This is a genomic window from Bdellovibrio sp. (genome assembly GCF_047637665.1).
GTDB lineage: Bacteria > Bdellovibrionota > Bdellovibrionia > Bdellovibrionales > Bdellovibrionaceae > Bdellovibrio.
In genome coordinates this window covers 1-57,671 of sequence record NZ_JBLJBT010000027.1, presented here as the reverse complement: position 1 = coordinate 57,671, position 57,671 = coordinate 1, and the positions used below count along the sequence as shown (strand labels likewise).

Annotated in this window: 50 protein-coding genes (1 of these 50 running past the window's edge); 25 read left to right on the top strand and 25 right to left on the bottom strand. The window is 47.9% G+C overall.

Annotated features, from left to right (window positions below; translation table 11 throughout):
* The 4 genes from ACM64D_RS09810 to ACM64D_RS09795 all read left to right on the top strand — a co-directional run.
* Positions 1–2 carry a 2-nt sliver of a heavy-metal-associated domain-containing protein gene (locus ACM64D_RS09810; RefSeq protein WP_415063033.1) on the top strand. The gene continues 274 nt to the left of window position 1, outside the view, so a 2-nt sliver of its 276-nt coding sequence is all that appears in the window; its start codon lies off the left edge, out of view; only part of the stop codon is in view: it crosses the left edge, with 2 bases visible at positions 1–2.
* Between the two features lie 106 nt (positions 3–108).
* A complete protein-coding gene (locus ACM64D_RS09805) occupies positions 109–516 on the top strand; it encodes a response regulator (RefSeq protein WP_415063032.1) in 408 nt (135 codons plus the stop codon).
* A gap of 74 nt (positions 517–590) precedes the next feature.
* Complete coding sequence (gene orn / locus ACM64D_RS09800; protein WP_415063031.1) at positions 591–1,121, top strand: oligoribonuclease; 531 nt, start codon at positions 591–593, stop codon at positions 1,119–1,121.
* Entirely contained in the window at positions 1,121–2,254 is a 1,134-nt protein-coding gene (locus ACM64D_RS09795) for a DNA alkylation repair protein (protein WP_415063030.1), read from the top strand. The genes orn and ACM64D_RS09795 overlap by 1 nt, the downstream gene beginning before the upstream one ends.
* Before the next feature lie 352 nt (positions 2,255–2,606).
* Here ACM64D_RS09795 and ahcY read toward each other — a convergent pair whose 3' ends face one another.
* The 3 genes from ahcY to ACM64D_RS09780 all read right to left on the bottom strand — a co-directional run bounded on the left by ahcY (position 2,607) and on the right by ACM64D_RS09780 (position 5,360).
* Positions 2,607–3,998 carry an adenosylhomocysteinase gene (ahcY, locus tag ACM64D_RS09790; protein ID WP_415063029.1) on the bottom strand — a complete coding sequence of 464 codons (1,392 nt, stop codon included), beginning with the start codon at positions 3,996–3,998 and terminating at the stop codon, positions 2,607–2,609.
* 44 nt (positions 3,999–4,042) lie between these two features.
* Entirely contained in the window at positions 4,043–4,807 is a 765-nt protein-coding gene (map, locus tag ACM64D_RS09785) for a type I methionyl aminopeptidase (RefSeq protein WP_415063028.1), read from the bottom strand.
* Positions 4,808–4,964: 157 nt separating this feature from the next.
* On the bottom strand, positions 4,965–5,360 hold the full coding sequence (locus ACM64D_RS09780; RefSeq protein ID WP_415063027.1) for an SWIB/MDM2 domain-containing protein: 396 nt from the start codon (positions 5,358–5,360) through the stop codon (positions 4,965–4,967).
* A gap of 236 nt (positions 5,361–5,596) precedes the next feature.
* Between ACM64D_RS09780 and ACM64D_RS09775 the strand changes: the two genes are divergently transcribed.
* From ACM64D_RS09775 to ACM64D_RS09765, 3 genes are all read left to right on the top strand, one after another.
* Positions 5,597–6,004, top strand: coding sequence for a J domain-containing protein (locus ACM64D_RS09775; RefSeq protein ID WP_415063026.1), 408 nt, complete (start codon positions 5,597–5,599; stop codon positions 6,002–6,004).
* Between the two features lie 116 nt (positions 6,005–6,120).
* Positions 6,121–8,595: a tail fiber protein gene (locus ACM64D_RS09770; RefSeq protein ID WP_415063025.1), complete on the top strand. Its 2,475-nt coding sequence runs from the start codon at positions 6,121–6,123 to the stop codon at positions 8,593–8,595.
* 49 nt (positions 8,596–8,644) lie between these two features.
* The gene (locus tag ACM64D_RS09765) at positions 8,645–11,869 is read left to right on the top strand and encodes a fibrinogen-like YCDxxxxGGGW domain-containing protein (RefSeq protein WP_415063024.1); all 3,225 of its coding nucleotides are present in this window, start codon (positions 8,645–8,647) and stop codon (positions 11,867–11,869) included.
* A gap of 26 nt (positions 11,870–11,895) precedes the next feature.
* Here ACM64D_RS09765 and ACM64D_RS09760 read toward each other — a convergent pair whose 3' ends face one another.
* Positions 11,896–12,741, bottom strand: coding sequence for a DUF4010 domain-containing protein (locus ACM64D_RS09760; protein WP_415063023.1), 846 nt, complete (start codon positions 12,739–12,741; stop codon positions 11,896–11,898).
* A gap of 19 nt (positions 12,742–12,760) precedes the next feature.
* Positions 12,761–14,431, bottom strand: a complete 1,671-nt coding sequence (gene ettA / locus ACM64D_RS09755) for an energy-dependent translational throttle protein EttA (RefSeq protein ID WP_415063022.1) — start codon at positions 14,429–14,431, stop codon at positions 12,761–12,763.
* Between the two features lie 150 nt (positions 14,432–14,581).
* Here ettA and ACM64D_RS09750 point away from each other — a divergent pair, with 150 nt between their 5' ends.
* A complete protein-coding gene (locus ACM64D_RS09750) occupies positions 14,582–14,842 on the top strand; it encodes a hypothetical protein (RefSeq protein ID WP_415063021.1) in 261 nt (86 codons plus the stop codon).
* Positions 14,843–14,849: 7 nt separating this feature from the next.
* Here ACM64D_RS09750 and ACM64D_RS09745 read toward each other — a convergent pair whose 3' ends face one another.
* The 4 genes from ACM64D_RS09745 to ACM64D_RS09730 form a co-directional block, all read right to left on the bottom strand.
* The gene (locus ACM64D_RS09745) at positions 14,850–15,173 is read right to left on the bottom strand and encodes a BolA family protein (RefSeq protein ID WP_415063020.1); all 324 of its coding nucleotides are present in this window, start codon (positions 15,171–15,173) and stop codon (positions 14,850–14,852) included.
* Positions 15,174–15,178: 5 nt separating this feature from the next.
* Positions 15,179–15,760, bottom strand: a complete 582-nt coding sequence (locus ACM64D_RS09740; RefSeq protein ID WP_415063019.1) for a hypothetical protein — start codon at positions 15,758–15,760, stop codon at positions 15,179–15,181.
* 10 nt (positions 15,761–15,770) lie between these two features.
* Positions 15,771–16,700 carry a ParA family protein gene (locus tag ACM64D_RS09735; protein WP_415063018.1) on the bottom strand — a complete coding sequence of 310 codons (930 nt, stop codon included), beginning with the start codon at positions 16,698–16,700 and terminating at the stop codon, positions 15,771–15,773.
* Positions 16,701–16,772: 72 nt separating this feature from the next.
* On the bottom strand, positions 16,773–17,039 hold the full coding sequence (locus ACM64D_RS09730; RefSeq protein WP_415063017.1) for a hypothetical protein: 267 nt from the start codon (positions 17,037–17,039) through the stop codon (positions 16,773–16,775).
* A gap of 207 nt (positions 17,040–17,246) precedes the next feature.
* Between ACM64D_RS09730 and ACM64D_RS09725 the strand changes: the two genes are divergently transcribed.
* Positions 17,247–17,945: an RluA family pseudouridine synthase gene (locus tag ACM64D_RS09725; protein WP_415063016.1), complete on the top strand. Its 699-nt coding sequence runs from the start codon at positions 17,247–17,249 to the stop codon at positions 17,943–17,945.
* Positions 17,946–18,125: 180 nt separating this feature from the next.
* The gene (locus ACM64D_RS09720) at positions 18,126–19,088 is read left to right on the top strand and encodes a hypothetical protein (protein ID WP_415063015.1); all 963 of its coding nucleotides are present in this window, start codon (positions 18,126–18,128) and stop codon (positions 19,086–19,088) included.
* Between the two features lie 145 nt (positions 19,089–19,233).
* Here the strand turns inward: ACM64D_RS09720 and ACM64D_RS09715 are convergent, their stop codons facing one another.
* Genes ACM64D_RS09715 through ACM64D_RS09695 form a run of 5 tightly spaced genes read right to left on the bottom strand, consistent with a single transcriptional unit; the run spans position 19,234 to position 24,881 of the window.
* On the bottom strand, positions 19,234–21,255 hold the full coding sequence (locus ACM64D_RS09715; protein ID WP_415063014.1) for an ATP-dependent helicase: 2,022 nt from the start codon (positions 21,253–21,255) through the stop codon (positions 19,234–19,236).
* Between the two features lie 27 nt (positions 21,256–21,282).
* On the bottom strand, positions 21,283–21,723 hold the full coding sequence (locus ACM64D_RS09710) for a hypothetical protein (protein WP_415063013.1): 441 nt from the start codon (positions 21,721–21,723) through the stop codon (positions 21,283–21,285).
* Between the two features lie 13 nt (positions 21,724–21,736).
* Positions 21,737–22,669, bottom strand: a complete 933-nt coding sequence (locus ACM64D_RS09705) for a hypothetical protein (RefSeq protein WP_415063012.1) — start codon at positions 22,667–22,669, stop codon at positions 21,737–21,739.
* 23 nt (positions 22,670–22,692) lie between these two features.
* Positions 22,693–24,084 carry a class II fumarate hydratase gene (fumC, locus tag ACM64D_RS09700; protein WP_415063011.1) on the bottom strand — a complete coding sequence of 464 codons (1,392 nt, stop codon included), beginning with the start codon at positions 24,082–24,084 and terminating at the stop codon, positions 22,693–22,695.
* Between the two features lie 32 nt (positions 24,085–24,116).
* A complete protein-coding gene (locus ACM64D_RS09695) occupies positions 24,117–24,881 on the bottom strand; it encodes an SDR family NAD(P)-dependent oxidoreductase (protein ID WP_415063042.1) in 765 nt (254 codons plus the stop codon).
* 148 nt (positions 24,882–25,029) lie between these two features.
* Between ACM64D_RS09695 and ACM64D_RS09690 the strand changes: the two genes are divergently transcribed.
* Genes ACM64D_RS09690 through ACM64D_RS09680 form a run of 3 tightly spaced genes read left to right on the top strand, consistent with a single transcriptional unit; the run spans position 25,030 to position 26,841 of the window.
* Positions 25,030–25,422, top strand: a complete 393-nt coding sequence (locus tag ACM64D_RS09690) for a YchJ family protein (RefSeq protein ID WP_415063010.1) — start codon at positions 25,030–25,032, stop codon at positions 25,420–25,422.
* Positions 25,423–25,881 carry an EVE domain-containing protein gene (locus ACM64D_RS09685; RefSeq protein WP_415063009.1) on the top strand — a complete coding sequence of 153 codons (459 nt, stop codon included), beginning with the start codon at positions 25,423–25,425 and terminating at the stop codon, positions 25,879–25,881.
* 3 nt (positions 25,882–25,884) lie between these two features.
* Positions 25,885–26,841 (top strand): tRNA dihydrouridine synthase, encoded by a 957-nt coding sequence (locus ACM64D_RS09680; RefSeq protein ID WP_415063008.1) that lies wholly within the window; start codon positions 25,885–25,887, stop codon positions 26,839–26,841.
* Here the strand turns inward: ACM64D_RS09680 and ACM64D_RS09675 are convergent.
* Together ACM64D_RS09675 and ACM64D_RS09670 are read right to left on the bottom strand one after the other, a co-directional pair.
* Positions 26,838–29,222 (bottom strand): hypothetical protein, encoded by a 2,385-nt coding sequence (locus ACM64D_RS09675; protein WP_415063007.1) that lies wholly within the window; start codon positions 29,220–29,222, stop codon positions 26,838–26,840. The genes ACM64D_RS09680 and ACM64D_RS09675 overlap by 4 nt on opposite strands.
* A 131-nt stretch (positions 29,223–29,353) precedes the next feature.
* Positions 29,354–29,911: a class I SAM-dependent methyltransferase gene (locus tag ACM64D_RS09670; protein ID WP_415063006.1), complete on the bottom strand. Its 558-nt coding sequence runs from the start codon at positions 29,909–29,911 to the stop codon at positions 29,354–29,356.
* A gap of 148 nt (positions 29,912–30,059) precedes the next feature.
* On the opposite strand from ACM64D_RS09670, the gene ACM64D_RS09665 reads away from it, so the two are divergent.
* A complete protein-coding gene (locus ACM64D_RS09665; protein WP_415063005.1) occupies positions 30,060–30,326 on the top strand; it encodes a glutaredoxin in 267 nt (88 codons plus the stop codon).
* Between the two features lie 2 nt (positions 30,327–30,328).
* Complete coding sequence (locus ACM64D_RS09660; RefSeq protein ID WP_415063004.1) at positions 30,329–30,739, top strand: hypothetical protein; 411 nt, start codon at positions 30,329–30,331, stop codon at positions 30,737–30,739.
* A gap of 9 nt (positions 30,740–30,748) precedes the next feature.
* Here ACM64D_RS09660 and ACM64D_RS09655 read toward each other — a convergent pair whose 3' ends face one another.
* From ACM64D_RS09655 to ACM64D_RS09630, 6 genes are all read right to left on the bottom strand, one after another.
* Entirely contained in the window at positions 30,749–31,819 is a 1,071-nt protein-coding gene (locus ACM64D_RS09655; protein ID WP_415063003.1) for a tRNA dihydrouridine synthase, read from the bottom strand.
* A gap of 13 nt (positions 31,820–31,832) precedes the next feature.
* On the bottom strand, positions 31,833–33,770 hold the full coding sequence (acs, locus tag ACM64D_RS09650) for an acetate--CoA ligase (protein WP_415063002.1): 1,938 nt from the start codon (positions 33,768–33,770) through the stop codon (positions 31,833–31,835).
* Positions 33,771–33,871: 101 nt separating this feature from the next.
* The gene (dnaK, locus tag ACM64D_RS09645; protein WP_415063001.1) at positions 33,872–35,779 is read right to left on the bottom strand and encodes a molecular chaperone DnaK; all 1,908 of its coding nucleotides are present in this window, start codon (positions 35,777–35,779) and stop codon (positions 33,872–33,874) included.
* A gap of 261 nt (positions 35,780–36,040) precedes the next feature.
* Complete coding sequence (dnaJ, locus tag ACM64D_RS09640) at positions 36,041–37,153, bottom strand: molecular chaperone DnaJ (RefSeq protein WP_415063000.1); 1,113 nt, start codon at positions 37,151–37,153, stop codon at positions 36,041–36,043.
* Between the two features lie 192 nt (positions 37,154–37,345).
* Positions 37,346–38,011, bottom strand: a complete 666-nt coding sequence (locus tag ACM64D_RS09635) for a tetratricopeptide repeat protein (protein ID WP_415062999.1) — start codon at positions 38,009–38,011, stop codon at positions 37,346–37,348.
* A 17-nt stretch (positions 38,012–38,028) separates the two neighbouring features.
* Positions 38,029–38,619, bottom strand: coding sequence for a type IV pilin protein (locus ACM64D_RS09630; protein WP_415062998.1), 591 nt, complete (start codon positions 38,617–38,619; stop codon positions 38,029–38,031).
* 186 nt (positions 38,620–38,805) lie between these two features.
* Between ACM64D_RS09630 and clpS the strand changes: the two genes are divergently transcribed.
* The 6 genes from clpS to ACM64D_RS09600 all read left to right on the top strand — a co-directional run bounded on the left by clpS (position 38,806) and on the right by ACM64D_RS09600 (position 46,897).
* Positions 38,806–39,150 (top strand): ATP-dependent Clp protease adapter ClpS, encoded by a 345-nt coding sequence (clpS, locus tag ACM64D_RS09625; RefSeq protein WP_415062997.1) that lies wholly within the window; start codon positions 38,806–38,808, stop codon positions 39,148–39,150.
* Positions 39,147–41,474 (top strand): ATP-dependent Clp protease ATP-binding subunit ClpA, encoded by a 2,328-nt coding sequence (gene clpA / locus ACM64D_RS09620; RefSeq protein WP_415062996.1) that lies wholly within the window; start codon positions 39,147–39,149, stop codon positions 41,472–41,474. Before clpS ends, clpA begins: the two co-directional genes overlap by 4 nt.
* A gap of 68 nt (positions 41,475–41,542) precedes the next feature.
* Positions 41,543–42,439, top strand: a complete 897-nt coding sequence (gene htpX / locus ACM64D_RS09615) for a protease HtpX (protein WP_415062995.1) — start codon at positions 41,543–41,545, stop codon at positions 42,437–42,439.
* Between the two features lie 85 nt (positions 42,440–42,524).
* Positions 42,525–44,687: a transglycosylase SLT domain-containing protein gene (locus tag ACM64D_RS09610; protein WP_415062994.1), complete on the top strand. Its 2,163-nt coding sequence runs from the start codon at positions 42,525–42,527 to the stop codon at positions 44,685–44,687.
* Positions 44,688–44,812: 125 nt separating this feature from the next.
* Complete coding sequence (locus tag ACM64D_RS09605; protein ID WP_415062993.1) at positions 44,813–46,201, top strand: S8 family peptidase; 1,389 nt, start codon at positions 44,813–44,815, stop codon at positions 46,199–46,201.
* Positions 46,202–46,372: 171 nt separating this feature from the next.
* Entirely contained in the window at positions 46,373–46,897 is a 525-nt protein-coding gene (locus ACM64D_RS09600) for a hypothetical protein (RefSeq protein WP_415062992.1), read from the top strand.
* Positions 46,898–46,931: 34 nt separating this feature from the next.
* On the opposite strand, the gene ACM64D_RS09595 is transcribed toward ACM64D_RS09600, so the two are convergent.
* Together ACM64D_RS09595 and ACM64D_RS09590 are read right to left on the bottom strand one after the other, a co-directional pair.
* A complete protein-coding gene (locus ACM64D_RS09595; RefSeq protein WP_415062991.1) occupies positions 46,932–48,335 on the bottom strand; it encodes a serine/threonine protein kinase in 1,404 nt (467 codons plus the stop codon).
* Between the two features lie 99 nt (positions 48,336–48,434).
* Positions 48,435–49,229: a hypothetical protein gene (locus tag ACM64D_RS09590; RefSeq protein ID WP_415062990.1), complete on the bottom strand. Its 795-nt coding sequence runs from the start codon at positions 49,227–49,229 to the stop codon at positions 48,435–48,437.
* Between the two features lie 52 nt (positions 49,230–49,281).
* On the opposite strand from ACM64D_RS09590, the gene lnt reads away from it, so the two are divergent.
* Genes lnt through ACM64D_RS09575 form a run of 3 tightly spaced genes read left to right on the top strand, consistent with a single transcriptional unit; the run spans position 49,282 to position 54,673 of the window.
* Positions 49,282–50,892 carry an apolipoprotein N-acyltransferase gene (lnt, locus tag ACM64D_RS09585; RefSeq protein WP_415062989.1) on the top strand — a complete coding sequence of 537 codons (1,611 nt, stop codon included), beginning with the start codon at positions 49,282–49,284 and terminating at the stop codon, positions 50,890–50,892.
* A complete protein-coding gene (locus ACM64D_RS09580) occupies positions 50,870–53,200 on the top strand; it encodes an endonuclease MutS2 (RefSeq protein ID WP_415062988.1) in 2,331 nt (776 codons plus the stop codon). The genes lnt and ACM64D_RS09580 overlap by 23 nt, the downstream gene beginning before the upstream one ends.
* A gap of 18 nt (positions 53,201–53,218) precedes the next feature.
* On the top strand, positions 53,219–54,673 hold the full coding sequence (locus ACM64D_RS09575) for a lipase maturation factor family protein (RefSeq protein ID WP_415062987.1): 1,455 nt from the start codon (positions 53,219–53,221) through the stop codon (positions 54,671–54,673).
* On the opposite strand, the gene ACM64D_RS09570 is transcribed toward ACM64D_RS09575, so the two are convergent.
* Positions 54,670–57,150: a beta strand repeat-containing protein gene (locus ACM64D_RS09570; RefSeq protein ID WP_415062986.1), complete on the bottom strand. Its 2,481-nt coding sequence runs from the start codon at positions 57,148–57,150 to the stop codon at positions 54,670–54,672. The genes ACM64D_RS09575 and ACM64D_RS09570 overlap by 4 nt on opposite strands.
* A gap of 229 nt (positions 57,151–57,379) precedes the next feature.
* Between ACM64D_RS09570 and ACM64D_RS09565 the strand changes: the two genes are divergently transcribed.
* Positions 57,380–57,670 carry a hypothetical protein gene (locus ACM64D_RS09565; RefSeq protein ID WP_415062985.1) on the top strand — a complete coding sequence of 97 codons (291 nt, stop codon included), beginning with the start codon at positions 57,380–57,382 and terminating at the stop codon, positions 57,668–57,670.
* Position 57,671: the final 1 nt, after the last annotated feature.

The following is a 57,671-nucleotide window of genomic DNA, read 5'->3' as shown; positions in this document are numbered from 1 at the left end:
AAGGTTTTTTAGAAAAGAGCCCTCTTTACTAAAAACTCCTAAATAATTTTACCGACTCACCGGCGCTCTGTCGGTGACGTCGCAAATCAACTTTGTCATAATCAACCTATGACGAACACAGCCCCCACCCCAAAAAAAGGACGCCTTCTTATCATCGATGATGAGTCCGAGCTGCGTGAAGTTCTTATTGCCCTACTTGAAACCTCGGCCTCTTTGATTCAAGAGGCGGCCAATGGTGTTGAAGGCATTGAGCTTCTGAAGACACAACAGTTCGACGCCGTCCTTTCAGACGAAAAAATGCCCAAGAAGTCAGGTATGGACGTTCTGAAGTGGATGCGAGAAAATGGCATTAACACTCCCTTTATTATTCACACGGGTTACGGGCAAAAAGATATTGTCTATGATGCCCAAAGGCTGGGAGTATACGCCTTTGTCAGCAAACCCTGGGACGAGCGAGCTTTAATTCGCACCATCGAGGAAGCCCTTCGCTGCGGCATGGAGCAACAGAAAGACTAAAGCCCCCTTGTCACAACCTAAGGATTCCCTCATTATAGAACTTTCGGGTCAATGACCCTAGAATAGGAATCCCCATGCAGAAACTTTTTTGGCTTGATATGGAGATGACAGGTCTCGATGTCGAAAAAGAAGTGATCATCGAAGTTGCCGCGATCGTCACCGATCTCAACTTTAAAGAACTCGACACTTTTGAAACTGTGGTGAAACAACCGCAAAAATACCTCGACGCCATGGATGCTTGGAATAAAGAGCATCACAAGAAATCCGGCCTGACGGCCAAAGTTCCCAACGGCATGGAGCCCGATCAAGTCGAGGCTAAACTTGTGGACCTGGTAAAGAAACACTTCCCCGATCCTAAAGACCGCCCCGTCCTTGCGGGAAATTCGATCATGCAAGATCGTCTTTTTATCAATAAGTACATGCCAGATCTGGCGGCGCGGTTGCACTATCGCATGGTGGATGTTTCATCGTGGAAAGTGATCATCAACAACAAGTTCAACTATATCTACGAGAAGTCCAACAAACACCGCGCTTTGGAGGACATCCGCGAAAGCATCCAAGAGCTTCGCCACTATTGCGACAAGATGAGCTTTGATAAGAAGTAATGCCACAGAAAAAAGAAGACGCTTCAGACTCTGCCTTTAAGCACTGGATCAATGCCGATTTGGTCGAACGGATAGCGACGCACATTCAGCATCACCACCCGTCTTTCAATCGCAAAGAGTTTGTAGCGTTAACCCTGCATCTTCAAAAGCTTGAACTCAAACCTCGTGTTCAACTGATCTGCGACTACTTAAAAAAATATTTGCCTGAAGACTACAAAAAAGCCCTCGGCATTCTTCTTAAAGCCACAACGACCCCCAGCCCCAAAGCCAAGCCCCTGACCGGGTTTGATCTTTGGGCCGTCACAGAATACGTACATCGTTATGGTCTTGAAAACTTTGAGGAGTCCATGGAGGCTCTTCATGAACTCACGCAAAGATTCACTGCCGAGTTTGCCATTCGTCCTTTTCTAATTCATGAAGAAAAGAAAACACTCAAGGTCCTGCACCAGTGGAGCCAAGATGAAAATCATCACGTGCGCCGTTTGGTTTCAGAGGGCAGCCGTCCTCGACTGCCCTGGGGTGAGCAACTGAAATCGTTCATCCAAGATCCTTCTTCGACACTGGAACTTCTAGAAAAATTAAAATACAACGAAGAACTTTACGTCAGAAAATCCGTCGCGAATCACCTCAATGATATTTCTAAAGATCATCCCGCTTTAGCGGTAAAGACAGCGAAAAAATGGCTGAAAGAAGCGCCAGAAAAACACAAAGAGAAAATAAGCTGGATCGTCAAACACGCTCTAAGAACTTTACTAAAAAAGGGACACCCCGAAGCTCTGAAACTTTTAGGTTATAAAACGACGGGGAAACTTCAGGTAAAAAATCTAAAACTCTCTGCCAAAAACGTGAAAATCGGCAGCTCCCTCGAGTTCTCTTTTGAACTCACCAGCACCCACCCGGCTCAAGTCATGGTGGACTATTTAATTCACCACAAAAAATCCAACGGAGAAAACAAACCCAAAGTTTTCAAACTCACCAGCAAATCCCTGAAAACCGGAGAGTCTCTGAACATAAAAAAGAAACACTCTTTCAAACCCGTAACCACAAGAAAATACTACCCCGGCACCCACTACCTAGAAATCATGGTCAACGGCCAACTTCTAGCCAAAACCCCGTTCACTTTAAAAGAATAACAACTCTCGATAAAAAGATCTCTGCTCTTCAAACAAAAACAAATCCCAAACCCAACAACCCTCCCCAACACACACACACGAAGACACAATTCCAGCGCTTTGGGCTTAAAAAAGAGGGGCTGCCGGGCCTTGCAAAACCGAGTTCCGCAGCGCCCGACACCCCAGCCACAGCAATCAGAAGACTAAAAAAATAAAAAAAGGGAGCCAAAAAGGCTCCCTTCGCGCGAGGAAAAAATGGCCATGACGGCCATTTTTCGCGAAGTCCGAAGGATCGAGGGCAGGATGCCCTCGACACTGTCCGAGCGTTTTGCAAGGCCCAGGCCCCCCTTTTTAAACCCAAAGCGCGGGTCAATTAGTATCGATAGTGCTCAGGCTTGAAAGGCCCCTGAGGACTCATGTGCAAGTACTTCGCCTGCTTAGAAGAAAGCTTCGTCAACTTCACACCCAATTTATCAAGGTGAAGAGCCGCCACTTTTTCATCCAAGTGCTTTGGAAGTCTGTAAACAGCGATATCTTGATATTTATCTCTGTTATTGAACAACTCCATTTGCGCCAATACTTGATTCGTGAATGAGTTACTCATTACGAAGCTTGGATGCCCTGTCGCACAACCCAAGTTCACCAAACGACCCTTAGCAAGAACGATCACTTGTTTGCCGTTCTTCATCGTGTGGATGTCCACTTGTGGTTTTACTTCGCGGATCTTTGAGTTTTTGTTCAACCAAGCCATATCGATTTCGATATCGAAGTGACCGATGTTACAAACAATCGCGTTGTTTTTCATTTTGTTGAAGTGCTTGTCAGTGATGATGTCGCAGCAACCTGTTGCCGTCACAAAGATGTCGCCGACAGCCGCAGCTTCGTCCATCGTCGTCACTTCAAAACCTTCCATCGCCGCCTGTAAAGCGCAGATAGGATCGATTTCAGTCACAAGAACGCGTGCGCCCAGGCCACGCAAAGAGTGCGCAGAACCTTTACCGACATCGCCGTAACCCGCAACCACACAAATTTTACCAGCTACCATCACGTCTGTAGCACGCTTGATACCGTCTGCCAAAGACTCGCGGCAACCGTACAGGTTGTCGAATTTAGATTTCGTCACAGAGTCGTTGATATTGATCGCTGGAACTTTCAATTTGCCGTTCTTCAAAAGAACTTCCAAATTGTGAACGCCGGTTGTGGTCTCTTCAGAGATACCGATGATCTTTTTCATTTCTTTGGCGAAACGAGGCTCATGCATCATGTTGGTCAAGTCACCACCATCATCCAAGATCATGTTAAAGCCGTCTTTACCCCAACCTGTGATCGTTTGTTCGATACACCAGTTGAACTCTTCTTCCGTCAAACCCTTCCATGCGAACACAGGAATGCCCGCCGCCGCAATTGCAACAGCCGCATGGTCTTGAGTTGAGAAGATATTGCAAGAAGACCAGCGAATTTCTGCACCCAGCTCTACCAAAGTTTCAATCAAAACGGCAGTTTGGATTGTCATATGAAGGCAACCAGAGATGCGAGCACCTTTCAAAGGCTTCTGTTTGCCGTACTCTTTACGAAGAGCCATCAAACCAGGCATTTCTGTTTCAGCAATCTTGATTTCTTCACGTCCCCACTTCGCAAGTTTTGCGAAGACTTCAGGATTTTCCATCGCCTCTTTGCAGACTTTGAAATCACCAGCAGGAGCTTTCGTCGTTGTCTTAGCGTTTTTTTTCATAGCGGACTTTCCATTCGTTGTCGTTAATGACATTGATTTACCCTTGTTATTAATAATGTAATTTATAGTTAATTCAATTAAGGAAGAGTTAGTATCTCATATCCCGTATCAGTCACAAGCACCGTGTGCTCAAATTGCGCTGACAATAGACCATCCGCAGTATCGTAGTACTTGATACTCGACCCGGGGATGGCAAATTCAACAACCTCATCCGTTCCTTGGTTGACCATAGGTTCCACCGTAATGCAGTGGAATGGCACCAAGCGGTCGCCCTTCCCTTTCTTACCGAAAGAAGGAACAAACGGCTCTTCGTGGAACAGACGCCCAACGCCATGTCCCCCGATCTCTTTCACGGTCGTGTACCCTTTGCGAGTCACTAGCTTATTGATTTCAAAACCAATGTCCCCGGTAAATCCATTGGGAGTGATCGCCTCAATCCCTTTGTCACGGGCCATCAGGGCCGTCTCTACGAGATCTTTTGCCTCATCAGAAACATTGCCAATCATATACATCTTGGAGGTATCACCAAAAAAACCATCAATCCACGAGGTCACATCGACGTTGATAATATCCCCGTCCTGGAGAATGGTCTTATCATCGGGAACGCCATGACACACAACCTGATTGACCGAGGTACAGGTGTACTTCGGATAACCGTGATAACCGATACAAGCCGATTTAGCCCCTCGACTGAGCATAAAGTCGTTGGCAAGCTCATCGATCTCATTGGTGGTCATTCCGACCTTAATGTATTTATCGAGGTAGGTCAGAGTGTCGGCCGCAATACGGCAGGCAATAGTCATTTTTTTGATTTCTTCTAATGAAAGCGGCTTAATTCCCATAGGGGCATTTTATAACACAGAGGCCCCACCTTGGATAGACCAAAGGAATCTAAAACATAAAAATGCAGGGAGGGCCAAGGACCTGCAAAGCAAAAAAAAAGCCTAGGTGTTACCCTAGGCTTTTTGAATCTAGTTCAGCTTTAGGCTGATTCTAAGACTATTTCAAGTGCTTAGAAACAAGCTTAGTCATATCGAACATAGAAACAGTCGTTTTACCGCCGAAAACTTCTTTAAGTTTTGCATCAGCGTTGATGTTTCTTCTGTTTTTAGCATCTTGAAGACCGTTCTTCTTGATGTAAGCCCAAAGTTTTTTAACAACTTCAGTGCGAGGAAGTGGAGAAGCACCAACAACTGCTGCCAAAGCTGCAGAAGGAGTCAACGCTTTCATGAATGCTGCATTTGGCTTACGAGCAGATTTTGCTTTTGGAGCAGCTTTTTTCGCAGCTTTTTTAGGAGCAGCGGCTTTTTTTGGAGCTGCTTTTTTAGCAGCTTTTTTTGGAGCAGCTTTTTTAGCTGCAGCTTTCTTTGTAGTAGCTTTCTTAGCTTTCGCCATTCTAAATTCCTCCGTTAGGTTTTTAGTCTCGTTTATACGAATGAGCTTAGTGTGTATCTAAGTCGAGTCGTTTGTCCAAAAAAAAATGCAGGTAAATTCATTTTTTTTGCATTTTCCCCTAGGGAAATCAGGTTTTCCCCTCTAAATACGCCCTTTTTCACAGGGAAAAAGGCTATTTCTCGAGGGAAAACCCCTTCTGGACTGCGGAATCCAGGGGGTGCGCCGATAAGAATCACATGAGTTTTCAAGCAAGCTTTAAGCAAATTCTACGAGAGAAAATGGGGTCACAGACCTCTTCTTCCGAGGGAAAAAGCGCTTTTACTGTGAATGAAGACCCCGCCCATCTGGCTTATTTGCTGGGACAAATCAGTCGCTTAGAAGTCCATTCCCCCCGAGGACATTATCCCCCTCCCAAAGTTCGTCCTCAACGAAAAGCCCATAACTTCACCTCAGCACAACGACTCTCTTATGAGTTCCTAAAGTCTTGGATTCATGATCTCAACGAAGGTTACACCGGCTCTGAGCTTAAGAAAGCCTTCCGTCAGGCGGCGATGATCCTTCACCCTGACCATGGTGGAAGCGCGCAGCAATTTCTGGAACTCAAAGAGCATTACGAAACTCTGCAAGGGATTTTTTCTAACTAGAGCCGTTCTCAGAGATTACATCGCAGAAATGCCAGATGAGCTCAAGGCTCGCTCCTCTATGAGACAACAGGGGCGTGCTGTTAAGGTTTCAATAAAAGATACCGAATAATAACCCTATGAATATCCTGAACGTCCTTTTTTATTCATGCACCCTTCTTATGGGGGCCTTGGCGTGGGCCACCCCTGGAAGCCTCACCTATCAAGGACGCATCAAAGGACTTGATGGAGCCCCTCTAGAGATCAACGGCGTTCAATTTGAATTCTCAATCACCAACCCAACTGGGACCTGCATTATCTATAGAGAGAAGTCCAATTCTATAGATATGCGCAACTCCGGCGGCGTCTTTGATGTTCCGATTGGCACGGGTTCCCAAGACTTCCCCATCTCAACAACCTTTAAACTTCTGGATGCCTTCGATAACTCCAAAAGTCTCGACTGCGAGGGGGGTGGCACCTATTCTCCGGTCATCGATGACAAACGCCTGTTGCGCGTACAGTTCTTTGATGGCTCTGGCTGGAAGCTGATCTCGCCCGACAGTGAAATCCGTTCGGTCCCCTATGCGGGGCACGCCAAGACCGCGCAAAAGCTGGGTACCAATGTCGCGTCGGACTTTGTTTTAAAATCGAATATTCCCCTCTGTGCGGCAGGTACTTACTTACGTCACATCGCGCCTGCAGGGACCTTTGAATGCACAACACCCTCAATTTCAGGCGGTAACGTCAGTGGAAATATCTCAGGAAACGCCGTGGGCTTTACGGGAGCTCTGACCGGGGATGTCTCTGGAACTCAAAGTGCCACAAGCGTCGACAGAATCAAAGGCGTCTCTGTTGTCATGACAGGAATCGACACGGGAAAAGTCCTTAAGTACAACGGCTCTCAATGGGCTCCGGCCGACGACTTAGGCACCACGGGGGCCCTCACGGGTCTTACCGGAGACGTGAGTTCTACAGGAGCCCCCACGGCTACAGTGACAATCAACAACAGCGCCGTCTCAACAGGTAAGATCGCTGATGCCGCCGTGACCACCGTCAAAATTGCCGATGGCTCTGTGACCTCTGCCAAAGTTGCAGACGGTACTCTTGTCGACGCCGATATCGCGGACGGGGCTGCGATTGTGGATTCAAAACTTGCGACCATCTCAACTGCCGGAAAAGTTTCAGGAGGTGCGGTCACCTCGGGGACAATCGGGGGCTCCACAGTCATCAACACGAGCGGTTTGATTCAAACATCCAACGGGGTGCGTTTATATCAGGGCTCTAAATTTGTGGAACTCAAACCTCCCGCCTCCTTATCTGCGGACCTCAGCTTTTCCCTTCCCAACACGGCGGGAGGAGCCGGGCAAGTTCTTACCAACACGGGCTCAGGAGTTTTGGGCTGGACAACACCGATGACCAGTATTTCTGCAAGCGACGTTCCTAATCTCGCAGGAGATGTGACTTCGAACGGCGGCACTTCCGGAACCAAGGTGGAAAAGATTCAAGGGTTTCCCGTGAGCACCTCAACACCTCTCAACGGCCAAACCATGGTCTCAAACGGTTCGCAATGGAGCATTCAGTACTTCGGCTTTGGCCAGTTGCGCTCCACACTCACGGGGAATTTACAAATGCCGGGATCTTGCGCTTCTGCCGACAAAACTTTGACGTGGAGTGCGATCACTGACACCTTTTCGTGCACGAACATTTCTATTGCGAACACTCAAGTCAGCGGTTTGGGCTCTGCCGCAACAAAGAACTTCGGAACTTCCGCAGGACATCTGGTTGAACTCGATGCCGGGGCCCGCGTTCCCGCCTCCCTTATTCCTCAGGGCGCGGGGGGATTCCTTGTCGACGGCGGCAATTCTACTGGCGCTGCGATCAATGTTGGAACCAATGATGCAAATGCGCTTTTTCTAGAGACTGCGAATACCGCAAGAATGACAATCGCTTCGGATGGAAATGTGGGCATTGGAGTCACCAATCCTCAGGCCAAACTGGATGTGGCTGGCGAAATCAAAGTCGGAAATAGTGCCGCCGCTTGTGACGCCTCCAAAGAGGGACAACTGCGCTACAACGCTTCGGCGAAATATATGGAGTTCTGCAACGGTAGCACCTGGGGGCAAGTGGGCGGAACCCCCGCTATTCCTTCTGGAGCCGTCCAAACCTTTGCACAAGGTGCGTGCCCCACAGGTTGGTTGAAAGCAAATGGTCAATCCGTCTCACGCACCACCTACGCGTCCCTCTTTGCGGCCATCGGTACAACCTATGGCACTGGCGATGGCTCTTCGACATTCAATCTTCCAGAACTTCGCGGTGAATTCATTCGTGGATGGGATGACGGTCGCGGCGTGGATACGGGAAGAACTCTGGGCTCAAAACAAAAAGGATCCCTTGCCGTCGGTGACGATGGCAATGGCGCAAACTCACTTTCTTTTGCAACCAGCTTTGCGACTCAGTACCAACACGATACTCCCGTCGCTGCCGACTATCCTGGCACAGCGGCCTCCTCGGCCAATGCCGAGAATGTGAACTATTACACTTTCGCCGGCGCCTCTGCTTACTTTGGAGTGGTCCGCCCCCGAAACGTTGCCCTTCTCTACTGCATAAAAGAATAGTCCTCACAAAGCTATAAAGATACTGTCAAAAGCAGCCGATAAGATAAGTATGAAAACATGGTACGTCTTGGTTGTTTCATGCCTACTTCTTCTTGGCTCATGGGCTAAAGCTATTCCCTCTTCCTTAACCTATCAAGGGCGGATTAAGAATACCAATGGTGAACCTCTCGAAGTAAATGCCGTTCAATTCGAGTTCTTCATAATGAATCCCAGTGGTAGTTGTATCATCTATCGAGAAACCTCTCACCCTATTGATATGCGCAACTCAGGCGGAGTTTTCGATGTACCCATCGGTACAGGGACTCAAGTTTTTCCGACAAGTGCAGGTTTTAAATTTTTAGATGCCTTCGACAATGAGAATTCTCTCAGTTGCGAGGGCGGCGGGAGCTATTCGCCGGTCGTGGACGACAAACGTCTTTTACGAGTTCAATTTTTCGACGGCACCGGATGGAAACTTATTTCTCCTGACAATGAGATTCGAACCGTGCCTTTTGCTGGCCACGCCAGGACCGCACAAGTTGCGAGAAAGCTAGGGGCCAATGTTGCTGCGGATTTCATTTTAAAATCCAGTCTGCCTACCTGTGCGGCGGGACAATATTTACGTCATATTTCTCCAGCGGGAAATTTTGAATGTACAACGCCAAATATTTCCGGAACCAACGTGACCGGAAATATTTCTGGCAACGCGTTGGGCTTTACCGGCACCCTTGCTGGAGATATCTCTGGCACCCAAGGCGCAACAAGTGTTGATAAAATTAAAGGGGCTCCCGTAATCATGACCGGCCTCGGTTCGGGCAAAGTTCTTAAATACAATGGCACTCAGTGGGCACCGGCGGATGACCTCGGCACAACGGGCGCTTTAACGGGTTTGACGGGAGAGGTCTCCTCTTCTGGAAGTCCTACCGCGACAGTGACCATTAACAACAATGCCATTTCCACCGCTAAACTTGCAGACGATTCCGTAACTACGAATAAGATTGCGAATGACTCTGTCAGCTCTGCAAAAATCACTGACGGCACGCTTGTCGACGCCGATATCGCGGACGGGGCTGCGATTGTGGATTCAAAGCTTGCGACCATTTCAACTGCCGGAAAAGTTTCAGGAGGTGCGATCACCTCAGGAACAATCGGGGGCTCCACAGTCATCAACACGAGCGGCTTGCTTCAAACATCCAGTGCTGTGCGTTTTTATTCTGGAGCCAACTACGTCGAACTCAAAGCCAAGAGTGGGCTTGCCAGCAATGTTCTTCTGACTTTACCCACAACTCTGGGAACCGCTGGACAGGTTTTAAAAATTAATGGCTCGGGAGAACTTTTCTGGGATAACGCCACAGCTGGATCTGTCACAAGTATTGATACCGGGACTGGCCTCACCGGAGGGCCTATCACGGGCACGGGGACTATTTCTTTGGCCAACACGACGGTCGCGCCAGGCTCTTATGGTTCAACGACTCAAGTTGGTACTTTCACTGTCGATGCTCAAGGGCGCTTGACGACGGCAGGAAATACGACACTGACCCCTGCATGGAATTCAATCACGGACAAACCCACAACTCTTGTTGGATATGGCATCACCGACGCCCTTCCCCTTTCAGCTTACGCGGGGGATTTAACAGATGCTGTGTCCTGTGCCGCAAATAAAAAACCGTATTGGAATACCCTCAGTGATAAGTGGATGTGTGCCGATATTGGTTCTCTCGATGCCTCCGCAATTACGACGGGAACGATTGATGCCAGTCGCCTGCCCGCCAGTCTGTCTTACTGGTCTTCAGCAACGGGGGGAATTAACTATGCCGGCGGCACTGTCGCTGTAGGGACGGGAACTCCGGATGGCTCAGCCCTTCTGGATCTGAACTCAACATCGCGCGGCCTCTTACCCCCACGACTGACTGCCGCCCAACGAGACGCCATTGTAAGTCCGGCCGCGGGACTCATCGTGTACAACATCACCGCACAGCAATTGCAAGTTTACGATGGAACAAACTGGATGAGTGGCAGCGGCACGGGGACTCAAGAAGTTGTTCAGGGCTCCGCTGTTAATTTAAGCAACGCCGTCAATACGGATGTTTTATCTTTAACTGTGAATTCCGGCGGAAAATATTTAATTCTCGCCTCGGGAAATTCCAACACGTCACAGCCTTGGACTTATTTTTCCATTCTTTGCTCTCTCGCAAAGAATGGTTCAAATCTTGACTCCAAACATTTTTATTATGGTGGTTCCGGAGGAGGAAGCTCCCCCGGGGTCCCGTTCGTCTTATATTCCGCGACCACAGTTAATACAGGGGATATTCTTAAGGTCTACTGCTATTCTTCGTCCGATGCCGCCACTCGAAGTTCTTATGGATGGAAAATCACGTTGCTGAATTTAGGAGTCAATAATCAGATTGGCGCCGACAATCTTGGCAACCACACGGCCACTCAGAACTTGAATATTGCAGGTTACAAACTGGTCGGTGGTGGCAGTGCCGGTTTATCAGTTGATGGTTCTGGAAATGTGGGAATCGGCACAGCAACCCCCACCGCAAAACTTGAAGTGAGTGGTGATTTAAAGCTCAGCGCCACACTTGTTTCCTGCACGGCCGCCGACGAAGGGACCATGCAATACGATGGCACTTTAAAGGTCATGAAGTTCTGCGATGGCACTTCGTGGAAACCGACCTCCAAGTTTGTTGGCGCAAGCTGCAAAGACATCTTACAAAAAGGTGGAGATTTCGGTTCGGGATACTATCAAATAGATCCCGATGGTACCGGGGGAAATGCCCCCTTCAAAGTATATTGTGATATGGAAACCAACGGAGGAGGTTGGACCCGTTGCCTAGATGTCAGAACTTCGGACTTCCCCACCATCAACACAACTTCTTGGTATAAGACTGCTTGGACTGGAACCAATGGTTACATTCGCGATTGCAGTGGCTTAACGGGGGTCACGCAAAGTTACGTGGAAGCCAATATCGACTATAGTTCTGCCGACGCAAACACCTGTCGTTATAAATCAAACGTCGTCAGTGTTTCCGGCGTCTACAACACTTCATCCAATTCCTTAAGGTACACCACCGCGGACGCAAACTCCTGTGGCGGAGTCGATATCTGGTTTATTCCTAATGATGTGAGCGTAACGACGTGTTGGACGGAACGGGTCACAGGTTTTTGGTCGAATGCCTGCGGCAATGAAGGCATTGCTTTTACCAACAACGGGGGATTTGCCACGAAACCAGCAGACACGGGGCTTTTAGACGCCTCTGGCGGACGTTATCTCTTCCAATACTGGAGATAAATACTGTCGCACTTATGGCCTTGTGACTAAAGCTGAATAAATCCAAAAGAATGAAACACCAAAAACAAAAACGCAGGCAGAAGACTTAGCAAGGCTCTGGTGCGAAATGCTGAGTTTGAGATCGCAGCAATCAGAACCCCCTTCGCGCAGTAAGAGGCCAACAAAGATATTTCCACAAGCTTTTCATACTGGGCACTGTCAATGCCATTGGAAGCATACAGTTGCGCTGAGGAAATCAAAGACCCATGCACCTCAAACAAGGACACTACAAAGGTCAACAACATCAACCCCTGACTGCCCGCCCAGAGTTGCACCGCCTTTGATGCTGCCATGATAAGAACAATGAAACCCGTCAGCTTCAAGGTCGACGTAAGATCTAAAATTTTTCCCTCGGGTGGCAAAGCATGAGATCGTTGCGGCTTCCGACGCCACAAGATCACCAAAAGACCGACCGTTATTGCAATTAAGATCGCCAAATGAATATGCACGACCTCTAAAGCAACAACTCCCCCTGCCGCAGCAAGAAAGGCCACGGTTTCAAACAACATCGCCAAAATGGAACTCTGTAAAGCGGCAATTCTTAAAGTTTGAGAGCGTTCGACTTCATGGGAGTCCTTGGCAATAGAAACCGTCGTCGCTGTACTGGACAACAAGCCTCCAATAAAGCCCGACATCAAGGCTCCGACCCTATGCCCTAAAGCTTTGGTTAGAGCTGCTCCAAAAAACTGCACCGCCGAAAGTGCGAAGAATATTAAAACAATCTTTTGAGGACGAAAAAGCCCCCACGGATCTAGAGCGAAGGGCGGAATTAGAAAGGAGGCTACGAAAAGAAGGAGCAGAAATAGTCCTGCTCCCACCCATTGTTTTTTCATATACGGTTTCTCAGAGTCGCTAGATCATTTTAAAGCGTACGCGCTTAGGGCCTGCATTTTCACCCAAACGACGCTTACGATCTTCATCGTACTCCGTAAAGTTGCCAGGGAAGAATTCAATTTTTGAATCCCCTTCAAATGCCATAATGTGCGTACACACACGATCCAAGAACCAGCGATCATGCGAAATGACCACTGCGGATCCACCGAACTCTAGAAGAGCTTCTTCCAGAGCACGCATGGTGTTTACGTCCAAGTCATTTGTTGGCTCATCCAGCAGCAACAAGTTCGCACCCTCTTTAAGGATCTTAGCCATATTGACGCGGTTTCTTTCGCCCCCAGACAACTGACCGACTTTTTTCTGTTGATCTGTTCCAGAGAAGTTAAACCAAGAAACATATTGACGAGCGTTGATCTCCCGAGTCCCCAATTGGATGACATCCGCACCGCCCGAAAGCTCTTCAAAAATTGTTTTGTTCGGATCTAACGTTTCTCGGGTCTGATCCACATAAGCAATCTTCACGGTTTCACCAACCTTGAAAGATCCGCCATCTGCTTTTTCTTTACCCGTAATCATACGGAACAATGTGGACTTACCCACTCCGTTCGGTCCAATCACGCCAACAATCGCGCCTCGAGGAATGGTGAAACTGACGTTATCCAAAAGAACCTTATGATCGTAGGCCTTGGTGATGTCTTTGGCTTCCACCACGATGTCCCCCAAACGAGGTCCCGGTGGAATATAGATCGACATCTCTTGAATTTTTTCAGGAGACGCTTCTTTGATCAGATTTTCGTAGTTAGAAATACGCGCTTTGGATTTTGCCTGACGAGCTTTCGCTCCTTGACGAATCCACTCAAGCTCGCGTTCCAAAGTTTTGGCTTTGCGAGCTTGGTCTTTGGCTTCATTGGCCGTACGCTTGTCTTTTTGCTCCAACCATGAAGAGTAGTTTCCTTTCCAAGGAATGCCCTCGCCACGATCCAGTTCCAAAATCCAACCCGCCACATTGTCCAAGAAATAACGATCATGCGTGACGGCGATCACAGTTCCTGGGAACTTTGAAAGATATTGCTCAAGCCATGCTACAGACTCTGCGTCCAAGTGATTCGTCGGCTCGTCCAAAAGAAGAATATCCGGTTCACTCATGATCAATCGAGCCAAGGCCACACGGCGCTTTTCACCACCCGAAAGATTGGTGACAGGAAGGTCTCCATCTGGACAACGAAGAGCATCCATCACAATTTCAATTTTTTGATCCACGTCCCAAGCCCCCAAAGCTTCCAATTTTTCCTGGATAGCGCCTTGTTTTTCAATGAGCTTGTTCATCTCGTCCGGATCTAAATCAGGATCGCTGAACTTGTCGTTGATAGCGTTGTATTCCTTCATCAGCTTGGGAAGTTCACCCATACCTGCAAAGATGTTCTCTTTCACGGTGAGAGCTTCATCCAAATGGGGTTCTTGCTCGAAGTATCCCACTTTCATGGTCTTTGAAGGGAAGGCTTCCCCAAGGAAATCCTTATCCACACCTGCCATAATTCTAAGCAAGGTCGATTTTCCAGATCCATTCAGACCCAAAACACCGATCTTGGCTCCGTAGAAGTAAGAAAGATAAATATCCTTCAAAACGTATCTATTTGGAGGATATACTTTACTTACGCCCTTCATTGTGTAGATAATCTCTTGAGACATGATGTCACACTCCTAAAAATCGGTATTTCGAGGTAATTTACCAGCCTAAAAATACTTGTCAAATGGAGTTCATTTTATCACACTATCGCCCCTGTGCATGAAGCACTTTCGGTAGAAAAAATAAGCAACTAAGAAGAATTTAGACAGCGAATGAGTGACGACATCTTAGAACCACAACTGCCCGAAAGGCAGAATCAATCCAAGGACTCTTCAGCTCTGACTGAAAAGAAGGAGTCCTCGAGAAAGTCCTTGTTTGGGAACCTGAATCAGGATCTTAAGCAGGCTTTGGATACGTGGGACACCCTCACGGAAGAGATGAGCCAGAAAGTCTCTCCCGAAGAAGAGCAACTTCAAGAAGTTAAAAGACTTCTGGGAGAACTCAAAGCCAAACTCAACGAATTCAGCGAATAAGAATCATCTATTTATTGGATTTACCGCCGCCGCGACATTCGGGCGATTCAAATTCAAGCTTCGACTTTTGGAGGTCCCACTCCTGAGGGGTCAGGGTTCTTTGAGTTAAAGCGTGAAGACCGCTTTGCAGCTCGACCTTCAACAACTCATTGATCAGACGCTGACGGTCCACGCGGGATTTTCCCTCAAAAGACTGAGAAACCACCAAGACTTTAAAGTGAGTTTCACTCCCAGGAGGGACTGAGTGCATATGGCTCTCATTTTCGACCTCTAGATGCAGAGGATTGAGAGCCTTTGTGAGAACATCATTAATACGGTTCGCTCTGGACATGGACTTTAGTGATTTTTCTTTTCAATTTTTGATTTTACAAACTCAAGGCCCATCTTCGCCATCGCGATGACACCTTTTTCTTCCAACTTCTTTTCGACATCCTTCGCAGTACGGAGGGCTTTGGCCGCCGCCATTTGAGCCAAAGGATTTCCTACGGGAAGTCCCTGGAATTGGCCATCATGCACCCACTCATCAGCAACCGTATCTGCCAACTCCATGACCTTCGGCGCCTTCTGACGGATCAGTTCGCTGCCGTAAAAATCAAGATGCACTTTTCCGCGGGACTCAGAAGGTTCCTCGCCGTAGGCAGGGCCTCCCTCCGCAATCATCTCGGCTTCGGCTTGAATCTCTTCAACGTAAATGCCTTCATTCTGAGCTTCGGTATTGATAGCCTCAGCCTCTTCACTAATGTCCGCCGCTTCAACTTGGATCTCTTCAGCTTGAGCCTTTATTTCTTCGGCCTCACTCATATTTTCAGACATCTCATGATGAGGACGACGCTTGTGGGGATGCTTTTCATGAGCTCCCTTCGTGTGGTTTTTGGCTTGGTGCTTTTTCTTCCCATCGTAGTGCTTGATCTCTGGCATATTATACCTCTTAAACAAATCCTAACATTTCACGGGTTACAAAATCATAGTCCGCTTTCACCGGAGACTTGCCAGCAAAAAGACTTTTGCCGGATCGCACGGTGTTTTTCACTTCAGAGGAAGTTCGAATATAGCCCTTCATCAGGGAATCTTCAAAGTCTTCAATACATCTCTGTAAAAGCTCATGGCTGGTATTTTCCCGCCCATCAAACTTTGTGAATAAAATCTTTTTCGAGAAGCTTAAATCAAAGTCGCGCTTAATATCTTCCAATTCACTGAGGTTCTTATGCAACCCGAGAAAAGCGAACTTGTCGGGGTTCACGGGCAAAATAACTTCATCCGATGCCACGGTCACCGCCGTATTCACCGCACTCAAGGCCGGTGCTGTGTCGATCAAAATCAGATCATACCGATGTTTGATTTTCTCTAAAGGCGTCTTGACGATTTGCGACCAATTGCGATTGGAGTTGAGCAAAACGCGATCCAAAACTGAATTGTTCAAAGAAGACGGAATCAAGTCGACATGAGGCTCGACAAAACGCACGCACTCTTCAATGCTTTTGCGTTTTTCGGCAATATCCACCCACACCGGAAGACTTTCATCTTCCACTCCAAGAGCAAAACTAAGATTGGCCTGTTGATCCAAATCTACAAAAAGCACTCGCGCGCCGTACATGGCGGCTCGCAGCCCCATGTTCAAAACAGAGGTGGTTTTAGCCACGCCCCCTTTGAGCATCTGCACAGAAATCACTTTTTGAGGATAAACATAACCTTCAGACAAAAGCAGCGAACGAACCTCTTCTGGCAACAACCAAGGAGATCTGATTTTCTTTTGCAGAACGGCTTCGGCCTTTTTCTTTACTTCACTGGGCGGAACTTCCATAAAAGAGGCCAAATCACTGAGGGTGATACAAAATTCCTGCTGCGCCAATGTGGACATAAGGACCTCCTTCTGGATAAGAGCCTACCGGAGAGCAGGGCCCAAGAGCAAGAGCGGCGCACAGAGTTATTATCATAGCTCTGGGGGATTAAAGTCCTCCAGATGTTGGACTTCCTGCCTTAAAAGCGACTTCATCTGCTCTACGTCCTTATCGCTCTTATAAGACCAGAGTAATTGCTCGCGCATCTTACGAAGCTGCCAGATCTGTTCGGGGGCTAACGGCCGCAGGGACTCGATCATATGGCGCAAGTGCAGATCCACTTCCCGCTTAAAATCCCCATAATCGGGATCATCTTCCTTATCTAAGAAATCCAGAAATTCAGAAATCGACGGATGCATATAGAACTCCTCACATCCCTGCTATTCTCTAGCTTCCCTCTCCCCATTTCCATTCCCCGAGGTCATTCCTGCCAACAATCACACCCTTCCTACACAAGGACGGTAGTTTTTTCGCAATTTTAGAACCCCCAAGCCCTCCCTCCACCGCCGAACACTAATTTTCGTGCATTCCCCCTCGCTCTCCCGTAATAAAGGAAGACTTTTTCTATGAGTTCATTAGGAGTGCCCATGAAGCCTGCCCAAAAACTGCCTGTTGTTGAAAAATCTAAGCACTGGCTGATCATCAACAAACCCACGGGGATTTCTGTCCATAACGAAGCTGGAGACGTTCGCAGTATCTTAAAGAAGCAGCTTCATCCTGGCACCTTTCACGACATCTACCCCGTCCATCGCCTCGACAAAGAGACCAGCGGTCTTTTGGTGGTTGCCACAGAACAAGAAGCCGCGGCTTCACTTTCTGAACAGTTTCAAAATCACAAAGCAGAAAAAATGTACTACGCCGTTCTTCGCGGCCCCATGGATGTTTCCGACGAGTGGCAAGAATGGGCCTTCCCTATTTCTGACAAGGCCGAAGGACGGAAGAATCCCCAAGGCCTTTTGAAGGACCGCATTGAAGCCAAAACTTTGTACCGAGTCCTTGAATCCAATAAATTCTTTTCGTTGGTGGAGCTTCGTTTGCTGACAGGCCGCCAACATCAAATCCGCAAACACAGTGCTTTAGCAAAACATGCCATCGTCGGCGATCCCCGCTATAATGATCCCACTTACAACAGCAAAATGGCGAAGATCTATGGCAACGATCGCATGTACCTGCACGCGTTTCGTTTAACTCTTCCTATCGGAGGACGAGTACAAACCTTCGAAACTCCCGTTCCTCCTGATTTTAAAAAGCTTTTTCAGAGCTAAAGGGGCCCGCCTCAGCTTTATGCAAGGTCGTCGACACCAGGAAATATGAGCCGACTCCAAGACAGTCGGCCTTTCTTAAGACCTAAGAAGAGAACTTACTTCGCCCTTCAATTACCTCGTGATTTCCTCACCTGGGTGCTCAATAAATAGGCACATTATTTAAGGAGCCTTCCTGTGCCTATGGACTTCAAATTGCGAATTCTGCTTGCGTCTATTATCACGCTGATAGGGGCCTCGTGCTCCCTTTCTACCTCGTCCAGCCCGATCGATTCCAACCGATCTACGTCTGTGGAGGAGCCAGCGCCAACACCCTCTCCAGAACCAACACCAGCACTCCCTCCAACGCCTAGGTCTGACGATCCGGCGCCTCCCGAAGCCTCGTATCCTGATCTTCCCACCGAAGATTTAGGACGAGAAAATATCGGAACCAAAATAAGAGTGTCGAATCTTTTTGATCGTTGGACTTTAAAAAGTTCTGTCACCGCAGGACGAGGCTCTCAGTACGCCGACGTCACAACGAACTGCTATGGCAAAATAGATTTACCCTATGCCCTCACCGCCGACCAATGGAAAGATCGTGCGCAAAAAAGTGCTTACTATCAAAGCATCGACCGCCTGATTGAAAAAGTTGGCCTCCAGCTAATTACCGATCGAGGAGGGGTGCTGACTGGAACTGAAAAACAAAACTTCTTAAAGACCCTTAAAGCCCTCGCCTGGCAAGAAAGTGGTTGGCAGCACTATGTGCGCTACAAGAATTGGTTTTTCGTGATCTTAAGTGGTGGCTCTTACAATGTGCTGGATGACTGGGGAATCACTCAAGTGGCTCGCTCAGGATTTTCCGCAAGCCAACTTCTGAACGCCGCCTTTTTCTCAAACAAAGAATACTGCAGTATCGAAAGCACACTTTATTACGGCTTCACCGAGTACTATGACAACTACATAGAAGCTCGCACCTTGAGTTGCAATCAAACAGGAAACCCGATGGATAAACTCTTAGGCGCCTACAACCGCTACTCCTCGGGCTTCAGTGCGTGTTACAACGGCCTCTCTCCCGATTCCGCCTACAGAACCTATCAAATCAACGCTATGAACGGCCTAAAAACCCACTACCAATCAGCCCCCTGGCTCAACGCCATAAACTAGCGCCCACTCTGGGGAGTCGAAGTGCCCTTCCCATTAAACAGATATCCGAGTTCCGCAGCAGCAGCCCCGAAAGGGGCGCGTCCGCGAGGACTGTCCGAGGAGATCTGTTTAATGGGAAGGGCACTGGGTCTTTAGAGGGAGCAAGTTACTTCTTAGAAGGCCCGATCTTACTGTCCAGCTTAGAAAGAAAACTCGCAACCAAGTCTTCGCGTTCTTGACCTGACACCGGGCGAACTCCCAAAGGGAATTCCTTATAAAGTTCCTTGGGAATTTCCAGCAAGAACCGTGACGGAGTCACTGGGCGCACGGCCCCGTTTTTTTTGCGTTGCTGACAGCGGGTCATGACCAAACGTTTTTTCGCGCGAGTGACGCCGACATAAAACAAACGGCGCTCTTCATCGATATCAGATCCCAGGTTTTTATGAGGCAAAAGGTCTTCTTCCAGCCCCGCCAAAATTACGACGGGGAATTCCAAGCCCTTCGAGGCATGCAACGTCATGAGTTGCACTTTATTGGGATTTTCCTCTTCCTGAGACATATCATCGCGCAATAACATCGCATCCACGAAGGATTTGATACTTTCCACATCGTAAGCCCGCCGGCCTAGGTACGCATCCAAGATACGCCCTAGAATTTCAACAACCATCCACTTCTTTTCAGCACTGGTCGGATCTGCCGCCGTGCCATACACATAGTCGCGATAACCGATATTCTGAAAAATTTCGACCATCTTAGCTCCCGGGGTTGAACCCACTTGGAAATCCAAGATGTTCTTAGGAAGGTCTTCGACAAACTTCATCAGTTCATCAATGGACTCTCCGGCTTTATCCTGCACTTCCGCTTCTTTCCAAAAACGGCAGGCATCCACAAAGTTGATTCTTTTCTTAAGAGCAAATTCACTGAGCTTTTCAATCGTCGTATCACCGATGCCCCGCGAAGGAACGTTGATAATACGACGCAAAGACACCTCATTCGGAGCCAAGGCTTGCTTGAGATAAGCCATCAAGTCTTTGATCTCGCGGCGATCAAAGATCGAAGTTCCACCGGAAATATTATAAGGGATATTAGCCCGTCGCAAAGAGGACTCGATCAGTCCCCCTTGGGTGTTTGAGCGATACAGAATTGCAAAGTCTTTATAACTATAACCTTGCCTTTGGAAATGCAGGATTTCGCTGACGACAAACTCACATTCGTCTTCTTCACGATCTAGTAGAAACATTTCAGGAAGTTCACCTGTTTCTTGGGCGGCTTCCGCACGAAGGATCTTCCCATGGCGGTTTTTATTCTTTGAAATGGCGGCGTTCGCCACCGCCAAAATTTCAGAAGAGGACCGGTAATTCCGCTCGAGTTTAATCACTTCACAGTTTTTAAATTCTTGCGGAAAGTTCAGAATATTTTTTACTTCCGCCCCTCGCCAACCATAAATGGACTGATCGTCGTCTCCAACCACGGTGACGTTGTTATGAACTCGCACGATCTGATGAATCAAATCCATCTGCATTCGATTGGTGTCTTGAAACTCATCGACCATCACTTGGCTGAACGAGCTTTGCACCTTTTCAAGAATATCTGGATGCTCTTTAAAAAGTTGGAGAGGTTTTATCAAAAGACCTTCAAAGTCCACCACGCCCAAATGCTCTAAGCGTTTGGCGAATTTCGGAGCCAAAACCTCGGCCATCTCGTGGTATTCATCAAAGGCTTCATTCTGTAAGGCGATTCCGGTGCGGCGATCATTGATCATCGCCAAAATCTTATCGACATCGAACTTGTCTTTACCTGAATTTTTGACGTCTTTAATCAGATCCTTCAGGATGGCATTGCAATCACTCTGATCGACAATCCCAAAATACGGCGACAGACCGGCATGTTTATGAAAACGTCGCAGAATCTGCAGACCAAAAGAGTGGAAGGTCCCCGCCCAAAGACCTTTCCCCGTGTTACCAAGCTTAACTCCCACTCGATGTGTGAGTTCGCGCGCGGCTTTGTTGGTGAACGTAAGAACACAGATCTCTTGAGCCTTCGCGACTCTTTCAGAAACCAATCTCCCCGTTCTTGAAACAAGAACTGTCGTTTTGCCCGAACCCGCCCCAGCCAAAATAAGCAAAGGACCGTAATTATGTTTTACGGCCTTCTGCTGTTCGGGGTTCAACCCTTTAAGCCAATCCATTTTACCGCGCTAAATTCAGATAAAAGATTATGTTCTGTTGTGAATCAAGGTACGAACTTCGTCTTCAAAAACCACTTCGATTTTATCAGACAAAGCATCTTTAATGAAACCCATGCCAAATTTAGGATGTTGAAGTTTGGTGTTCTTTTCAAACTTCGCCTTCATGTTGTAGCTTGCCGTAGGAGCGCCCTCGTTGGCCATCAACATTTCATATTCATTGCGATGACTGGATTTGCGAGAACTCATAGTTTGTTCACGTTTTTTAGCCGCCGCACCCGTCAAAGGCTTGCCAGTGCGAGTTTGCGCTTTCGGAAGAGAATAGGTTTTTTGAGATCCACAAATTTCACATTTGATTTTCGCGGAAGTCGACGACGTGTGAGCCAGGACCACATGGTATCTATCTGCATCACATTTCTTACAGAACGCAAAAAAAGATTTCGCGACGGGGGGCAGGGTATTCATCGACATTTTTTCTTCCTATCTAGTATTGTTGTTTCAAACTATAAATCATCAATTTTTCATCCAACTTCTTCTGTGCAATTTCACCTGCACTGAGGAAGAAGGGACCTTCACTACGCTCAATACGCTTCTGAAAGTCTAACATACTCTCTTCACTTTTCGGATCAATGAAGGTCCCGGTCGGACCATAATTTTCCAAAAACGCCAGGTCGGGTTCTTTATTAAAAAACTTTTCCCAGCAATTCGTGTTTACTTGAACACGATAAGTGATCGTTTTTGCGTGAGAGTGCACTGGAGCATAAGCTCCAATCACCTCCAGATGGCCATAATGAGAGTGAAGTTTTAAAGCCGGACTTCCCCACTGGGTCATACCTGAACACTGATCTACGTTAGCATACCACAACCCGAAGGCCTTAGAAAGGAACCCCAAGCCATAGAATCCCTGCCCCTCGGGAACAAGAGAATTCACCGAACAAAGATTGTGAGCCACCCACTCGCCTTTGTGCATTGTCGGAATAATGATAAACAACGACAAGGGAATCCAGTCCATCTCGTCCAAAGAGGTCACTTCCTTCAATACACTGGAAGTTTTAATCGGAGAACCCGTCGCGGGAAACTTTTTGGGATCAAGGGCGTCGCGCATTTCTTTCGTTAATGCCGAAGGCTTCGCGGCAAACCCCGCGACAAACCCAGGCATGACCGCACAGTCATAAAAAACCCAGCGAGGCATCGCCATGTTGGAGGGCCCAAAGGCACGCTCTTCTAAAGAATAAAGGCGATCGGCAAAGGCCAACTCGCTGATATCGAGAGGATCTTTGAAAATGGGTTCCTGCTGAAACCAGTTGAGACGATGAACCGAACCCGGCTGAGCGATTTGGTTTTCTGGACGAACAAATACATAAGGGCGAATATCATCGCGCTCCATCCAGTTCGCTTTTGCCAATAAAGGATTCATCTGCTTTCGCCCCTCCGGGGACCTTACCGTCCCACCATATCTTCTGGTTTTACTATCTTATCAAATTCTTCGCCAGAAAGGAGTCCAAGATTGATAGCTTCTTCGCGCAGTGTTGTGCCGTTTTTGTGGGCAGTTTTCGCGATTTTAGCGGCATTATCATAACCAATATGAGGGTTCAGAGCCGTGACCAACATCAACGAATGCTCCAGATGCTTCCGAATTTGCTTCTGGTTCGCTAGAATTCCCGTCACACAGTGGTCCGTAAAAGACTCGCAGGCGTCGGCTAACAAGCGAATTGAGTTCAGCACGTTAAAAACAATCAGAGGTTTAAAGACGTTCAGCTCAAAATGGCCCGTAGCCCCCCCAATACTGACTGCCACATGATTCCCCATCACTTGCGCACAGACCATGGTCATGGCTTCACTCTGAGTCGGATTCACTTTACCGGGCATAATCGAGCTGCCGGGTTCATTTTCAGGAAGCTGCAGCTCACCGATCCCACAACGCGGACCAGACCCCAGAAGGCGAATATCGTTGGCAATCTTCATCAAAGACACGGCCACCGAGTTTAAAGCGCCACTGACCTCGACCAGAGCATCATGGGAGGCCAAAGCCTCAAATTTATTTTCAGCCGAAACAAAAGGAATCTTTGTCTCATGTGCAATGGATTTCGCCGCTTCCGTCGCAAACTGAGGATGCGTGTTCAACCCCGTCCCCACCGCGGTGCCTCCCAAGGCCAACTCATACAGATGAGGCAATGTATTTTTCACTCTTTGCACGGAGTGTTTCATTTGGGTGGCGTAACCTGAAAACTCTTGTCCCAAAGTTAAAGGGGTCGCATCCATCAAGTGGGTACGACCAATTTTGACGATATCTTTGAATTCTTTTTGCTTATGCTCCAGGGCTTTATGCAGCTTCTCCATCATCGGCAACAGACGGTGATCAATTTGTTCAGCCACCGCAATATGCATCGCCGTGGGGAAGGTGTCGTTGGAGGATTGCCCTTTATTCACATCATCATTGGGATGAATCTCTTTACTGGGAAGCTGAATGCCCAACATATCCATCGCCCGGTTGGCGATCACTTCATTGGCATTCATGTTGGTTTGCGTCCCTGAGCCGGTCTGCCAAACCACGAGAGGAAAATGAGCATCCCACTTTCCGGCAATGACTTCGTCAGCCGCTTTCACGATGACCTCGGTTTTCTTGTCATCCAAAATCCCCAACTTGTGATTGGTCAGGGCCGCACATTTTTTAAGAATTCCCAAGGCACGAATCATCTCGCGAGGAAAACGATCCCCGCCAATGCGAAAGTTCTGTGTGGATCTTTGCGTTTGAGCTCCCCAGAATTTATCTGCCGGAACCATCACCTCACCCATGGTGTCTTTTTCAGTTCGAAATCCATTCTGTGCCATTGCGCTTATCCTCCCTGATTATGAAAAATATTTTAACTCTTACGGGCGACTTGGCCTACATGGGCTTGGTCAGTTGGGTAAATAACAAGCTCCTGAATATTCACATGAGCCGGGCGAGCCACGCACCACGCGATGGTCTCTGCAATATCCTGCGCAGTTAAAGGAGTCATGCCTTCATAGACTTTGTCCGCCTTGGCGGCATCCTCAAAACGCACCAAAGAAAACTCTGTGTGCACCATTCCTGGCTCAATATTGGTCACGCGAATTTTGCTGCCAAGAAGATCCATGCGCAGTCCCTCTGACAAGGCTCGCACGGCGAATTTGGTCGCGCAATAAACGCCGCCGCCAGGGTAAGTCCATCTCCCGGCCACAGATCCCAGATTGACAATGTGCCCTGAGTTTCGGCGAACCATGTGTTCGACCACTCCTCGGGTCATAAAAAGCAATCCTTTGATATTGGTGTCGATCATGGTTTCCCAGTCATCCAAGGAGGACTCTTGCATCTTATCGACGCCTTTCGCGAGTCCGGCATTGTTCACAAGAACATCGACGTGCGCGACATCACTCGAAAATGTTTTTAAAAACTCACTGACCTCGAAACGATCCGAGACATCAAAAGCCGCCGTCTTCACACTGACAGCCGGAAACTGAGCTTTTAAATTTTTTTCGAGTTCCTGAAGCTTTTCCAAGCGACGCCCCGTCGCCAGAATGGAATACCCCTGCCCCGCCAAAGCCAAAGCTGTCGCCCAACCAATTCCCGACGTTGCCCCGGTAATCAAAGCCCACTTCGCCATAATGTCACCTCACCCAAAAAACGATAACAGCCCCGCCCCCGAAAAGGTACCAGCTTCCCTTCGTGTCGAAATCGCCCCATTCTTGATGCTGCGCACTGCAAAAAGGTACGGCGTACCTCCGGGGCGGGAATTCTGGTAGGGTCGCGGACATATGAAATGTCCTTGTGGGTCTGAAAAAGAATATCTTGAGTGTTGTGGTGTTTATCATTCTGGCAAAGAGGTCGCGCCGACGGCGGAAGCTTTGATGCGTTCTCGCTATAGTGCTTTTGCGAAGAATCAAATGGCGTATCTTCGTGATACGACCGATCCTCAAACTCTGGATCTGATTGATGACGAGGCCAACCAAGAGTGGGCGGAGCGAGCCCAGTTCTTGAAACTTGAAATTTTGAAGGCCGAAGAAAAAGGCACCAAAGGCACGGTCGAGTTTAAGGCGTTCTATACCGTGGACGATGAAGAGTACATCCATCATGAAGTCAGCACCTTCCGCAAACAAGCCGGTCAGTGGTTTTTCAAATCCGGAAAGATCAAAGCGGAGAAAAAATAAATGAAATACTGGCTCATGAAATCCGAACCGGATGTTTTTTCGATCGACCAACTTAAAAAAGACAAAACAACCTGGTGGGAGGGTGTGCGCAACTACCAAGCGCGCAACTTCATGATGAAAGACATGCAAGTCGGTGATGCGGTTTTATTTTATCATTCCAACGCCGAACCTTCGGGTGTTGCGGGACTGGCGAAGATTTCAAAGATTGCCGCCCCCGACAAAACTCAATTTGATAAAAAGTCAGAATACTTTGACGCCAAGGCCAGCAAAGAAAAACCGATCTGGTACTGCGTGGAAGTTGAATACGTCGATAAATTCAAAGAGGTCGTCAGCCTCAGTGATCTTCGCACCAATGGGAAACTGCAAGATATGCTGGTTCTGCAAAAAGGGTCCCGCTTGTCCGTACAGCCCGTCGACAAAAAGCACTTCGACATCGTCAAAAAAATGGGCGGCCTTTAATCCATGAAACTTTTTTTAGCTCCAATGGAAGGCGTGGTGGACTGGGTGATGCGTGACACCCTCACCCGCATTGGCGGAATCGATCAGTGCGTGACTGAGTTTCTTCGCGTCACCGATCGCCTGCATCCCGAGAGTGTTTTTTATAAAAACTGCCCCGAACTTAAAACCCATTCCCGCACTCGCTGGGGAACCCCCGTCTTTGTTCAACTTCTGGGAGGTCATGCCGAACCCTTGGCACTCAATGCCCAAAGAGCCGTAAAACTGGGGGCCCTTGGCATTGATCTCAACTTCGGGTGTCCTGCAAAAACCGTCAACCGTCACGATGGCGGGGCCTCTTTGCTTAAATCCTGCGATCGAGTTTTCACTATTATCGATACCGTTCGCAAAGCGGTTCCCTCTGAAATCCCCGTCACCGCCAAAATTCGTTTGGGCTTTGATGATCCCAGCAAATGCTTGGACATCGCGCAAGCCGCCCAAGAGGCCAATGCCACTTGGCTCACAGTTCACTGTCGCACCAAAACTGACGGCTACCGGCCTCCCGCTTATTGGGAGTGGATTCCGCAAATCAAAGAAAAAACAAAATTGAAAATCGTCGCCAACGGAGAAATCTGGAACGTCGCGGATTTTCATCGCTGTGTGGAAGTGACTCAGTGTGAAGACTACATGATTGGTCGCGGGGTTCTAAGCAATCCCTATATTTTTCAGCAGATCAAACAGAGTGTGAACAAAGAGCCCGTCACCGAGATGTGCTGGGCGCAGACCAAACTCTTACTGCCCCAGTTTTTTGAAGCCAGCACTTTGTATATCAATGATTACTTTGCTGTGTCCCGCACCAAACAATGGCTCAAAGCTTTATCGTTCAAGAATGCCGAAGCCAAACAGGTCTTTGATGAAATCAAAGTTCTAAAAAAGCCCAAGGAATTCCGAGAACATTTGGAACGGATTTGCCAGCAACCTTAGTGTGTGGCTCGATACATCGCCTGAACGCCTTCTTTGGAAACCTCTTGATTCAACTCTTCGACAGCTTGACGGAAGGTTCTTTCAATTAAAACCCGGTCTTTCTCCGTCAAGCGCACTCCCGGCGCTTCCCCGATAAGCAGTTTCACGGAACCCTGATTCAACTTTTGAGTCTTCATATCGACCCCAAAAGTCAGACCCTGCAACTTTCGCGGCTCCATCGATGCCCCTAAGGTTTTGCGCAAGATTTTTTCCATCGACTCACCGTGAGTGGCCAGCGCATTGCGTGTCTCTGCCGCCGCCACACCTTCGGGGATAAACGCCAACCGATAGCCGCCGGAATATTTACTATCCGCAAGACCCGCCAAGATTTTAGTTTTTTCGGCCTCATTCAAGGGGCTCACCGCCACAGAAACGCAGTCATCCCCTGAACACAAAGTCTTCAGTTTCCCTTGGCTGACCGATCGACGAATGACTTCTTCAAAGTACTTCTTTTGGTCCTTAAAACTTTGAGTCACAGCCTTTTCGGCGGTACGGGTCAACTCCAAAGCTTGGTCCACATTCTTCGCCGAAGCCAACGCCTCTGCTGTGCCTTTTAAATTCGCGGCTCCCAAACCGATGATATCGGCGGAAAGCCCCCCTTGAGCCGCATCATTCAGATGAGCCACTTCCCGACTGGCAATATGAATTCCCGGAGAAAAACTATCCGTCGCTTTCACATAATCTTGAATCTTCATAACAGTGCTGCGCGGAAGTTCACTCAAAGCAAATCGCTTCGTCAAGGCTTGAGAAATCTTATCAGGCTCCCCTTGATTTTTACGAACTATATCAAAAACATCTTGGTGAAGTGTTTGTCCCTCAACCATGCCCGTTCGCCCCACCTCATCACGAATTCCTTTTCGCTGGCGATCCAAACTGCTAAGCTGGCGACTCATCGACTGCTGCATAGATTCTTGAGCATAGTTTTGCACGACGTTGTTATTTTGACCCCGTGAATACCGGGCCGCTAAGTTGGCCTGGTCTGCAGAGCGCCCCACGCCGCCCCGGAACCACGTTTCTGCGCTGTCCTCTGTGCGGAGAATTTTATTTTCTTTAAGATAGGTTGAGAACTCTTCATTGGTTTCACGGAAAATCTTATCCAATCGCTTTTCAATGTCTTTGGGAACACTTCCGCTAAACGCAAAACGAGAAGACTTAAAATCTGAATACTTATCGATGATCAGATTGGGGAATTCTTTTTGCAAGGCTTCCATCTTGGAAAACAAAATATCCTTGTGATAGTTCGTCAGGCTGGTAACCAGATTCTTGTCCTTCAACGTGTCGTTTAAAACCTTCATCTGACTGTTTTCAACGTCAAAGAAGGTCATCTTCGCCCGAGTGCCCTTTTCGGCTTGCGCAATCCATTTCTCATTCTGCGCCGTGGTCGCCGGAGAGTAGTGAAGATATTTATCGATCAGTTCGCCTCGCGTTCTAAAAGTCGAGCGCGCCGTCATAGTGGCGACGGATTTTTCAACTTCAACCCCGGCCTTTTCCACTTTTGAAAGACGACCGGCCGCTGCGACGACCCGGGCGCCTTTTATAAAATATCCGGCAAAAAGTGTTGGGTCGATGACATTTCCGACCGCATAACATTTCAGTTCTTCGCGAGCTGTTCGGTTGTAACAAAGATAACGATCATACTGTTCTTTAATCTTAGCTTCGGCCGCATCCAAGAGGCCCGACATCTTAAACTTTTGTTCTTCGGTTAAGTCGGTGTCATCGCGAGTTCTCTCTGAAATTGGCACATAGGGCTTCGGACGAACTCGTTCTGCGGAGGCTTTAAAATTCTTCATATCCTGGGCCTGAACATAAAGAAATGTCGCCGTAAATTTATCCAACTTTTCATCAGGAAGATTATTATATCGATGATCGTCCTTCACAAGATCTCTTTTGCAAAGAAGCGACTGATTACACTGCTTCAAAAAAGCTTCGCGATCACGATTGCTTTTTTTGAACTTCTCCCAGCTGTCCTCAATAAATCCACCCAGGGAAAAAGCCATGTCTTTGATTGAAATTCCCAGATCCACCATCGCGTTTTTATAACCACGAAGACACGCGATGCCGGATTGACTTTGATACTCTTTAAATTCTTTACAAAGACTCTCAAAGTCACACTTCCGCATGAGAGGTGCCCACTCAGGATTCTTGGCGGACAACTCCTGACAGCGATGCCCCTCTTGCTCTACCCGACACTGCAACTCAAATTTCTCGACAAGCTTGAACTCATTGGAGGAGCAGGTTTTTCTATCTTTTTTGCAAAGAGAATAAAGCAAAATATCCTGCGCATCAAAAGCGTGGGCAGTCAGGGATGACAGGATTATGTAGGTCACAATTTTTAAGAGCATCAAAACAAGGTACCTCGTTGAAACTCTTCGGATTATTTTGAGAAAATTGAAAGCCTTTATTGAAAATAACTTAATAAAATCACAAGGGTCCTCATAGAACCCGGTCTGAGGGGGCCCGACCTAAAGCGGGCTTAAAACAACTTCTGAAAAATCCAATAAGGGCTTTTTGATTTGATCAATTGAAGTTTGAAGTGATTTGCGATCCATTTCATGGTTTTTTCTGAGAAAAACACGACATGTGTGAGGTCTCGTCGATAATGCCAGTCATGAAAAGACGCTTCTCCCCGATGACCAGACGTCATGACAGCCAAAATCCCCCCAGGTTTGAGCAAACGCAATTGTCTCTCGATTTCTTGACGAGGATTGTACAAATGCTCCCAGACCTCCGTACTGGTTACGAAGTGATAGGTGCGCCGTAACTGTTCTTGGTCAGGATGATAATAAAGGTCGTAATTGAAGGCCTTGTACCCCTTGGATGCAAGAAGCTGAGACAACACCGCCGTCGGGCCGCAGCCAAAATCCAAAACCGACAACTGGGACGGCGACATTCCCGCCGCCTTAAAATAATCGTCAATCCCTTGAATAAGGGGCTCAAAGAAAGCCTGATAACCAGCCGAACTGGGATTGTTTTCATGTTGATCGTAGCGCTGCTTTTCCTCCTGAGGACCGAGACGCTCCGCAGGATTCATAAAGATCAGATCACACTGTGCGCAATGAAAATAGCTCCTCTCGGGCTTTCTCTCCACTTTAAAGGGGGCTGCATCTGGGGTTTGGCACAGTAAACAAATCATCTTAGAGAAACCTTGTCTCCCCCCTGTCCCTATGTCAAAAGGAATCATGGCTAAAGTACTCATGTACAAAAAAAATCCCTGCCCGTACTGCGACCGCGCGATCAATTTTCTTGAAAGCAAGGGCATTGCTTACGACGTCGTGGATTTGACAGATCAACCCGAAGAAATTGACAGAATTAAATCCGAAACTGGCTGGAGAACCGTCCCTATTATTTTGATCAACGGCAAGTTGATTGGGGGTTACACGGACCTGAAGGCTTTAGATGAGGAAGGCAAATTGATGCCACTTTTGAACTCAGAAGAAGGAGAATAAATATGAAGAACTTGTTAGTTGTGATCAGCGCGGTTTTTATGTCTTTCTCAGCTCAGGCCGTGGAAACACTTGGTGAGACTGTGACTGTTTATATGTCGTTGGGAAGTGCACCCTACAACGGAATGGCGCGCGGCTCACTGGAATTAAAGAACACCGGCGACAAAGATTTGACTGGCATCGTGTGGGATCTGAAAGGCATGGGTTATCGCGCACAAGACAATTGCCCTGAAGCTCTTGCTCCTGGTAAAGCGTGCAAAATCTATGTGTCTTACTGGAATACGTTCCCAGGGCACAGCTCAGGAACTTTGAAGATTTGGACCTCAGACAAAAACTACATCGTGAATCTATCGGCCTACGGGGAACCGGATCCTTTTAAAAATCCAAATCCACCTATGCCACCGCGCTATCCCTAAGAAGATCGCCTATTGGCGCAGTTCCGTTCGAGGGCTCATTTCTACAGGGCCCTCGAAAAACTTTCGAACTCCCGCTTCCATTTCTTCCGTCGTTTTTGCTTTCGCACAGACACCATACAACGCATTTCCAAATACCAACCACACACTGGTTGTTCGCACATAAAAACGCACTTTTCTCATCGCCAAGTCTTCTCCAAAATATTTTCGAGAAAGCGCGATCAGCTTTAAAAGACATTTGCCGTACTCGGCCCCTTCGTCTTCAGGAGTGCGAGGTGCTTTCTGGCCTTCTTTTCCCAGAGGGGGAGCAAACCCCAAGGTTTCTCCCAGTTGCCACATCATCCATGGCCGAGCCGCAAGTCCTCGGCCCGCCATCGCCATGTCACAACCTGTTTCCTGAAGCATCAATAAAGCATCTTCCGCCGTCTGAATATCACCGTTACCAATAATTGGGAAATCCACTGCGCGATGAAGTTGTTTGATCTGCTCCCAGTCCGCGGATCCGCGTCTTTTTTGTGCGGCTGTTCGCGGATGTAAACACACCCAACTCGCTCCGGAGTTACGCAAGCCCATCACAAAACTTAGAAGTTCATCAAATTCCTTCGTGCTGCCGACGGCGCGGATTTTGACACTGACCGGGATCGAAGAGTTTTTGACGGTCATTCTGACAACTTCCGCCGCATAACTGGGATCCCCCATCAATGCGACTCCATAGTTGTGTTTTAAAGCCTTCTGCACGGGACATCCCATGTTGATGTCAATGGCTTCAGCGCCCCATTCGATCAAACGTTTCACGCTTTCCGCAATCGGAACTTCTTCATTGCCAAGAATTTGGGGAACCAGTCCGTTTTCATGGGGCGCGCGAAGTGTTTCAGGTGTTTTCTCAAGATTTTCAGAAGGAATGCGCCGAGAGTTCAACATCTCGGTCGGCCAAATTGTGAACGCTTCGTGCGGAAGATACTCCCGCATCAGTTCACGCAAGGCCACGTGAGTTAGCCCCACCATCGGCGCCAAGCAAAGGGGAAAATTCACCTTTCCATTTAAAATGGGGCGGTGTAATCCCGCAGTCCCCTGTTGTTTCATGGCGGCGAAACTATCACCGATTCATTCTATTGTCGACCAGTTCTTGGACAACCCCGGGCTCTGAAAGAGTTGTCGTATCACCCAGTTGCTCGGGATGATTTTCTGCGATCTTTCTTAGAATTCGACGCATGATTTTTCCTGAACGAGTTTTCGGTAGCCTTGTTGCCCACTGAATTAAATCTGGCGTAGCAATAGGCCCAATCTCTTTACGCACGGTTTGGATCAGTTCTTTGCGAAGCTCTTCACTGGCCACCTCGCCCGTTTTCAAAGTCACAAAGGCATAAATCCCTTGGCCCTTGATATCGTGAGGATAACCCACAACCGCCGCCTCGGCGACTTTGTGATGGGCGACCAAGGCCGACTCAATCTCTGCCGTGCCCAGACGATGTCCCGACACATTGATCACGTCATCCACCCGCCCGGTGATCCAATAATAACCATCTTGATCGCGACGACAACCGTCGCCGGTAAAATAATAACCGGGGTAATTTGAAAAATAGGTGTCTTCAAAACGTTTATGATCTCCGTAGATCGTGCGTGCCTGTCCCGGCCAAGAATCGGTAATCACCAAAACTCCGTCCCCTGGTCCCGTGATCTCTTGTCCTTCATTGGTCAGAATCTTGGGTTGTACTCCAAAAAATGGCAACGTCGCAGAGCCTGGTTTTTGTGCAATCGCCCCCGGCAATGGGGAGATCAAGATTCCTCCCGTTTCCGTCTGCCACCAAGTATCCACGATCGGACAACGCTTATCTCCCACGATATCGTAATACCACGCCCAAGCTTCCGGATTGATAGGCTCCCCCACGGATCCCAGAAGTCTTAGCGAAGCTCGCGAGCATTTTTTTACGAAGGCATCCCCTTCTCTCATCAAAGAACGAATGGCTGTTGGAGAGGTATAGAAAATCGTGACCTTGTGTTTATCAACGATCTCCCAAAAGCGCGCGGGTGTTGGATAATTTGGAACCCCTTCAAAGAACACGGTGGTGGCGCCATTTGCCAGCGGACCATAGACAATATAACTGTGCCCTGTCACCCATCCCACGTCAGCAGAACACCAATAAATATCTTGTTCATGATAATCAAAAACATACTGATGAGTCATACTGGCATAAACCAAGTAACCACCCGTCGTATGCATGACACCCTTGGGTTTTCCCGTGGAACCAGAAGTATAAAGAATAAACAGAGGATCTTCAGCGTCCACCATCACAGGCTCACACTGGCTGCTGACGTCCTTCACCATCTCGTGATACCAGAAATCACGCCCTTCTTTCATTTCGATTTGATTGCCGGCGTATCTCACCACCAAGACCTTGTCGGCTATGGAGGCTTTCACTAAGGCCTTATCAATGTTCTCTTTCAGCGCAATCACTTTACTGCCGCGGAAACCCGCATCGGCGGTGATCACAAACCGAGAGGCCCCATCAATAATACGATCGGCAATCGAGTCTGGAGCAAAGCCACCAAAAATAACCGAATGAGTGGCGCCAAGACGAGCACACGCCAGCATCGCAAAGGCGGTTTCAGGAATCATCGGCATGTAGATCGTAACAACATCGCCTTTTTTAACGCCCATTTTTTTCAGAACATTGGCAAACCGGCAGACCTCGCCGTGAAGTTCTTTGTAGGTGATTTTTCGTGAGGGCACAGACGGACTGTCGGGCTCCCACAGCATGGCGACTTTATCGCCTCGTTGATCTAAATGTCGGTCAATGCAGTTATAAGAAACATTCAGCTTCCCGCCCTGATACCATTTGATATGAACAGGCTTCTTAAAGCTGACATCTTTCACCTTATCCCACTTTTTGTCCCACACCAATCGCTCGGCTTGTTCAGCCCAAAAACCTTCTGGATCTTTGAGAGATCTCTCATACATTTCTTTGTATTTTGTTTCGTCAATCCAGGCGTTTTTAGCGAAGTCAGGGGATACCGGATAAAGCTCTTTATGCATAACCACCTCATCTGTTTACTTAAATCGTAATACTGAAGAGCATGGGGTCCAACAAAAAAAAAGCCGGGTTTCAAACCCGGCTTTTTTTTGTGAAATCAAAATTAATTCACATCTTTGTAATCTGCATCGATGACGTCGTCACCTTTATCAGAAGAGGCTTCGCCGCCTTCTTGCTGAGTGCCGCCGCCTTCACCCCCACCTTGAGCTCCTTGCTTTTTATAGAGCTCAGAAGTGAGTTTGTGAGTGATGTCTTGCAACTTATCGAAAGACGCCTTGAGTTCAGAAGCTTCCGCCGATTTGTTCTCAAGAACTTTTTTCGCACTCGCAATAGCCTCGTTGGCAGATTTCACCTCAGACTCAGGCAATTGCGCTCCTGAATCCTTGAGCAACTTCTCAGTTTGGTAAACCAAGTTGTCGAGGTTGTTTCTTTGAGTTGCCGCCTCGGCCTTACGCTTATCTTCTTCCGCATGTCCTTCGGCATCATTCACCGCACGTTTGATCTCTTCTTCAGAAAGACCAGACTGAGCCGTGATCTTGATCTGCTGAGACTTACCAGAAGACATATCTTTCGCATTCACATGCAGGATACCGTTGGCGTCGATGTCAAAAGTCACTTCAACTTGAGGGACACCACGAGGAGCTGGAGGAAGACCTACAAGCTCAAAGCGCCCCAAAGTTTTATTGTCAGACGCCATCTTACGCTCCCCTTGAAGAACGTGGATGTCGACAGCTGGCTGATTGTCCGCAGCTGTTGAGAACACCTGAGATTTCTTCGTAGGAATCGCTGTGTTTCTTTCGATCAAAGTGGTCATCACGCCACCCAAAGTTTCGATACCAAGGCTCAAAGGTGTTACGTCCAAAAGAAGAACGTCTTTTACTTCACCAGCCAAGACACCACCCTGAACTGCGGCACCAACAGCCACTACTTCATCAGGGTTCACTGTGCGGTTGGGCTCTTTACCGAAGAAATCTTTAACTGCCTTTTGAATGGCAGGGATACGAGTAGAACCACCCACCAAAACGACTTCGTCAATTTCAGAGGCTTTCAAACCAGAATCCGCCAAAGCCTTACGGCAAGGCTCCATCGAACGCTTCACAAGGTCTTCTGTCATTTGCTCGAATTTTGCGCGAGACAATTTTGTCTGCAAATGTTTTGGACCCGATTGATCCGCCGTGATGAATGGCAAGTTGATCTCTGTTTCTTGCGCTGTAGAAAGCTCGATTTTTGCTTTCTCGGCTGCTTCTTTCAGACGTTGCAACGCCATTTTATCGCTCTTAAGATCAATACCTTGATCTTTTTTGAATTCAGAAATCAACCACTCCAAGATCACAGTATCGAAGTTGTCACCACCCAAGTGAGTATCCCCATTGGTAGCGCGCACTTCTACAACACCATCGCCCACTTCAAGAATAGAGATATCGAATGTACCTCCCCCGAAGTCGTAGATCGCGATCTTTTCATCTTTCTTTCTATCAAGACCGTAAGCCAGCGCAGCCGCTGTGGGTTCGTTAATAATACGTTTAACTTCAAGACCCGCAATACGACCGGAATCTTTTGTCGCTTGTCTTTGCGCATCGTTGAAGTACGCAGGAACAGTCACCACCGCTTCTGTGACAGGCTCACCCAAATAGTCTTCTGCAACCTTTTTAAGTTTTGCAAGAACCGCCGCACCGATTTCCTCTGGAGAAACCTGTTTTCCCTGCGCCTTGAATGCACAGTCATTGCCCTTGGCAACCACAGTGTAAGGAACCAGTTTAATCTCTTCTTGAATCTCTTCAAATCTGCGACCGATAAAACGTTTTGCAGAATAGATTGTGTTTTCAGGATTCGTCACCGCTTGACGTTTAGCGATTTGACCCACCAAACGATCTCCGTCTTTTGTATACGCTACAACAGAAGGAGTGGTACGAGCGCCCTCTTCGTTCACGAGAACTTTAGGCTCGCCGCCTTCCATGATCGCGACGCATGAGTTCGTCGTTCCTAAGTCGATACCAATTATTTTACCCATACCAAAATCTCCTTAATTTCCATGAAGTTAACTCTATTTAGCACTTTAAATGTGGGGCCTCATTCGTTTTCGTCAAGCCACCGTAGTTATTTTTTTATGACAATATTTTAATCAACAAAATCAATATCTTACGAATCTTTAACTCGTGTTATCGGGCAGCTTTAGGCATTATGAGCCCTCGCTCCTCTCTTAAAAACACAAAACAAATATGTCCCCTCTAGGCCTCGGCGCAAACCCTTCAACGCCGGGGCCTCAATTTTTCTACTTCTTGCGACCGAAAAGACCGCCGCCCTCGGGGGCGACCTTCAAACCGCGAGCTTTTGCAATTTCGCGCAGAAGTTTCTCTTCGTCTTTATGTAATTTTTCAGGGAACTGCACATTCACGCGGAAGTAGATATCACCGCGACGATTGCCGCGCAAAGAAGGCAATCCTTCTCCAGAGAGCTTCACATTGTCACCATCATGAGCTCCTTTAGGCACCTCCACAGTCGCCTTAGCAGTGACCGTTGGCACCTCAATTTCCGCACCTAAAAGCATTTGCACATACGGCACAGAGAGCTCTGCAAAAAGATCATCCCCACGACGTTCGAAGTGGTTGTGCGGCTTCACGCGGATCTCAACGAAAAGATCTCCCGGAGGCCCCCCCATGTATCCACCTTCACCTTCGGTGGCAACACGCAAACGGGTGCCTGTATCGACCCCGGCTGGAATGTTCAAACGGATCTTGCGATGTTCACTGACACGCCCTTTGCCTTTGCAGGATTTGCACGGATTCTTAATCACGGTGCCTTGACCGTGGCAGCTTGGACAGGTCGAGGCCATCGCAAAAAAGCCTTGAGAACGAACCACTTGGCCCGAACCGCCACACATCTGACATTGAGAAACCTGCGAGCCCTTTTCGGCCCCCGTGCCTTTACAATCATCACAGTTTTTATCAGTATCAAACTCAATTTCTTTTTCTAAACCCGTGATCACTTCTTTGAGGGTGACCTCGGTCACATAGCGAAGATCCGAACCCCGACGAGGTTCATTGCGACTGCGGCGTTGTCTTTGCTGACCGCCCATGCCGCCACCGAAGAAGTCGCCGAAGATGTCTCCAAAATGGGCGAAAATATCATCCACATCCTGGAAGCCCGCTCCTCCGCGTCCCGAGAAAGCTTCGTGACCAAAACGATCATATTGAGCCCGCTTCTGGGGATCACTCAAAACTTCGTAAGCACCTGCGGCCTCTTTAAATTTTTCTTCGGCTTCTTTGTTCCCCGGATTTTTATCGGGATGAAGTTGCATTGCCAACTTACGATAAGCTTTCTTAATCGCATCTTGGTCTGCTTCACGAGGAACGCCTAATATTTCGTAGTAATCTCTTTGCGCCATAGTCTGTGCATTGTCCTAAAATCTTGAAATTTCACGTGCAAATCAAAATATGGTGACGAAGGAGCGTCCGTCAATGCTTCCCTCTAAAAAACTTGCCCGGCCCTCACAAACAAAGACCTCGAGTTGGATTCTTCGAGTGGGAACTTGGACGCAATGCTTCTATTTGGTTGGCATATGGAGAAAAAGGACTGATCACTGGCCCGAGGACTTCAACGACTCAATTTTATCTTCAAGACGTTTAATTAAAACTGGATCCTGATTGTTGCGTTTCATTTCTGCCAAAAGAGATTGCGCTAAATCCAGATGACCCGAGTCAGAGTAAAGACGCCCCGCCAACGAGAACACCCATGGTGGAGCTCCGTTTTGTCCCGCTTGAATCAGCAATTCCGCAGCTCTTTTTTTATCCTTCACTTCGTAGAGATAGTGATAAGCCGCACGATACAAAATCGGCCAATCGTTAGGAAACTCTTTGACGCCCTTATCGAAAATTTTGGTCGCACCATCAATGTCAGAGATGATCACGGTCAACGCCAGCGCCCCGGCAGCATAGGGAGTGCGAAAGTGAGGCGACAAGTTTGTCACTGTATCAAGCATTTTGTAGAGCCATGAGTTGTTCACACAAACCTTCGCGGCGATTTCTTGATCGCAGTAATCGAAGTCTTGGATGGCTCGGATCCACATTATATCCGCGATGGACTCTTGATAGCCAAAGCTCATGCGCTCGATATAAGGAGGCGGCGCAATTGGCTTTCGTTCAATCTTCGTTGCGGCTCCAAATTGTCCGCTGGTTAAAACGATGAGCCCAATAGCAAAAATCCCAAGCACAAGGCCTGGGATTTTCTGAATACTATGAATCATGTCAACAGATGTTGGCATTAAGGAATACCAGGAGTCGCGTTTCTCAAGTCTTTGTTTTGATCAATCGTCCAAACGTCACCAGCAGGCATACTAGTATGAATCACAGAAATCGCAGCCGCACGGAAAGTCGTTCCGTCCAAAACTGTCGTTGGAAGACTTGGCGGAGCCACATTCGTCGCGCCATTGAGCAACGTACAAGGACTATTATTGCTGAACGCACCAATCGCATTTCCCACACTGGTATTACAGTATGAATATGCATTAATTTGATTTCCAGGAGCCGTTGTTGGAGGGTTGTTATAACCATTTCCAGTACCAGCATCTGGAGTCCCCGCGGCACTGAAACCTACGTTGTATCTCAACTTACCTTCAGGAGAGTATCCAATGGCTCCAAACATTGTATGGTAAGCCGTGTACTCAGCATAAAAAGCTTTTTCAGACGTATAAATTGAAGAAAGATTTGTCTTCGCCTCTGACTGACGTGCTTTGGCCAAATATTTATTGATAGAAGGCACCGCAATCGACGCCAAAACACCGATAATCGCCACAACGACCATCAACTCAACGAGAGAGAAACCGCGTTGAGACTTTCGAGTTGATAAAAACATTAGGACCTCCATGGTTCTTAATTCTGTTTACCCACATAAGTGTGTCAAAATTAATTCCCGATTGCAAGTTTCCACAATAAATACGAGAGGGACACAGGGCCGGACCTAAAACTAGCTTTTCTTACTCCCCTAGACTTGCCAATGACGAAAGAGTGATCAAATTGAACCATGAGGTAAAATAAACGCATGGGTGACAACAATAATAATAACAATAGCAACTATCCTTTCTCGAATCCCGAGGGAGAAGCAGGGGTCCAGATTGTTCCAAAATTGGACACGCCGAAGATGTACAAGGTCATTCTTCTGAATGATGACTATACTCCCATGGATTTTGTCGTTCTTGTTTTGCGTCGCTTTTTTGCGAAATCAGAAGAGCAAGCCACGCAAGTTATGTTAGATGTACATAAGAAGGGCGCTGGTGTCGCCGGGGTCTACAGTCTTGAGATTGCCGAGATGAAGGTCATGCAAGTGAATCAATTCGCGCAGCTCAATCAATATCCCCTGAAAAGCACCCTGGAGGAGGAAGCATGATGAGCCGAGAACTTGAGCGCAAGCTCGCCGAAGCCACAGAACTCGCCAAGCGTCACCATCATGAGTTTGTGACCCTGGAGCACATCCTTCTGGTCCTGACTGAGTCCCCGATCATGGTGGAAATCCTTGAAGCCTGCGCCGTGAACGTGCAGAAGCTCCGTCAAGATTTGCGCGATCACCTTAAAGCGGGCATTCCGCAAATCACTGATGACCAGCTGTCCTCCTATGGCGGATTTGAATCTTGGACTCCGGAATTCACTTTAGCGTGTCACCGTCTTATTCAGCGTGCTGCCATTCAAATGAAAAGCGCCGGACGCAATCAAATCAGCGAGGGAAGCCTTCTTGTCTCGCTCTTTTATGAACAAGATTCCCATGCGACTTTTGCCCTAGCTCGCCAGGGTCTTACTCAATTTGATATCATCAACTACATTTCTCACGGAATTACCAAGGATGGAAAAGAACACGATATTCCACCCGCAGCAGCCTCTCGCCCGACTGAATTTCAGGGGGAAGGTTATGAGGAAGGCCGCGGATCTCCTCTAGAGAGCTTCTGCGTGAACCTGAATGAAAAAGCCAAACAAGGAAAACTCGACCCCTTGATTGGCCGTGCGGATGTCCTTGAGCGAACCATTCAAGTTCTTTGCCGTCGCACGAAAAACAATCCTCTTTTGATTGGCGAACCTGGGGTTGGAAAAACGGCCATCGCCGAGGGACTGGCGCAAAAAATTGTCCAGGGAAGTGTTCCTGAAAAACTGAAACACGCGGTGATCTATTCTCTTGATCTCGGAGGATTACTTGCGGGCACAAAATTCCGGGGTGATTTCGAAGGCCGCTTAAAAGCCGTCGTGAAAGATATCTCCAAACGCCCGGGCGCTATCTTGTTTATCGACGAGATTCACACCATCGTGGGGGCCGGAGCCACCAGTGGTGGCTCTATGGATGCCTCGAACTTGTTAAAACCCGCCCTAGCGAGCGGTGAGATCAGTTGCATCGGCTCCACGACTCACAGTGAATACCGCCAGTATTTTGAAAAAGACCGTGCCCTCAACCGTCGCTTTCAGAAAATCGACATCAACGAACCGTCCCGTGAAGATTGTGTTGAGATCCTAAAAGGTCTGCGTAAATCCTATGAAGATTTTCATGGTGTGAAATTTTCTGATGAGGCTTTACGGGCCGCTGTCGAACTTTCGCAAAAGCACATTCACGGTAAACTTCTACCGGATAAAGCTATCGACGTTCTGGACGAGGCCGGAGCCCATTTCAGATTGAAGTATGAAAATGCTGAAGATATCAAGATTGATACCGCCGAGATCGAGGAAGTCATCGCGAAGATGACAGGTCTTCCTATCGCGACGGTTTCTTCGAGTGAAAAAACCCAACTTAAAGATCTAGATAAGAAACTGAAAGCTCTGATCTTCGGTCAAGACGAAGCCATTGATCGCCTGGTCGCCAACATCAAGTTTGCGCGCAGCGGTTTAGGGCGTCCGAACAAACCGATTGGAAGCTTTCTCTTCACCGGCCCGACAGGAGTGGGTAAAACCGAAGTCTGCCGCCAACTCGCACAAATCATGGGTGTTCATTTTGAACGCTTTGATATGAGCGAATACATGGAAAAACATGCAGTCGCTCGTCTGGTCGGAGCGCCTCCGGGATATGTCGGTTATGAAGAAGGGGGGCTTCTGACTGAAGCCGTCACAAAACATCCTTACGGTGTTCTTCTTCTGGATGAGATTGAAAAGGCCCATCCCGATGTCACGAATGTTTTGTTACAAGTCATGGATGCGGGACGCTTAACGGATAGCAATGGTCGGGTCGCTGATTTTAAGAATGTGATTTTAGTAATGACCTCCAATGCCGGGGCCTTAGAAACTTCGCGGGGCACCATCAGCATGGTCGAAGAAAATCGCAGTTCGTTATCTATGGATGCGATTAAAAAAGCGTTCGCACCTGAGTTTATCAATCGTTTGGATGCCGTGGTTTCGTTCCGCGATCTGAGCGAAGACATGGTACTAAAAATCACTCAGAAGTTCGTCGATGAACTAAAAATGACTTTGCTTGAGAAAAAAGTTGAATTGAACGTTTCTCAAGACGTGATTAAGTGGCTTATGAAAAAGGGCTATGACAAAGTCTACGGTGCTCGTCCCCTGGCCCGCTGTGTGGATGAACATCTGAAAAAAGCTCTGGTTGATGAACTTCTTTTCGGACGACTGGTCGACGGTGGACGTGTCAATGTGGAACTGGAAAAGGATATTTTGAAGTTCCATTTTAGCACCACCCAAAACGGAACTGGGCAAAAGAATCAGAAACAACCTGTCACGACGTGATGTGATAGCATTGACATTCCTTTTAGAGTTATCATTATTAGTAGTGACTCTAAAAGGAGTGTTCTTAAATGGCATTTTTAAAACGCATCGGTTTATTTGTTCTCACCAACATCCTGGTCATGGTGACCATCGGAATCGTTTGGTCTCTTGTCAGTCGCTTCCTAGGACTTGCGGGTCTTAACTCTTACATTCCCTTCTTGATGGCCTTCTGTCTTGTTTGGGGTATGGGAGGAGCCTTCATTTCTTTGCTGATGTCCAAGTGGATGGCAAAGATGTTCCATGGGGTCAAAGTTATTGAACCCAACAATCCGAATCCAGAACTGCGTGCTTTGGTCAACAAGGTTCACGAATTGGCTCGTCGTGCACAGCTTCCTAAAATGCCTGAAGTGGGTATTTATGAGTCTGTCGACATCAACGCTTTTGCGACGGGACCTTCGAAGAGCAATTCTTTGGTTGCCGTTTCAACAGGACTTCTGCAAAGAATGAACGACAAAGAAGTGGAAGGCGTTTTAGCTCATGAAGTGGCTCACGTTGCCAACGGCGATATGGTCACAATGACTTTGATTCAAGGTATTGTGAACGCCTTTGCGATGTTCTTCTCTCGTATTTTGGCAAACCTAGTCGCCTCCAACGTCGAAGAAAGATATCGTGAGATCGTGCGCTTTGCTGTAACAATCTTGGGAGACATCGCCTTCACATTGTTGGGATCTATCGTCGTGAACTACTTCTCGCGCCGTCGCGAATTCCGCGCTGACGCGGGGGGAGCTAAGTATTCATCCCGTGAAAACATGATCGCAGCCTTGCAAAAACTTCGCTCGGTCTATGATCTACCGATCCCCCCCGAAGAGGGTGCGACGGCCACTCTGATGATTTCTAACCGCGACAAAGGTGGATTGGCGAAACTTTTCATGACCCATCCTCCTCTGGAAGTTCGTATTCAAACTCTTCAAAGTGGTCGCCTCTAAGCGATCACTTTCCCTGCGGCTTAACGCGTTCTAAGTCTGTAAGCAGGTTGTTCTTTTATTCAAAAAGGCGTAGCCTAATCAAGCTATGCCTCGTTTTATAATCGCCCTTTCATTTATTTCTGTTCTTTTGGGTTGCGCGACGACTTCGCGTTTTGACACGCGTATCGACAAGCGCTTAACACCTCCTCCTCCGCCCTTCTTGGGAAAATGGAAGATGGTATCGCCGAGCGATCTTGAGAAACTTGAGGTCGGAGCCAAGGAAGACAATATCCGCTGGTGGAAAACCTACACCCTGTCTGTCTTAACAAAAGAAAAAAATCCTCAAGGGGCCTGCGAGGGATTTAAAGCTCTCTCAGCAGAGCAGGACTTCCCTTTGCACGATTTGGCTTTATTGCGGGCCTATGAAGTTTGTCATGAAAAAGAAAAGTTGATTGAGCTTCCCGGGCAAGTCGCCCCTTGGTATCGCGATCTTTATGTCGATATCAAACTGAAAGAGGCGCTCAGTTCGGAAGACCTCAAGGACGACCTCTCGGCCTATCTTGAAAAAGCGCGATTAGAAAGCAACAAGAAGAACAAAGAAGATCTTTTGCAAAAAGCTCTTCAAACCGCACAAAAGCTGGAACTCAAAGAGGAGATCGGCCAGGTTCAGGCGCAACTTTACAAAAATTCTCCGCGCCTCAATCCCCTTCCAGGTTTTAAAGAATTAAGCTCGGTCGCGGCCGACTATCGCTTTCATCGGGATTTTGATAACGCCTTTAAAACATATAAAAAAATTCTTAGCTCCAAACAAGCTAGCACGGACGATCAATTTCAAAGTCTGAAGAACATTCGTCAAACCTATAAAGTCGCGCAACAACGCACGGATTACATCAATGCCACGGCCGACCTTGTGAATTGGGCGAAAAAGGAATTTCAAAGCAATAAAAAAGACCGTCGAGCGATCTCGCGCTACCATGATGCACAAGTTCTCTTTGCTAAAACACTGTGGACGGAAGATCAGACTTCGCGAGCGGTGCAGGTTTTGAATGAAACTCACCGCCTTTTGCGGGGACTTTACCCCATGGATGAGGTCTACTTTATCCTGGGCCGTATTGATGAAGAAAAAGGCAACTTTCCGAAAGCTCTTGAGTACTTTGAAGCCAGTTATCAACAGCCCGTCAGTCTTCCAGGACTTCGCGACAAGATCGCGTGGCTAAAATCCTGGAACTACTACAAACTGCAAAAATGGGACGAGGCCAAAACCAGTCTTGAGCAAATGAAGTCGCTGGTAAAAGATCCGTCAGATCTGGCGCGAGCGCGTTTTTGGCTGGCTCGTGCGCTTGAAAAGCTGGGAGAAAATGCCGCAGCCACCTCAGAACTTCAAACGCTCGTGAAAGAAGATCCTCTCGGTTATTACGGAGTCCTGGCTGTACGTGAGTTAAAACAAAGCTATGCGCCCCTGAAAGTCGACAACAAGGAACTACAAGGTTTAAGTCTTCTGAGTGTCAGCGAACTGGCTCCGCAGACTCGCCTCACTACAGAGTGGCTTATCGCAGTGAATGAAAAACCTTTCGCGGAAAAAGTTCTTAACAGCGCCGTGGAAGATCTGAAAAAACGAAATATCACCTCTGAAGAAACATGGTTGGCAGTTTCCTCTGGCTATGCGCGCACGGGCCTTTACCTTCCCCTCTTCTCGGCATTGGGGGCTTTGCAGCCTGAGGTGAAAGATCGCCTTCTGAACGATCATCCCGATCTTCTTTTTCCTCAGCCTTTCAGCGAAATTATTCTGGCCGCCTCCCAAAAAAGTGGTACGCCTCAAGAATTTATTTATTCTATCATTCGCCAGGAGTCCGCTTTCAATCCGGAAGCGCGCAGTCCGGCCGACGCTTTTGGTTTGATGCAACTTCTGCCGAGCATCGCCAAACAACTCGCTAAACAAAATGACTTGGAATACCGCGAGGCCCTGGATCTTTTTAAACCCGAGATCAATGTGCCCCTGGGAGCCTTCGAACTTAAATCTTTAATGAAAAAATATAACAACCAATTTATTCTGGCGGTCTCAGGATACAATGCCAACGATTCTGCCATTCGTGGGTGGTTGAAAACTCGCTATCGTGACGACTCTGTCGAATTTATCGAAGAAGTTCCCTATGAAGAAACTCGCGCCTATATCAAACTTGTCATGCGGAATTACGTCTTTTATCAGCGGCTTTTGAATTCAGACAAAAGCATCGCATTCCCGGAAGAGCTTCTGGCACTCAAGAAATAAACACACCCTAAAAATCGCCCCAGTTGTCTCACTCTGAGACAACTTCCCCTGCGAAAGTCAGGCCTAGAACCTTAAGAATACCCCCGCTTCTCCGATAAGACAGAGTGGAGAAAGGGGAATACTTCATGTCTTCTCGCAAATTGTGGATTGCAGCTGGCTGTGTTGGTTTGGTGTTTTTTGGTGGGTTAGGTCTTTACCTTTACTCGACTGAACCTTCTCCTTCTCGTACCCAAAGCTCCAACAAAAAAGATTCCAACCGTCTCCTGGAAAATTCTTTCATCACCTCCAAAACTGATAAAGTTGAAGACGAGCCCAGTGCTCTTTTTAATGATCCTGCAATCAGCCAAGCCTGGGGACTCAAAAAATCCGACGCAGCTCGCGCCTGGTCGGTGACCAAGGGCAGTCGTGATATTGTCATTGCCGTGATCGACACGGGCATTGACATCAAACACGAAGACCTTGCCAGCAATCTTTGGCGCAACCCCGGAGAAACGGGAAAAGACTCCCAAGGGCGCGACAAAGCCACCAACGGCATTGATGATGACGGCAACGGTTTCGTGGATGATGTCTATGGCTGGAACTTTGTTTCCAACAACAACAAGCTTGATGACAATCATGGGCACGGAACTCATATCGCGGGAATCATAGGTGCAGAAGCCGGAAACGGAAAAGGCATCACAGGAATTGCCCCCGAAGTGAGCTTGATGGTTCTTAAATACTACGACCCCAAAGTGGCTGGCACTGACAATCTCAAAAACACGGTCGCCTCTATTCGTTACGCCGTCAAAATGGGCGCAAATATTATCAACTACTCTGGAGGCGGAACTGAGTTCTCTCAAGAAGAACATGACGCCATCGCCGAAGCCGAGAAAAAAGGAATTCTTTTTGTCGCGGCGGCGGGAAATGAACGCTCCAACTCGGATCAACACCACTACTACCCTGCAGACTACAAACTTCGCAATATTATCTCTGTGACAGCTATTGATCCGTCCACGCAAGTCTTGGCCTCTTCTAACTATGGAGTTGAGACCGTAGACATCGCAGCTCCAGGGCAAAACATCTTGTCCTGCCTTCCTGGAAACGCTTACGGTTATATGACAGGCACTTCACAAGCCACCGCTTTTGTCACGGGAGCCGCAGCCCTGGTGATGGCGCACAAACAGTCTTTCAAAGCTGAAGACGTTAAGAAGTACATCCTAGCGACGGGAGATGCACAAACGCAGTTAGCCTCTAAGACACGCACGTCACGACAACTTAATCTCTACAAGTCATTGACGATCCTAGATCAAGGTGTGTCGGCCTCTGGAGTTATTGCCGTCAATACTCAGAATATGAAACAGTTCACCGCCGACCCCAATGATAAGAATTCCCGCGCCACAGCGGCTGCGGAAGAAGGCGTGGACCCGAATGCTCGTGAAATGAGTCACTTCGGTCGCTCCCTTATCGATGCCATGGGTGGAAATAAAAATCGCCCGACAAAGCTGGGAACCAAGCAAGAGGGTGAAGGGTTCTAGTAACTTGCGAGTCATTCAAAACACTCAAGGATCCAAAAACCAAAAGTATTCTCGACATTCTCTCATTAATCTACTAAGTTCAGGGGTTAATGAAAATATGTTTACTTATCTTGATAAATCTCGCCTTGTCGTCGGCATATGATAGCTTTAGACTAAGAGAGGGCTTGTAGAATGAAGTCAATGATCACAGCACTAATTCTGACATTTACGGTGGCCTGTTCTTCCCTGCCGCCGACTTCTTCACGGTTATCATTAACCCAGATTGACAGTTTAAACTTAATGAATCTCAACACTGTCACTGCAAAAAAAGAATTAGGTGCCCCAGATATAAAAGACTACACGGACAGTAGTCATCAAGAGGAAACCTGGCTTTATCTTGCCGGAGAACCTACAACCACTCGGCTATCATTAATTTTTAATGCGGCAACCGGGAATATTATCTCTGCACATTGGTTTATGGATGATCGGGAGCCAGAGTCTGAACTTAATAGACTCATAAAAAGATACCCGAAGGCGTCGTTTGACATAAAAAATCCCACAAAAAAAGAGAGTATTTACGGCCCATCTCTCTTCTATCAATCATCCACAACACCCTTAACTATTATTGTCGATGAACGAACAAACAGCGTCAGCGCGATGTCGTGGACAGCTAATCCCAGTTTAACTCCGAGCGGAAGAAAACCTACAAGTCACTAAATTATCATTATCTATCCAGGATACGAAATTCCACCTACAACTCAAAAGTCAGGACGGGAGGCTTGGAGGTATTGATGACCTCCTTGTGCTCGATCCATCTGCGCTGACTCTCGGAATAATATTGAATCACAAGAACATCTTGATCATAGACTTTGAAACCATTTTGAATGGTTAAACCATCGATGAGTCGTCCATTGACAGCGACTCTCAAGGATTTTCTATCTTTGAAGTTATCAAATCTTAGCAAAATGGATTTGCTGTACACTCTCTGCGCAGGGACCGCAGAAGACGCCAGTTCCCTCTGTCCAGATGAAAGAAGCTCGGGATGCTGGCGATAATACCAGCCCCCAATGGCCGCAACCACCATGAGTCCCGCCAAAGGCATGGCCCAGTTGGATTTTTTAGGTTCTTTGGTGAGCACATCATACAGCGTGATCTGTTGAGGCATTGAGGTCTTTCCTGCTGACGAAGAAGTCAGAGGTCCCTCCATAACAACCCGTGATTCCGTCGCAGCCCCCTGAGGAACCGGAATATCTTTGGTGAACTCTCCCAGAGCCTGGGCGAAATCTTTCTTATTATAATTGGCATCTAGAGCCTTCAGACGAGTCTCCATGATGCTTCGCAAGCGCAAGGCCGACACGCGCTGGGACGGGTCCGGAGCCAACATCAACTTCAAGACATCCCCGTCTTCACTGCCAACATTTAAAAGGCGGGTCTCCAGATCCTTGTTGGACCAAGCATCCAACGTTTTAATCAACTCAACTTCATTCAAATGTTCAAAAAAGCGCTTCCCCGAAAGCAGTTCATAGAAAACGATTCCTAACGAAAAGATATCCGAAGCCGGGGCTAAATTTTCGCCACGCACTTGTTCGGGGCTCATGTAGGCGTACTTGCCTCGCACGGAGCCCACCTTGGTCAAAGACTCACTCTCTCGTGACTTGGTGATTCCAAAGTCGATGATCTTTACGTCACCGCTGTGACTCACCATAATATTGTGAGGGCTCAAGTCCCGATGTATGCACACCTGATCTTCTTTGATGACCGAAAGCTCGCCGTGCAAATAAGAAAGCCCCAGGGATGTTTCAGCCAAGAGATAATACGCCATGGTTGCAGGGAAAATCAGATCATCTCGCTCAACAACTTTCATGATGTCGCGAAGATTCACGCCATCAATATACTCCTGAACCAGATACAGACTATCCTGGTCGGTGCCCATTTCAAACGTGCGAACTAAATTGGGATGATGAAACGACAAAGAAAGTTTTGCTTCGCGAAGAAACAGCTTTGAGTAATACCACTTGTCACCGGCGTTAGCTGTCACCTTTTTTATGACAAACACTTGAGACGAACGATCCCCCATCTTTTTCGCCAAAAAGATATCTGCCATCCCGCCTGAGGCTAAGGGTTTAATAATTTGAAACTGTCCGACCTGTTCCACTACAAGCTGCTTCCCTCGTAGAGAACTATCGGAAATATGAGGATTTTCTTTATGAGATGGGACCTGGACTCGACGAAGGCTGGACTACTGGGCAGGCGTCTAATCAACAAAATCAGAAAGAGAAATCTTCCCGCGAATCATCACGATCAACCCGGCGGACATGAAGGCCAAAGCAACCCCAGTCCCGATCAGATTGCGATGACCTAAGTTAACAATCCCTAAAAGGATCAACAGCGCGCTCAGCGCGAAGGGGCCCCAATAAAGATACTTCTGCCATTTGGGCCGGGCTGGTGTCTCTGGGGGCTTACCCGCCACCGGCTTCTGCGACAGCCCCACCATCATCAGGCTGTTGATTCGTGCGATCATTTGATCGCACTGAGGGTCGCCACCTTGAGCCGCTTTCAGCTCCTCATACTTCAAGGTTGCAAAGCGCAGAGCATCCAACTGATGACAAGCCCGGATGAACTCATCGTGAAGTTCTTCATTTTCAAAGTTCTCAACCAGATTCTTCCATTTGCGCACCAAACTTGGCTGCGCCTTCAGGCTGGGATCTTTAGGAAGTCCTTCTAACTTTTCAAAAAGAACGTGGCAGGAATAACACTCCTTAGAGCGTCGTCCATTCAAAGCCCCACACTTCGGACAAGACTTCATCTCGTGAGCGCCAGGGTCAGGGTGTACTTCTTGATGCTGAGCGACACTCGTTTCTTCCATAGGTGCTTGTGCTGTCGCTACCACCGGAACCACAAAACACAGCACATTTTGAGGATCTACCGGAGGATACTCAAAACTGAATCGACTGTCGCAGGAGATACACTGAAACAACGGAGTTTCAGAGTGAATATCTTCACTCTCCACTTCATACAGCTTTGTGCATGAGGGGCATCGAATTTTCATTTTCTCCGTCAATTTCACTCTGGACTCACTCACTCTTTGTGTTACTAATACCATGATGAAGAAATGGTTTCAATTTTTCAAGCATAAAGCCTACGAATTTCGTTGGGCGATTCTCTCAGGAATTCTCGTCGGCACAAGCTACATCCCCTTTCCGCCCTGGGCCCTGATTTTTTGCTACACCCCGCTTTGGCTTTACGTCACCGAGGACAGTCGCTCGGTGAAGGACTCTTTCTGGGCCGGATGGGTGACTCAGTTTTTTCTGACCCTGATTGGCTTTCACTGGATTGCCTACACCGCTCACGAGTTCGGTCAAATGCCATGGTCTTTATCGGTCCTCGCATTGCTGCTTTTTTGTGCGCTCATGCATCTTTATATTCCGGTCGCAGTCGCCTTAGGAACCTGGCTGCGCCTGCGTTTCTCGCTGAGTGGAGGAAAGACTCTTTTCATTATCGCCCTCCTTCAGTCACTTCTGGAAAGAATTTGGCCCGTCATTTTTGACTGGAACCTGGGGTATACGTTCTTTTGGGCGAAGATTCCCACCTACCACCTGGCGGATCTGGTCGGCTTTTTCGGACTCTCGACAATCATTCTGCTTTTTAACGCCTGGATGGGATACATTTGGCTAAAACAAAGTTATGTCAAAAGAGCCCTGACTCACTTAAGTTTCCTGTCTTTGACCTTTGCCGCTTTGGTGGGCATTGGTTACTGGCACGGACTGGGGTGGAACCATTTTGACCGAGAAATTCGCGCGACCATCGTTCAAGCCAATATCGGCAACCTTGAAAAAGTCTATGCCGAGCAGGGACGCGGATACCAAGAGGTCATTACCAAAAAATTCCTCACACTTTCTCAAGAGGCGTTACTGAAGTTTCCGCAAACCGATATTCTGATATGGCCTGAAACCGCCTTCCCCGACTATCTGGATCAGCACCTTCTAGGACGCAAACACACGCAAATGTTGACTCAAGGACTTGCCCCTCTGGGAAAACCCTTGATCACCGGCGCTTATTCCAAAGATCCAAAAACCGATGAAAAGTTGGATCAATCGACCTACAATGCTCTTTTCCTGGTCGACGCCCAAGGAAACAATCTGGACAGCCCTTATCGTAAAACTCACCTTTTGGCTTTCGGAGAATACCTTCCCCTCAGCGAGCGTTTTCCGTTTTTACTGAAGCTTCTTCCCTTTGTTTCCAACTTTGGACGCGGCAAAGGCCCGCAAGTCATGGCCTGGGGACATCAAGGTGAAACCATTCATTGGGGAGGACAAATCTGCTATGAAGGTCTTTATCCCGAGTTCACTCGTGGTTTGGCAGAAAAAGGCACGGACATTTTGGTGAATGCCACTAACGATTCTTGGTTTGGACACCCCTCGGAGCCGCAACAGCATCTATACATGACTCTGGCGCGCGCCATCGAAGTGCGTCGCCCCTTAGTGCGCTCTACCAATACGGGAATTAGCACGGCCGTTCTGGCAAATGGTGACGTTCTACAAAAATCACCGCTTCATCAAGAATGGAGCGGACAGTTTGTGATAAAGTATCGCAAAGATGCACCAACCACTTTTTACGTTCAATGGGGGCATTGGGACTGGGTTCTCATTCTTATTGCTCTGGCTGCATTGATTACTACAGGAGCCCTTCATGCAAGATCTCGTCGTTCTTGATTGGATCGAAATTTTAGAAAAGATTCGTTCTCACGCAACCAGTGAAGCGGGTCGTGAAACGATCATGGCCACGCGCCCTTTGAAAACCGCCGAAGAGGCGTATCTCGGTTTTGAAGAGATCGCCCAAGCCACGGAAGTCCTTAATCAAGGCGTCCGTCCTTACATGCAAAGCCTGGATCTGTATTCCACATGGATCACCCGCCTTAAAAAAAATGCTGTTCTAAAAACTTTGGAAATGAAAGACGTTCGAGGCTTTTGCCTTGAGGCTTTAGCGTTAAAAGAAGCCCTTCACTCGGTCGAAAACAAATGGGCGCAAAAAATTTCTTCCCGCCTGATGAACGCCGAAGAACCCGTGTCAGCAATTGATCAGATCTTGACTCCCAACGGAGAAATTCGCGCCGACGCCAGTGAAACTCTGTTTCGATTGTATCGTGAAAAAGAAAGACTGGCCCGCGAAGTTCAAGGAACATTAGATCGCCTGGTGAAAGATCACCAGATGGAAAACGTTCTTCAAGACAAATACGTCACGACTCGAGATGGACGTTGGGTCTTGCCGGTGCGAAGTGGGATGCAACATCACCTTCCAGGAGTGATTCACGGTTCTTCACAGACCAAACAAACGGTTTTCATTGAACCGGAAAAAGTGATTCCCGCCAACAACCGCCTTCGTCAGATCGAAGTGGAAATTGAAGATGAAATCGAAAGGTTGTTAACGGAGCTTTCCAGTTATCTTTCTTCAAAAGCTCCCGAAATTGAGGTCTCCCGAATTCTTTTAGAAGAAGCGGACGTGCGTTTTTCACAAGCGCAGTTTGCAACCCTCGTGAATGCACATCCCATCGAGTTTTCCCTGGACAGCTTGGAACTCATCGAAGTCCGTCATCCCCTTTTGCAGCTTTCAGGAAAAAAGGTTGTTTCTAACTCGGTCTTACTTGAAGGCCAAAAGAGTGTGTTATTGCTGAGCGGACCGAACGCCGGAGGAAAAACAGTTCTTCTAAAATCCATTGGCCTTGCCGCGCAAATGGCTCGCTGTGGACTTCCTATTTGTGCCAGTGAAACTTCCCGAATTCCATTCTTTAAAGATGTTCTTATCGGTATCGGCGACGCCCAAAGTGTCGATGAAGAGCTCAGCACCTTCGCTGCTCACTTAAAGATTCTCAGCAAAGCCGCAGAAATGAAGGGTCGCCAAAATTTGATTTTGATCGATGAAATCTGCGGTTCGACGGACCCCGAAGAAGGCAGTGCCCTGGGGCGAAGTTTTATCGAAACATTTTCAACAAATGATGTTTTTGCCGTCATCACATCGCACTTAGGCCCCTTGAAAGCCGGATGGGATGAAGAAAGTCGCGTCCTCAATGGCAGCCTTGAGTATGATCCAAAAACAGGGCGCCCCACCTACCAGTTTATCGCCGGCATTCCCGGAGATTCTTTGGCTATTCAAACCGCCAAACGCGTGGGAGTTTCTCCTGCCATCGTCCAACGTGCGATGGATGTTCTGGCTCCGGCAACACGCGCCCGCTTAGAGGGTTTAGAGCAAATTGAACAACTTAAAAGCGATATTTCCATTCTTCAAGAGCATCTGAAGAAAGAAACCAAAAAGGCCCTTGAAACTAAAAAGAAATACGAAGGTCTGTTAGAGCAATTCAATAAAGACAAAGACGAGTGGCTGCAACGCACTCTGAAAAAAGCCGAACGAAAAGTCGAAGAGGCGATTGCGCAGGCAAAGGTCACAGAAACTTTCAAACGTCACACGGCTTTACAAGAAATTAAATACAAACTTCCTGAGATCGTGAAAGCCAAGCCTATTACTCAACCCGGGGCTCCTGAGAACGCCGAAGAGTTCGGAAAGAAATTTCCTCCGGGTTCGAAGGTCTTTGTGCCGACTCTGAATCAAGATGGTATTATTCAAAGTACGCCCAACTCCAAAGGGGATGTGTTGATTCTTTCTGGTTCCGTAAGATTGCAACTCAACTGGCAGGATTTAAAGCCCCCTGGAAAACCACAAAATCCAACCTCCCAACTGGTTCGCCAAGGAGCTTCGATCAGTGTTGCTTTGGCCGACGATGATCGCACCTTGGACTTGCGTGGAAAAACCGTGGAAGACGCCCTCTCGGAATTAGAACTCGCCTTGGACAAAGCGGCTCAGTCCCGGGAAGATCGCATGAAGATCATTCACGGCCATGGCACAGAAGCTTTAAAGAAAGCCGTGCGCACCTATTTATCACGATCCATCTATGTCAAGAAATGGAAAGCCGGCTCGCCTGAGGGGGGCGGTGACGGAGTGACCTGGGTCGAACTTGGCGAAGCTTAGAGTCCGACCAAAGGATTTATGGTGCTGACAGATTTTAATACCGCAAGCTGGATTCTTTCGAAGGCGTTGAGTTTTTCTTACTTTATCGCCTTTCTTTCCTTGATGCCCCAACTCTTGGGGCTCTTTGGCCGCCAAGGTATTCTTTCTATCGATCATCTTCTCAACCTTTTAGACAAGGAAATGAAAGGGGAACGCTTTTATCATGTCCCCTCGGTGTTTTGGTTTTTCTCCTCTGACTTTTCCCTGAAGGCCGTGTGTTTTATTGGCATGACGGCCGCGTCTTTGGCATTTCTGGGATTCAGTCAAAGCTATATGCTGCTTCTTTGTTTCATCTGCTATCTTTCTTTTGTTAGCTGCGGGCAGATCTTTTTAGGTTATCAGTGGGACAGTCTGCTTTTAGAGTTTGGCTTTCTTGGACTTTTCTTTGCGCCCTGGCAGTGGGAATGGATTCCTTTTGGAGCACATGTTCTGCATCCGGCCATCTATGGTTTGACGCTTTTCCTCCTATTCAAACTCATGTTTCTTTCTGGCGTCGTGAAACTTTCTAACAAAGACTCCTGCTGGCGGAATTTCACGGCCTTGACTTACCATTACTGGACTCAACCTCTCCCCACACCTTTGGCCTTCTTTGCCGCTAAACTTCCTCTGCCGATCCAAAAGATGAGCTGTCTGGTCATGTTCTTTATCGAACTTGTCGCACCTTTCTTGATTTTTATTCCCGGCCCCACTCAGGTTTTTGCTGTGAGTGCGCTGGTGCTTCTGCAGATCTTGATTCTTTTAACCGGAAACTTTGGATTCTTTAACCTGATAACTCTGGCACTTTGTTTGGGAGTTTTACCCGACTCCTCATGGAGTGCCAAAGTGAATTGGGTCGAAGCCTCGACAATCCCTGACTTTATGGTGCTCCTTCCACTTTTGATTTTGATCCCCACCTCTTTATTTTGGATTTACAAAAGTCTTTTTGAAAAAAGCACGAAGCTGGATTTTCTGCTTCCCACAATGCGTTTCTTCTATCCCTTCCGCATATCCAATCCCTATGGGCTTTTCGCCGTGATGACTCGGACTCGTCCTGAATTGATTCTTGAGGGGAGCAACGATGGGGAGCATTGGGAAAGTTATGAGTTCCACTTCAAACCCGGCGACCAAAAGCGAGCGCCTTGTATCGTGGCCCCTCATCAACCACGCCTCGATTGGCAAATGTGGTTTGCCGCTTTGGAGAATTTTAATGAAAATCTTTGGTTGCAGAATTTAATAACGCGGATTTTTCAAGAGTCCCCAGACGTGTTGAGTCTTTTCGCTATAGATCCTTTTCATGGAAAAGCTCCTAAAGCCTTACGTCTACAACGCTACGAATATCATTTTTCAAGTCTGCAGGAACTTCACAAAGAAGGTTTGTGGTGGAAACGAAGCCTGATCGGCCCCTATGGGCCTGTTTTTCAGAGAGAAGAATTGAATCCCGAGTCTTCTGATTAGAATCCCGAGATCCAACTGACGTAGACAGTCCCGTTGACCTTTAACATTGTGTAGACGGTATCACCAGAGGGCTGCGCATTGCTTGGTACAAACCTAAATCCACCAACGGCCACTGTGGTCCCCGTTGTATGAACAAAAGTACAAGGACCCGTATGAGCTCCTCCCGCCGTCACGATCAACGTGTAAGAGCCTCCCTCGGACATATTCTGTAAATCAAAATCTTCAGAACCCGAAACTGTCGACCCCGCACAGGCTTTATTGCCCGTCAGGTTGATGACGTTTCCTTTATTAAAATCAATCACAGTTCGCCCAGCTCCTGCCGTCACCGCCCCCAATGCGGCGGCAATCTGTCCGCCGGTGACAACCGCTTTATTTGCATCGGAAGCGATCACTCGACTCGCAGAAGTATTTCCCAAATCCGCAGTGGCTGCGGTTCCCAGAGTAAGCAAATCATATCCTGTTCCTCCCGCATTGACCTTCACGACCTTACCAGCGTTGGCCAATAAAGGCGAAGGTGCAAAACGATCATCATTCCCTGCCGCCGCTGTCCCAAGAGTATTTCCGAGCGAAATACTTAGAACAGGCGCTGTCGTCGTGCCGCCCACGCTCAAAGGTGCATTGGCTGTGACCCCTGTGACCGCCACAGAAGAAGCACTAATCCATCCCAATTGCCCCACACCCGTCAGTCCCAACACCTGATTCGTAGAACCCGTCGCATTTGGCAACGTCAGGGAATAAGATGTGACCGTCGCCGCCGGGTTCAAAGTCACAGTTCCACTGCTGGACCCGCGTAAAACCACAGAGTTTAAACTTCCCGCGCCTCCAGTGATACTTCCCGAAGTGTTGATGATGGTCGACCCACCGATGGTCCCCGTGATCGCACCACCATCGACTTTTCCAGAAGTTGTGATTGTCGGAAGATCCGTTTCAGCAATAGTTCTAAAACTGGGCGCCGCATCCGCGCCACTCGTCGGTCCGGCAAAAAATGTTTTCTGCACCTGAACGCCGAAATTAGAGCCCGCAATGTTCGGCAACAAGGACGTCGGAATTTTGGCGCCCGCATCCAGAACCGGAATGTTGCCTGCTGCCGTTCCCGTATTCACGGTCGCCCCCGTTCCCAGTGTCAAAAGATCGTAACCCGTTCCTCCGGCATTGACCTTCACGACTTTCCCCGCATTCGCCAACAAGGGCGACGGTGCCAGACGGTCGTCATTTCCGGCCGTGACTGTTCCTAAGGTGTTGCCCGTGGCCACTGAGATATTGGGAGCCGTGCTGGTTCCCGAATTGGTTGCAGGAGCTGTCACACTAATACTGGTCGCATATCCTAAAGCAGGAATAATGGACGTCGGAAGTTTATCACCCGCACCAATTGTTGGAATAGTGCCATTAGTGGTTCCCGTATTGAGAGTCGCCGCTGTTCCCAAACTCAAAAGATCATATCCCGTTCCGCCGGAATTCACTTTCACTACTTTACCCGCATCAGCCAAGGCCGGAGCCGGAGCAAAACGAGTGTCGTTTCCTGAAGCCAATGTCCCTGCAGTGATTCCCGTTGTGACTCCTATAATCGGAGCCGTGCTGGTTCCTGAGTTTGTCACCGGACCCGTGACACCGACGGAAGTGACCACTCCCGTTGAAGGAATCATGCTTGGCGCCAGCTTTCCGGAAGCATCCAAAAGAGGAATTTTTCCCGCTCCTGTTCCTGTATCGGCGGAAACGGTCACGTTCCCTGTAGAGCTCGACACGGTGATGCCCGTGCCGGCAATAATTCCCGTCACTGGGGACGCCCCTGCCGCCTCAAGCTGATTCCACGTAGCCCCTCCGACATAAACCTCAAGTTTACCGACATCAGAGCGGAAGCGCAGAGTTCCCACGGCAGGACTTGCGGGACGGTCTCCAGCGCCTGTGCCCGAAGGCACTTTAAGCCCCGGCGTCGCATCTGGATACTTCATAACAAAATCACTTTTTGAATATCCCTCCAGAGTCAAAGCACTGGGCACCTGATTGATGACCTGCGGAGAAAGAACCTGTTCAGCCCCGGAGCCTTCTCTAAATTTCAAAATTAAAAATCGCTTTTCCGCGCCACTTCCGGTATCAACAAAAGAACCCGAAGGACATTGAGATAAGTAAGGAAAAGAACGAGACGAAAGAAAAATGTCTTTAACAGAATATGATGTACTGGCCGGAGCCACTCGCGTGCTGTCATCAATCACGCCCTCTCCAGTACCAAGACTCAATTCAAAGATACCCTCAGTATTGCTCAAGTTTTTATTGGTAAAGAACTCTCGATAGATCACACAGTCAGCATCAGTGGCATTCACTTTTCCATGAACTTCTACAGTGAAGCTCACCAGCCCTGAAGGAGGTTGTCCTGAAGAATTTAATATACGCCCGTGGTAAGTAAGACCGGCCCAGGCCGGACTGGATATGGAGAGCAGAAACAAAACAAATGTCTTATTCCAAGATAAAGAACGTACCATGATGATCTCCTGATGCCTTTCTTATCGGCATAATCATGAGATTTAAAAGTTTTGCAGGCTCAGATTGCAAAAAAGTACACAAAATCAGTCCAATCCTCAGGTTGCACTGATTAAGAAGATGCTATTTCTTTACAGAGTTGTTACGAATCCATCTCAAAACGATAATCCAGTTAAGAGCGATTCATAAAAGACCGATAAGGAGGCATAAGCCTCTAAAATTGGACCGTTTATGGAAACAAGAGCTTTAAAATATCTTTGCACTTTAGCGATTGGCTTCATTCTGACCGGATGTCAAATGGATGCCAGTATTCAGCAAGCAACGGTGGTTCTCCCCTCCTCTCCGCATTCTCAGAAGGCCCAATTAAATGAGTTTGTCTCCGGCTCAGGTCAGCTTCAAGTGACATCGGGAAATTATCGGGTCGACAGCTCCTTTGGAAGTTACACTTCGAAGATAGAAGAGACGACCCAAGGCGGATATAAGGTCTTTATCTCAGCTCAGGGAAATATCATCTCCAACTAAC

What these genes read in the sequence shown, in the direction of transcription:
- ACM64D_RS09780 (WP_415063027.1), bottom strand. Translation starts at nt 5,360, where the DNA reads ATGGCGAAAGCTAAGAAAGCTACTACAAAGAAAGCTGCAGCTAAAAAA.
- ACM64D_RS09680 (WP_415063008.1), top strand. Translation starts at nt 25,885, where the DNA reads ATGAAACTTTTTTTAGCTCCAATGGAAGGCGTGGTGGACTGGGTGATG.
- ACM64D_RS09805 (WP_415063032.1), top strand. Translation starts at nt 109, where the DNA reads ATGACGAACACAGCCCCCACCCCAAAAAAAGGACGCCTTCTTATCATC.
- ACM64D_RS09740 (WP_415063019.1), bottom strand. Translation starts at nt 15,760, where the DNA reads ATGCCAGAGATCAAGCACTACGATGGGAAGAAAAAGCACCAAGCCAAA.
- ACM64D_RS09750 (WP_415063021.1), top strand. Translation starts at nt 14,582, where the DNA reads ATGAGTGACGACATCTTAGAACCACAACTGCCCGAAAGGCAGAATCAA.
- ACM64D_RS09655 (WP_415063003.1), bottom strand. Translation starts at nt 31,819, where the DNA reads ATGAAACAACAGGGGACTGCGGGATTACACCGCCCCATTTTAAATGGA.
- ACM64D_RS09725 (WP_415063016.1), top strand. Translation starts at nt 17,247, where the DNA reads ATGAGTTCATTAGGAGTGCCCATGAAGCCTGCCCAAAAACTGCCTGTT.
- ACM64D_RS09600 (WP_415062992.1), top strand. Translation starts at nt 46,373, where the DNA reads ATGAAGTCAATGATCACAGCACTAATTCTGACATTTACGGTGGCCTGT.
- ACM64D_RS09795 (WP_415063030.1), top strand. Translation starts at nt 1,121, where the DNA reads ATGCCACAGAAAAAAGAAGACGCTTCAGACTCTGCCTTTAAGCACTGG.
- dnaJ (WP_415063000.1), bottom strand. Translation starts at nt 37,153, where the DNA reads ATGGCGCAAAGAGATTACTACGAAATATTAGGCGTTCCTCGTGAAGCA.
- ACM64D_RS09720 (WP_415063015.1), top strand. Translation starts at nt 18,126, where the DNA reads ATGGACTTCAAATTGCGAATTCTGCTTGCGTCTATTATCACGCTGATA.
- ACM64D_RS09675 (WP_415063007.1), bottom strand. Translation starts at nt 29,222, where the DNA reads ATGCTCTTAAAAATTGTGACCTACATAATCCTGTCATCCCTGACTGCC.
- ACM64D_RS09735 (WP_415063018.1), bottom strand. Translation starts at nt 16,700, where the DNA reads ATGTCCACATTGGCGCAGCAGGAATTTTGTATCACCCTCAGTGATTTG.
- ACM64D_RS09685 (WP_415063009.1), top strand. Translation starts at nt 25,423, where the DNA reads ATGAAATACTGGCTCATGAAATCCGAACCGGATGTTTTTTCGATCGAC.
- ACM64D_RS09775 (WP_415063026.1), top strand. Translation starts at nt 5,597, where the DNA reads ATGAGTTTTCAAGCAAGCTTTAAGCAAATTCTACGAGAGAAAATGGGG.
- ACM64D_RS09575 (WP_415062987.1), top strand. Translation starts at nt 53,219, where the DNA reads ATGGTGCTGACAGATTTTAATACCGCAAGCTGGATTCTTTCGAAGGCG.
- clpS (WP_415062997.1), top strand. Translation starts at nt 38,806, where the DNA reads ATGGGTGACAACAATAATAATAACAATAGCAACTATCCTTTCTCGAAT.
- ettA (WP_415063022.1), bottom strand. Translation starts at nt 14,431, where the DNA reads ATGTCTCAAGAGATTATCTACACAATGAAGGGCGTAAGTAAAGTATAT.
- ACM64D_RS09760 (WP_415063023.1), bottom strand. Translation starts at nt 12,741, where the DNA reads ATGAAAAAACAATGGGTGGGAGCAGGACTATTTCTGCTCCTTCTTTTC.
- map (WP_415063028.1), bottom strand. Translation starts at nt 4,807, where the DNA reads ATGGGAATTAAGCCGCTTTCATTAGAAGAAATCAAAAAAATGACTATT.
- acs (WP_415063002.1), bottom strand. Translation starts at nt 33,770, where the DNA reads ATGCATAAAGAGCTTTATCCGGTATCCCCTGACTTCGCTAAAAACGCC.
- ACM64D_RS09660 (WP_415063004.1), top strand. Translation starts at nt 30,329, where the DNA reads ATGAAGAACTTGTTAGTTGTGATCAGCGCGGTTTTTATGTCTTTCTCA.
- ACM64D_RS09730 (WP_415063017.1), bottom strand. Translation starts at nt 17,039, where the DNA reads ATGCATCCGTCGATTTCTGAATTTCTGGATTTCTTAGATAAGGAAGAT.
- ACM64D_RS09565 (WP_415062985.1), top strand. Translation starts at nt 57,380, where the DNA reads ATGGAAACAAGAGCTTTAAAATATCTTTGCACTTTAGCGATTGGCTTC.
- dnaK (WP_415063001.1), bottom strand. Translation starts at nt 35,779, where the DNA reads ATGGGTAAAATAATTGGTATCGACTTAGGAACGACGAACTCATGCGTC.
- orn (WP_415063031.1), top strand. Translation starts at nt 591, where the DNA reads ATGCAGAAACTTTTTTGGCTTGATATGGAGATGACAGGTCTCGATGTC.
- clpA (WP_415062996.1), top strand. Translation starts at nt 39,147, where the DNA reads ATGATGAGCCGAGAACTTGAGCGCAAGCTCGCCGAAGCCACAGAACTC.
- ACM64D_RS09690 (WP_415063010.1), top strand. Translation starts at nt 25,030, where the DNA reads ATGAAATGTCCTTGTGGGTCTGAAAAAGAATATCTTGAGTGTTGTGGT.
- ACM64D_RS09635 (WP_415062999.1), bottom strand. Translation starts at nt 38,011, where the DNA reads ATGATTCATAGTATTCAGAAAATCCCAGGCCTTGTGCTTGGGATTTTT.
- ACM64D_RS09745 (WP_415063020.1), bottom strand. Translation starts at nt 15,173, where the DNA reads ATGTCCAGAGCGAACCGTATTAATGATGTTCTCACAAAGGCTCTCAAT.
- ACM64D_RS09610 (WP_415062994.1), top strand. Translation starts at nt 42,525, where the DNA reads ATGCCTCGTTTTATAATCGCCCTTTCATTTATTTCTGTTCTTTTGGGT.
- ACM64D_RS09770 (WP_415063025.1), top strand. Translation starts at nt 6,121, where the DNA reads ATGAATATCCTGAACGTCCTTTTTTATTCATGCACCCTTCTTATGGGG.
- ACM64D_RS09590 (WP_415062990.1), bottom strand. Translation starts at nt 49,229, where the DNA reads ATGAAAATTCGATGCCCCTCATGCACAAAGCTGTATGAAGTGGAGAGT.
- ahcY (WP_415063029.1), bottom strand. Translation starts at nt 3,998, where the DNA reads ATGTCATTAACGACAACGAATGGAAAGTCCGCTATGAAAAAAAACGCT.
- ACM64D_RS09605 (WP_415062993.1), top strand. Translation starts at nt 44,813, where the DNA reads ATGTCTTCTCGCAAATTGTGGATTGCAGCTGGCTGTGTTGGTTTGGTG.
- lnt (WP_415062989.1), top strand. Translation starts at nt 49,282, where the DNA reads ATGATGAAGAAATGGTTTCAATTTTTCAAGCATAAAGCCTACGAATTT.
- ACM64D_RS09665 (WP_415063005.1), top strand. Translation starts at nt 30,060, where the DNA reads ATGGCTAAAGTACTCATGTACAAAAAAAATCCCTGCCCGTACTGCGAC.
- fumC (WP_415063011.1), bottom strand. Translation starts at nt 24,084, where the DNA reads ATGGCACAGAATGGATTTCGAACTGAAAAAGACACCATGGGTGAGGTG.
- ACM64D_RS09765 (WP_415063024.1), top strand. Translation starts at nt 8,645, where the DNA reads ATGAAAACATGGTACGTCTTGGTTGTTTCATGCCTACTTCTTCTTGGC.
- ACM64D_RS09580 (WP_415062988.1), top strand. Translation starts at nt 50,870, where the DNA reads ATGCAAGATCTCGTCGTTCTTGATTGGATCGAAATTTTAGAAAAGATT.
- ACM64D_RS09630 (WP_415062998.1), bottom strand. Translation starts at nt 38,619, where the DNA reads ATGTTTTTATCAACTCGAAAGTCTCAACGCGGTTTCTCTCTCGTTGAG.
- ACM64D_RS09705 (WP_415063012.1), bottom strand. Translation starts at nt 22,669, where the DNA reads ATGAATCCTTTATTGGCAAAAGCGAACTGGATGGAGCGCGATGATATT.
- ACM64D_RS09710 (WP_415063013.1), bottom strand. Translation starts at nt 21,723, where the DNA reads ATGTCGATGAATACCCTGCCCCCCGTCGCGAAATCTTTTTTTGCGTTC.
- ACM64D_RS09570 (WP_415062986.1), bottom strand. Translation starts at nt 57,150, where the DNA reads ATGGTACGTTCTTTATCTTGGAATAAGACATTTGTTTTGTTTCTGCTC.
- htpX (WP_415062995.1), top strand. Translation starts at nt 41,543, where the DNA reads ATGGCATTTTTAAAACGCATCGGTTTATTTGTTCTCACCAACATCCTG.
- ACM64D_RS09715 (WP_415063014.1), bottom strand. Translation starts at nt 21,255, where the DNA reads ATGGATTGGCTTAAAGGGTTGAACCCCGAACAGCAGAAGGCCGTAAAA.
- ACM64D_RS09670 (WP_415063006.1), bottom strand. Translation starts at nt 29,911, where the DNA reads ATGAATCCTGCGGAGCGTCTCGGTCCTCAGGAGGAAAAGCAGCGCTAC.